Below are 46,318 nucleotides of genomic sequence, written 5' to 3'. Positions count from 1 at the left end.
CCGCGGCGTACCGCCGCCCCGGGAGCTATGAGCCGCGCCCGCCGGGGGCAGCCCGCTCTTGACCGCCTTCAGCTCGAGGTGCGGGTCGTTCAGCGCGACGAGGCGGTCGGCGAGCAGCTTCACGTGCTCGTCGTCGCCCAGCTGCAGCTTGGCGACGACGAGCACGGGCTTGCCCTTCTGCACGAGCGGCGCGAACGTCTTCCACGCTTCGGGGAACAAGACGACTTCGACTTTGCCGACGCGGTCCTCCAGCTCCATGAACGCCATCGGCTGCCCTTTCTTCGTGACGATCGTTTTGTTCCCGACAACCAGCCCTGCGACCATGACCTCGCTGTGATCCGGATATTCGGGCAGCAGCGCGATCGTATCCGTCTCCAGCTTGCGCAGGATTTGCTCAAAATCGTCGAGAGGGCTGCCGGAAATATACAGGCCCAGCAGCTCCCGCTCCAGCTCGAGCTGCTGCATAAGCGTGAACGGGGGCATGTCGGGATACTCGACCTCCCAGCTCACTTCTTCGTCGAAGCCGTCAAGCACGAGCTGCAGCGCTTCGCGATCCTTGCGCCACTTCACAGCGGCTTCAACGGCTTCTTCGAGCATCGCGAGCTGCTGGGCGCGATGCCCCGGCAGCGAATCGGTCGCGCCGCTCTGGATGAGCGATTCCATGACACGCTTGTTGCACACCCGCAGATCGACGCGCCGGCAAAAATCGCTCAGGCTCTCGTACCGCCCGTCCTTCCGCTCCTCGATGATCGACTCGATCGCATGCGTCCCGACGTTCTTGATCGCCGCCAGTCCGAAGCGGATCGCCGGATCCTCTCCCGAGCGAACGGACGTAAACAGAAAGCCGCTCTCGTTCACATCCGGCGGCAGCACGGCAATGCCCATTCGACGGCACTCGTCAACATATTCCGCCACTTTGTTATGGCTGCCCATCACCGCCGTCAGCATGGACGCCATAAATTGCACCGGGTAGTGCGCCTTCAAGTACGCCGTCCGGAAGGCGAGCACCCCGTACGCGGTCGCATGGGCGCGCGGGAAGCCGTAGTCGGCGAAGCGCACGATCATGTCGTAGACGCGGTTGGCGTCCTCCTCGGCGTAGCCCTGCTGCAGACTGCCCTGCACGAAATGGGCGCGCTGCTCGTCCAGCACCTCGCGCTTCTTCTTGCTGACCGCGCGCCGCAGCAAGTCGGCTTCGCCGAGATTAAATCCGGCCATCCGGGAGGCAATCTGCATGATCTGCTCTTGATAGACGATGATGCCGTACGTATCGCGCAATATGGGCTCCAGATCCGGATGCGGGTAGTCTACCTCGACTTGCCCGTGCTTGCCGGCGATATATTTCGGGATAAACTCCATCGGGCCCGGCCGATACAGCGCAAGCACCGAAATGATATCTTCAAAATGCGACGGCCGCAGCTCCTTCAGCACCCGCCGCACGCCCGGCGACTCCAGCTGAAACACGCCGGTCGTATCGCCCTTGCCGAGCAGCTCGTACGTCTTCGGGTCGTCCGTCGAAATTTGTGTCCAATCGATCGTCACCCCCAGCTGCTCACGCACCCATTCGAGCGTCCGCTCGATGATGGACAGCGTGCGCAGGCCGAGGAAGTCCATTTTCAGCAAGCCGATGGACTCCAGATGCTCCATCGTGTACTGTGTCAGCGGCGTCTGTTCATTGCCCTCCTGAAGGGGCACGTACTGCGTTAACGGCTCTCGCGAGATGATGACGCCCGCGGCATGGGTGGAGGCATGACGCGGCATCCCTTCCACCTTCCTCGCCATCTCCAGCAGCTCGGCCGTCTTCGGCTGTTTGGCGGCGAGCGCCTTCAAGTCGGGACTGATCCGCAGCGCCTCCTCCAGCGTAACGCCGAGCTGGTTCGGGATCAGCTTCGCCGCCCGGTCGACTTCGTTGTACGGCAGGTTCAGCGCCCGGCCTACATCGCGAACGGCGGCCTTCGCCGCCATGGTGCCGAACGTGATGATCTGCGCTACGCGGTCGCGCCCGTACTTGCGCACCACGTAATCGATCACCTCGTCGCGCCGCAGATCGCTGAAGTCGATATCGATATCCGGCATCGACACCCGCTCCGGGTTCAGAAAGCGCTCGAAGAGGAGACGATATTGAATCGGGTCGACGTCGGTAATGCGCAGCACGTAAGCGACGAGACTGCCCGCCGACGAACCCCGGCCCGGTCCGGTGACGATCCCGTGCTCGTGCGCGAAACGGATGAAATCCCACACGATGAGAAAATAATCGGAGTAGCCCATTCGCTCGATGACGCCGAGCTCGTAGCGCAGCCGCTCTTCCACTTCGCGCCGCCATTCCGGCTCCAGCCATTCGCTTGACCGGCCGTAACGGCTTTCCATCCCTTGAAGGCAAAGCTCGGCCAAATATTCGCCCGCTGTCATCCCTTCGGGAATCGGGTCGAATTGCGGGAGAATGGACCGCCCGAATTCGAGCTCGAGCTGACAAGCTTCGGCAATGGCGACCGTATTCGCCAAAGCGTCAGGGACGTGTCCGAACAACCCGGCCATCTCGTCCGCATGTTTCAAATACAGCTGGGTAGTCCCCATCCGAAGACGCGCTTCGTCGTCCACCGTCTTCCCGGTACCGATGCAAATGAGAATATCCTGCATCGTATGATCCGGCTCTCTCACATAGTGGACGTCATTCGTCGCCACCATGCGAATGCCGGTGTCTTCGCTGAGGCGAATCATGTCGCGCAGCACCTTTTTTTGCTCCGTTAAGCCATGATCCTGAATTTCCAGGAAGAAATCGTCGCCGAAGATGCCGCGGTAGCGCAGCGCCGCCTCCTTCGCTTCCTCGTACCGGTCGTGCAGCAGATGCTGCGACACCTCGCTGCCGAGACAGGCGCTGGTGCAAATGAGTCCTTCCGAATGCCGGTCCAAGTGCTCCAGATCGATCCGCGGCTTATAATGAAACCCTTCCAGGTGGGCGATCGAGCAAAGCTTCATTAAATTCTGGTATCCGGTCATATTTTTGGCAAGCAGCAGCAGGTGGTAAATGGGCTGCTCCTGCCGCGAGCCCTTGTTCCGGAGGGAACCGGAGGTGAAATACATCTCGCAGCCGATGATCGGCTTGATCCCCTTCGCCTTGCATGCTTTATAAAAAGGGATAGCCCCATACATGACGCCATGATCCGTCAGCGCCAGCGCCTTCATGCCCAGCTGCGCGGCTTGGCTTACCAAATCGTCGATGCGCGCAGCGCCGTCGAGCAAGCTGTATTCGCTATGTACGTGCAAATGAACGAAATCGGTCATACCGCAGCCTCCCCGCTCCATATTCATTACAAAATATTTTAGCATAATGCGAACAAGTGTGCCATATAGATGATAGTATAAGCATCGGTCAAGCCCGGCTTGGACGACGCAGCACGTGTCCGCGAGCGGTCCGGCCGGGGTAGAGGCTGCCGGTCCGGCGAAAGAACGTAAGCCGAATGTAGGCGAACAGCCGGAGGAGGCGCATGCGATTCGTTTGCAGACAGCCGGCGATAGCTTGAATTTTCGCTCATGCGTTCGTCGATCTGAAGATTCGCAGCAAAAAAGGAGGGCCTGGAAGTGGCATCATTTTGGGCAAAATGCTTGTTGGATTTCTTTGTAGCGTTCGGGGTAGTGCTGGGAGGCACCATGCTCGCCGGCATCTGTTCGGTTATTACGCTGGAGCCCCCGGTTCACAAAATGCTGAACATTGCCGAGCAAATCAAAATTTGGGCGATGGTCGCCGCCATCGGCGGGACGATCGATCCGATCCGGGCGATCGAGACGCATTTTCAGGATGGGCAAATCTCTCCGGCGATTCAGCAAATGATGTACATCGTCTGCGCCTTCGTCGGCGCGCATATGGGGACGACCTTGATCCAATGGATCTGCCGGGGAGGGAACACCGGGTGAGAGTCCCTCCCTTCGAAACCGGATTCGGCTATTTGCGCGCTGTCGGACTCGTGATCGCCGGCATGGTGATCGGAGCGGCGCTGTTCCTGAGCATTTACAATCAGCGGCTGAACATGATGATCGTGGAAAACCGCGAGCTGCTCGCAGAAAAAAGCCGGCTGGAAGGCGAGGTCGCCGATTTGCGCAAAACGAAAAATCAGCAAACGACGATCAATTTGCTAAACATTTATATCGAACCGGGCGAGCACACAACCCTGGACAAATTGACCGAAAGCGAGCTTAAACGACGCATTCATTCCCAGTTGAAGCCCGTCGTTGTGGGGCGTAAAATTTCCGAATTCGCCGCCATGCCCGAGGTATACGAGCAAATTTTGTATGAAAAGCCGATGCTCGGCGTGATGGATAACGACTATATGGTGCAGTCTGTGAAGTGGATCGTCCTGACCCAGTCGGAATTGAAGGTGTGGGTGACCGTAAAAGAGTGGAAACGCATCCCGGTACCGTGACCAGTTGATTTCCAAGTCTGAAATCGATAAAGTGATTACAGACACTTGGCCATAAGGATGTGCTTGCAAGAAATGACGCTGCCAACAATACAATGGATGCTTAGCGTGCTGATTATTATTTTCGTCGTGTTCTCGGTGTATTACAGCTTTCGGTTTCGGCGAGCGGCCGATCCGAAACAGCGCGGACTTTACGGGGCGAGGATGAACATTTTCATGGGCCTGATGCTGATTGTCATCGCCGTCTCCCAGCTGTTTTTCTTTACGGATTCCGTCACGCGCCGCATTTTCGGGACGGTGTGCTTATTGCTCGGTTTGTTCAATTTGTTCGCCGGTCTCCGCAACCACAGCCACTACAGTCGGAAGGCTTAAGCGGTTGGCGGCCGGTTGGACGGCATGCTTCGGTGGAAGCTGCGTGTAAGGGCGGAAAGCGCGTACGACGTGCTTCCGCCCTTATGACGTTGGGGCAGCGGTACGCCCTGAAATAAAAAGGGCTCGCCTCCGCCCTCTCCGTCGCCCCACCGCTTACCCCGGCTCGATGACCTGCGCGGTCAGCATCGCCTTCGCTACAAGCGCGCCCCCGTGGAACATCTCTACATCGAGCTTGCCGAATTTGCGGCTGACCTCGATCATTTTCGGGCGAATTTCGACCAGGCTGTCGATTTGCACCGGTTTGACGAAGTAGGAAGACATGTTGTCGACGACGATGTCGCCCTTCTTCACATCCTGCATCGCATGGTAGGCCGCCTGCGTCATAAGTACGGTCAACACGCCCTCGGATACGGTGCCGAGGCGGTTAATCATTTGCGGCGTGATCGTACCCCGGAATACAAGCTGGCCGCCGGCGTCCTTCTCCTCGCTGAAGCCTGCCCAGATCAAATCCTCGAACGTCTCCCCGTGCTGCGGCTGGCGCTGCACGTGCTGCATCGCCTTCAGCACGTCCTGGCGGCTGATGACGCTGACGATTTTACGCCCCGCGTCGACGATCGGCAGCAGTTCGATCCCCTCCCACACCATCAGGTGGGCGGCCGAAGCGACCGACGTATTCGCCATCGCGGTAACCGGATTGCGGGTCATCAACTTATCGAGCGTTTGCGTCGGCCCGGCGCCGATCAAGTCGCGCGAGGTGATGATGCCGATCACCCGGTTCCACTCGTCGACGATCGGAAAACGGCTGTGGCCCGTCTCTTCGTGCAGCCGCTGCCAATCCTCTATCGTATGATTCGCCTTCAGCACAAACACCCGCATCGGATGCGTCAGAATGTCTTCAATCAGCAAAATCTTTTTCTTGATCAGCCGGTCATAGATGGCCCGGTTAATCATCGAAGCAACGGTGAACGTGTCGTAGCTGCTGGAGATGATCGGCAGCTGCAGCGTGTCAGCCAGCTGCTTCACCTCGTCGCTCGTCCCGAAGCCCCCGGTAATAAGCACGCCCGCCCCCTGCTCCAAGGCACAAAGATGCGCCTTGGCCCGGTTGCCGACGATCAATAGGCTGCCCGGATCGATATAACGCATCATCGCATCCTGCTGCATCGCTCCGATGACGAATTTGTGCAGCGTCTTCTCCAGCCCGTCAAGGCCGCCGAGCACTTCCCCGTCGACCATGTTCACCACTTCGGCGAACGTCAGCTTGTCCATCTGATCGCGCAGCTTCTTCTCCACGCGTACCGTGCCTACGCGCTCTTTCGTTGCGACCAGCCCGATCGCATCGGCTTCCTTGATGGCCCGATAGGCCGTTCCTTCGCTGACGCCCAGCTTCTCGGCGACTTTGCGCACTGAAATTTTGCTGCCGATAGGCAGCCCTTCGATATATTTTAAAATTTGCTCGTGCTTGGTTGACGTGTCGTGATTCATGGGACCGAATTCGTCCATCTGTTCCACCTTCCTTCGGCTCGCTGTATCATCCTGTATTACCCATTATCATACCACGAAACGAAGCCGGGCAGTACTGTAATCGGAAGGCTCGGCTCCGCATAGGATAGAAGTAGATGTATATTTTTCAGGAGGTGGCTGATGATGAATGCGCCTTATCCGGCTCAACCCCAGACCGTGTTCGAGTTGGACGTTAAGGAAATCGACACGCTGACGAAGTGCAAAGCAAAAATTCATGCGGCATGCGTGCAGCACATGCACAGGCACGTACGGGTGCAAATGGTGCATGGCGGAACGCATGAAGGCATCATGGTACATATCGACCATTATTACGTGTACCTGCAGGTGCTGCAAGGTCACAGCCGCGCTTTCCTGCCTTATCCGTATTTCCCCTACGACCCTTACTACAGCAACGTCATTCTGCCGCTTGCGCTGTTCGATTTGCTTGCCATCGCGCTGATCGTGTGAAGGGTCCGACCGGAGAAAGCCGAAAAAAAGTCCGCACCTTTCCTCACGATCAGAGGGAGTACGGACTTTTCTTATTTACCTGCGGACCTGCAGCACCTTCCGCTTGCCGGTCACCGCTTGCTGAAGCTGCCAGCGCTTCATCCGCTTGATCTTCAACAGCGTGCGCTTCTGCTCTTCCTCCACGCCCAGCAACTCATGCAGATGCGCGGCCACGACCAACAGCGCGAACCCGATCCACACCAACCCGAAAATCGTGCCGGGCGACGTCCATGCCCTGAGATCGAGGCTCGGCACCGCGAAAGCGATCATGCCGAGCGTCAATCCCATAAACACGATGTTCTTCGTGCCTTTCCCCATCGTACGCCCTCCTCTCCTACAACTTGTACAGTTCATTGTATGAGCGTACGCGTGAAAATATCACTCTTCAGGCGCCGGCCTTCGTCCGGACAGGTTTCTTGCGCAGCAGCTTCATGATCCGTCCGTACGCGTACACGAGCACCCACGGGACGATCAGGCTTGCAAGAAAAGCGCCGAACGTATAAGCGTGGTACATGGCGATCGACCCGCCGGGAAGCGTAACATGCGTCTTGTAATACGTCAGCACAGCCGGATGCATCAAATAGACGCCGAACGATACGGCTCCTAAACTCGTCAACAGACGCGATATCAACTTCCACCGCGCAAGAGCGATTTGGCAGAGACGGATGAGCGTCATGGAGACGAAGGCGGCATATCCGAAGAACAACAGCTGGTAGCCGTACCCGGGAAGCTGGAGACGGAACCGGCCTTCGGCCACAAACAGGCCGACGAACGCGCAGCCGATCAACAGCGTCAGGGTTGACACCCAGGCGAAATTGGCCCGCAGCCACCCCGAGAACCGCTCGTAGTACAGCCCCATCCAACCGCCCAGCGCGAACATGCTGAAATAATTGATGCATAGCGAAGCCATGTGATCGAACGGCCTCACCCAATAATGGTACGCGTACAGCCCTGCATGGACGGCCAGCCCGATCCATACCAGATAGCGCCGAAATGACGGCCAAGCCTTGCACATCCACATCAGCAGCGGGAATATCAAATAAAATTGCACGATAATGATCATGAAATACAAGTGGTACGAGGCGTCCGCCCACGGCAGCAGCTCCCCGAATTCCGCCGCATCGAAATGGAGCCGGGCACGGTCATAGATCCACTGATTGTACAAGTAGTAAAACAACGACCAGATCAAATAAGGGAACAATACTTGCCGCACCCGGCGCACATAAAACAAGAGCGCCTGCTTTCCCCCGAAATCGTCCTGATACCGGTAAAACAATACGAGACCGCTGAGTAAAATAAACACCGGTACGGCGAAATTGCTCAGTTTATTCAACGTCAGGTACATCGCTTGCGAACCGCTGCCGAACGCCAGTTCAACTGTAGCGTCCGCCGTCGCATGAATGATGAGAACCGCCAAAATCGCTGCAGCCCGAACGAGATCCAGCTCCAACAGCTTCGGCTTCGAAATTTTTTTTACATTTGTCAAATCGTTCGGTCCTTCCCGTTTCTCATATAGATCAATGATGCGCTTCCAAAAATTTATCACAATTCCCGAATTCCCGCCACTAATCGGTCGATATAACGGGCAATTTACCGGGAGCCGCAGCCGTCTTGGCCGGAACGGAACAGAACGAGACTGCCGGGCGGACGCTGGCGAATAAATCCAGACCGGAGGACGAATAATACACGCGAACAGCTACTGTCAAGGAGGATATCGCCATGCAAAACGTATCGTATCAACAATTTTTGGAACAGCAGCAGCTGCAGCACATGCAGCAAGCCCAGGAAGCGCAGCAGGCGTTAAACAAAACCGGCCTGAACAATTTCTCGCAAAGGCTGCGGCAGCTGCAGCAGCAATTCGTCCAGGTGCAAATGGATCTGCAGCAGGCGCAATCGCAGGTGGAAACGCAAATGAACGCCCAGCAGCGCCGGATCGTGGAAATTCAGGGGCGTTTGCAGCAGTGTATCCAGCAAATGGACATGCTGATCCAAACTTCGCAAAATCAACCGTCCCCGTCCTCCCCCCTGAACGTTATGTAACAGGGCTGCTCAAACTCCGGTCCTCTCTTCCAGCGAGCGAAAATTGCGGGATCAGCCCGGCATCGTCCTGGATCGTTTGTTCTGCTGCGGATAAGCCTCCACCGGAACGGTGAAACTACCTATTACCGCCATGGACAAGGGAGGCTTTGCCAGAAATGCCAAACGAGGAACGATTCGCGCCGGAAACCGACGGCGATCCGCAGACGAAGTACGAGGATACGGGCGTGCATCCCCGCTACGACTTAGGCGTAGAAGCGACGGAACAGGATGCGCCGGCATCGTCCGGTCAACCGATCCGGACGAACGATCAATAACGTGCGCCGCAGCCTGAGCGGCAGGGGCAACCAGCTCTGGCCCAGGCCCCATTCGGGACTTGCATCCCGGAGATGACGCCCGTACAGGGCGCATGCACAGCAAACCGTCCGGACTTGTCCGGACGGTATTTTTGCGAACCCCTAGGCCGGAGGCTCTTGGAGCGGGCGGCGTTCCGCCCGCTTTCCCTGGTCTCCCCCGCGAGGAGAGCACTGCGCCGGCGACGCTGCGCACCTTAGACGATTTGCAAGTCCATCAGCTTTTCTTTCACGGCGGCCACAAGCGCAGCCGCATCTTCCGGGCGGTGGACGACATCCATCTGATCCATGTCCACGATCAACACCTCGGAAGCGTTATAATGGTTCATGACCCAGTGGTCGTAGCCGGACCATAAGAGACGGTAGTATTCCACCAGCGACGCATCCTGCTCGAAGCTGCGTCCCCGAAGACTGATGCGGTGCATCACCGTGTCGAAGGAGCCTTTCAAATAGACCATAAGATCGGGAGCTTTCTTCGGAAGCTCGGCGAGCTCGGACATCATATTATCGGCTAACCCTTCGTACACCTCAAACTCCAGCGGACTGATGCGGCCCAGCTCCAAATTGACCTTGGCGAAATACCAATCCTCATAAATGCTTCGATCGAGCACGTTGCGGTTATGTACAAGCGCCTGTTTGATCGCTTTGAATCTCGAATTTAAAAAGTGCAGCTGAAGTAAAAACGGATACCTTTTTTTCTCGATTTCTTCCGGTGAAGCCGTATAAAATAAAGGCAAAATCGGATTATCGTCCACACTTTCGAAGAACACTTCGGAATGCAATGCTTGTCCGAGCAGCGTGGCCACCGATGTTTTGCCAAGCCCGATCATTCCCCCAACCACAATCACAGCCATTGGTCCCCTTTCTCCTTTAACCCAAGTAAGTTGCCTGGTTTGCCAGCTGTCCATAATGAAGCTTTCTCATTATAGCAGGGAAACCGGCGCGGGGGAACCGCCAGTGATTACCTGCAGGAAGCTCCGTCTTTCCCGACCGCGTATCCGAATCCGCCGAACGACGCGACCGGCTGCTTGTCCGCAGAAAGGCCTTCTTTTCTGGGCGTCATGGCGATATCGACAAGCCACTCTGTGAAAGTAGCCACTGGCATCGTTCGCATTTCCTCCAGACTAAAAAATCCCGCCGCATCGGCCTCCACTCCGTCAGGCACCGGCTCCCCTTCCACATAATCCATGCGAAAGGCGATGTACACATTATGGACGTTTCTCGGCAGATCGCGTATGGCAATAATTTCCTGGACCTTCGCCCGGATGCCGCTTTCCTCGTACACTTCACGGACAATCGTGTCCTCGATCGGCTCCAGCTGCTCGATGTAGCCGCCCGGATTCGTCCATTTGCCCATCCCCGGCTCGATAGCGCGACGAACGAGCAGCACTTTATCGTCACGCACGACCAGTGCCCCGACCCCGATGCTGTAGTTGCCCCAATGGACAAAAGAGCACGCCGTGCACGCAAGCCGTTCCGTCCCATCGATGTCCTTCTTGGCCAAGGCGCTTCCGCATTCCATACAATACTTCATATCCACTAGACTCCTTCTTTCTCTGTTAGCACATGTCTTCACAGGTCGGCGCTGCGCCTTAACCTGCAGAAGCCCCATATTCAACGTATTCTCCAAATCTATCGTTCCATACTTCTATATATTTTACCTTCTTTACTATAAAAAAAGAAGTGTTCTTTCTGCGGCCGATGTCGAAAAGGCGGCAGCCTCTCGATCTGATCGAGAAGCGCCGCCCCGGCTGCTAAACCTTCAAGCTATAGGGTTCGGTTGTCTGCCTGGAATTCCTTAGGGCACGCTCCGCTTGGACAAGGTTACTTCAGCACGTCTCCCAGCGGTTCGGCGATAATACGCTGAATATCTTCCATAATGACTCCGAATCTCCGCTCGGTCTCGAAATACGAACGCACCAGCGGGTTCAGATTGACGACCTCGAACAGCTTCTCCAGCTTCTCCAGCTCTTCCTTCGGCGGCATTTCGCCGGCCATCATCTTCTGCTGCAGCTCCATCTGACGGCTGCGGAAATCGTCCAGCATCCGCTTCGTATCGCTGTCGGCGTCGATGCGTTCGCGCAGCGCTTTAAGCTCCTTCGTTTCCTGGCTCTCACGGATCGCCCGGGCAAGCTCATAAGCCTTATCGTACATATTCATGGGCATCTGCACCTTCTTTTCAAATGATTCGATTGTCGAATTCGGTTGCATTTCTTTTCACCAAGGGATAAACGCCCTCATATGATGAAGTAGCTGGTTTCTAAATGTTCCAAGCGCGACCGGCCTGCATGCGGGACTCGCCTGCGCTAGGAAGGGGTACCACATGAAAAGAACAAAGGTAAGGATCCAAATAAAATCGTCCGACATGACCGCTGACAGCTCCCTGCTGATGATCAGCTATCCGATCGTGCGCAAGTGGAAAATTCCGCTGCATCAGCCGCTGCAGCTCCGGTACGGCGGAAGCCGGGAGGACGTCAAGGTCATACCGGTCTCCAAGGCGGGAATGCTGCTCATAGGCGCCGCGCTGGCGGCCAGGCTTGGGCTGGCGTCCGACAACCAGCTCTGCCTGCAGTATAAAGCCTCCAGCCGGACGCTCCAGCTCGGCCCGTTGATCGGCGTCATGATGAGCCGCGTCAATGCCGGCGTCCCGGATAAACCATTCGGCGCCAACACGGCCTTCTGCCGGGAGCTGACCGATGCGTGCAAGCAGTACGGCGCTTCCGTCTTCTTCATCACGCCGGACGACATGCAGGGCGCGATCGATACGGTGCGCGGCTGGCATTACACGAACCGCTGGGAGACCGCGACGTTCCCTCTGCCGCATGTGCTCTACAACCGGCTGACCAGCCGCAAGCTGGAAAACCGCGCGACGGTACAGCAGTTCGTCGAGCATGCCCGATCACAGCAGAGCACGGTCTTTTTCAACACGACATACTTGAATAAAACGGAGTTATTCGATGCGCTCGGCAAAGAATCCGGTTTACAGATGTACTTGCCCGAGTCGTATTTGCTGAAGACGTTTCTACAGCTCAAGTCGATGTGCGCCAAGCACGCCACGGTGTTCCTCAAGCCGATCACCGGCAGTCTCGGCAAAGGCATCATCCGGATCCGCAAACAACCGGACGGTGCGTATATCTGTCATTTTACCAATCTCAGCGGAACCCGTAAACAATCGTTCACCTCGCTCTCCTCACTGTATGCGGCGATTTCCGGGAAAATGAAAACACAGCGCTACCAGATTCAGCAGGGGTTACAGCTGCTCACGGTGGGAGGGCGTCCTGTCGATTTCCGGGCGCTCGTGCAGCGGGGCAAAACCGGCCAATGGCGCATTACGTCCATCGTAGCCCGAATTGCCGGCAATCATCACTTCGTATCCAACCTTGCCCGCGGCGGAACGCTCAGCTCGGTCAAAGAAGCGTTAGCCCGATCCGATTCGGCGGCAGCCGTTGACGGTTATGCGAAGCTGCGGCGGGCGGCGCTGCATATCGCTAAAGGGATAGAAACCCAGGTCGAAGGCCATTTCGCGGAACTGGGGGTCGATTTGGCACTCGATACGAATGGGCGGGTTTGGCTGATCGAAGTCAATTCCAAGCCGTCGAAGGAAGATAATACGCCGCTGTCGAGCGACCCTAAAATTCGCCCTTCGGTCAAACTGCTGGTGCAGTACGCCCGCTCTGCGGCGAAGTTTTGATTCCCCATGGAGCTAAGGATGAGGAATCCCCTGTGAACGAAACAAATTTACGGTTGTGAGGTGCAGCGCATGATGATCTTCGGCAAAAACGCTGGCGGCGAACGCACGGTAGGCATCATGACTACGCCGGCCGAATACACGCCGCCTTTTGAAAACCGCGGCTTCTACCGCCGCTTATGTTTGCTTGGCCCGCGTCTCCACCTGTCTGTGTATGTGTTTACGCCGAACAGTGTCGACTGGGAGCAAGAACGGGTAACGGGTTACACCTATGAGGCGTCCGCCGGGCAGTGGGTCCCCGGCACGTTCGCCCTGCCGGCCATCGTCTACGACCGCTGCTTCTTTACGACGCGGCGCCAGTATGCGGACTACCGCGAGACGATGGGGCGGCTGCAGCGGCATCCGAACGTCCGGCTGCTCGGCAGCGGCCTGAAAGGCAAGCTGGACGTCCAGCGGCTGCTCGCGCGCGACCGCGACGGCCGCTTTAACCGCTACCTGCCGCAGACCGAGCTGCTGCGCAGCATGCGCATGCTCGCCGACTGGCTGCGCGAGCACGGCGAGGCCGTGCTCAAGCCGCTCGGCGGCTCGCAAGGCCGCGGCGTGCTGCACGTGCGGCGCAACGCCGAGCCCGGCGGCCAGACGCCCGCGTTCACGCTGCGCGGCCGCGATGCGCGCAACCGGGAGATCGCGCGCGGCTTCGAAAGCGGCGCCGCGCTCGCAGCCTTCCTGCGGCGCCTGATCGGCCGCCGCAGCTATCTCCTGCAGCGCTACTTGGCGCTGCATACCCGCGAGGGCGACGCGTACGACGTGCGCGCCCTCGTGCAAAAAAACGGCGCAGGCCGCTGGCAGCTGACCGGCCTGGCCGTACGCCGCGGTCAAAGCGGCAGCTTGACCGCGAACCTGCACGGCGGCGGCATGGCCTGCGCCGCCGAACCGATGCTCGCCCGCGAATTCGGGCGGGCCCGCGCCGAAGCGATCCTCGCGGAGCTGCGACAGCTCGCAGATACGCTGCCGGAGGTGCTTGAATCTCGTCACGGGCGGCTCGCCGAGCTCGGCATCGATTTCGGTGTCGACACGGGCGGACATATTTGGATGCTCGAAGTGAACTCCAAACCCGGCCGCTCCATCTTTACTTATTTACGCGACGACAAGGCGCGATTGGCCGCTGTCGCCAATCCGCTGCGGTATGCCGATTACTTGCTCCGGCAAACCGCAGCGGCACCGGCTCGCAGCTTTTCGCTGAAGAAGTAAACTTTTGCCCAACACGGCATCGTTCTGTAGGAGGTTCATCATGAGCTTGACAACCTGCACGATTCATGTCACCCCGCGACAGGAACGCGTCGTTTATGTCAGCGGTGACTTGGCCAAAGCGCTCAAGCTGGCCAAAGCTCAAAACGTGACCCTTAAGCTCGGCAGCAAAAGCGTCTCCTTAAGACTCAAGCTGCTGAAAAAAAGCGGTAACCACCTGTATATGACACCGTCGGTTTATACCCAATTGCGATTGCCCCGCGACGGTACCACCATGATTACGAGCGCCAACGGCAAGGAACTTCGGCTGGGACCGATGATCGGGATTCTGACGAACATTGTGCGAGGGAGCTCCGCGCCGTTCGGGTCCCGCACCGAGTTCATCCGTCAATTCATGCGCGTCGGCGCGGATCGCGCGTTTTATTTCGGGTTCTCCCCGAACGACGTGAACTGGTCGCAAGGCACCGTCTCGGCCACGATCCCGCTGAAAGAGGGAGGCTGGGCGCGCAAGACCGTCCCGCTGCCGGACGTCGTGTACAACCGGCTGCCGAGCCGCAAGGCCGAGAAGCTGGCGTCGATGAACGCCTTCAAGCAGCGCTTCGTGCGACAAGGCATCCCGCTGTTTAACTGGAGCTTTTTCGATAAATGGGACGTTTACAACTTGCTGGAGGGTACCGATGTGTTCAACCATGTGCCGGAGTCGCACATCAACCCGAACGCCATGCAAATTAAAGAAATGCTGGAGAAGCACAAATTCATATATTTGAAACCGACGGCCGGCAGCCTCGGAATCGGCATTTACCGGTTGACCTATAATCCGAAACGCGGCTATTACGCCCGCTTCCGGCGCAACGGCCGCAACGTGCTGCTCCGTTTCAGCAAGTTCGAAGGGCTGATGGCGCTGCTGAACCGGCATAACGGCAGCTTGCACGGCTACGTGTCGCAGCAAGGCATCCGGTTGATCGAGCTGGACAGCTGTCCGATCGACTTCCGCTTCCACATGACCAAGAACAGCGAAAACCAATGGGTCGTGGCCGCCATCGGCGCCAAGAAAGCCGGCAGGGGCAGTGTCACGACACATGTGCGCACCGGCGGCCAGCTGATGACGCCCGAGCAGGTGCTGCAGCAAGTTTTCGGCGCGCGCGCCGACGCTGTATTATCGAGCACCAAGGAGGCCGCCATCAAACTGGCCGAGGATATTGAGCGCAATTACAGGCATACGCTGGGCGAGCTCGGCTTCGATATCGGGATCGACAAGAGCGAACGCATCTGGATGTTCGAGGCCAATTCCAAGCCGGGCCGCTCGATCTTCAAGCATCCCGCCCTTAAGGAAGAAGGGCGCGCTTCGCTGCAGTACATGTACGACTATTGCCTCTACCTGAGCCGATTTCGGTCAAGGAGGGATACTTGAATGGGATCGCAACGACAGTCCGATAGCAACCGTCAGCGTCCGACGCTGGCCATCCTCACTTATGCGGATGAAAAGAGGCCTTTTCGCGGGAATCAAGAAAATTTTATCGATTTGATCCGAATGGGGGAAGAGCGCGGCGTGCTCGTATACGTCATGACGACCGCCGACTTTAAGCTCAGCCAGGAAAATGCAGTCGGTTACCGGTATCATACGGAGACCCGATCATGGATCAGAGAACTGCTCCCGATGCCGCACGTCATCTATAACCGCATTCCCTACCGCAAATTCGAGCTTCTCCCGGAGGTGCAGCAGGTGATTCAAGCCTGCTTGCGCCACGGGAAGGTACGATTCTTCAACCCTTCGTTCTTCAACAAATGGACCTTATTCGAATGGCTCAACAAATCGAAGCGTACGCAGCCGTTCATTCCGACGACCCAAAGGTTGTCTTCCCGTGAGGACCTCGACAAACTTCTCCAGAGCTACCCGTTTCTTTACCTCAAGCCAATTCGCGGCAAAGCCGGCAAAGGCATCATGCGAATCAGCAGAATGGACGGCCAAGCGGCGAAAGCGAACCAGTATGAGCTCAGCATTCAGGATAGGACCAGAAGCCAAATTTCCCGCTTTTCGAGCGTATCCCAGCTTTGGTCGCGGGTGAGCCATCTGGTCGGCTCCAAGGATTACATCATTCAACAGGGCATTGCCCTATCCCACTATAAGCAGCGTCCGTTCGATCTGCGGCTGCTCGCGCAGAAGAACCACAAGGGCGTATGGAGCATCGCCGGCGTCGGCGCCCGGTTGGCCGGGAAGAACAGCATTACGACACACGTGCCCCGGGGCGGGTCGATCGACGATCCGGGCAAACTGCTCTCCCACTCGTTCGGCCCCGCCGGCAGCAAACAAATCATGCAGCGGGCGAAACAAGCGGCGCTCACGATCGCCAAGCAGATCGAATCGTCCAGCGGCTATAAGCTGGGCGAAATGTCAATGGATCTCGGTGTGGACAGCGACGGCCACATTTGGTTCTTCGAAGCGAATTCCAAGCCGATGAAATTCGACGAGCCGCCGATCCGGCAAAAATCGCTTGAAAACCTCATCCGCTACTCGATCTTCTTGTCCAAAAAGAACACCCGTTTCGGCAGCAAACGGTAAGCAGGTGACTCGCGACCATGAAAACAGTTGGCGTATTGGCCATGTATTTAAGCGGACGACGGCTGGAAGAGCTGTCGTTTTTCCGCAAGCTGTGCATATGCGGTGCGAAGCTGGGGCTCGAGGTGCTCGTGTTCACCCCGGACGACGTTCAGGGGAACGCCCGCGTCAATGCTTTAACCTACAAACCGGAGCAAGGCAAATGGGTGCGTAAATCGACCGCCTTCCCTCCGCTGATTTACGACCGGTGCCGGTATCACGGCACGGAAAATTACCTGAAGCTGTCCGGCTTCCGTAAAAAGTACGCCGAGCTTCGTTATTTGAGCCGCCCGCTGGGCAATAAGTGGAAGATGCATCAGTTGCTCGCCGAGCAAGCGGATATCGCCGCCCATCTGCCGGCGACGATCCCGTTCAAGGAAGGCAAGGAATTCGGTCATTTCCTGACCCGCTATCCGGTCGTTTATATGAAACCGAAGAGCGGCACCGGCGGCCGCGGCATTATCCGGCTCCAGCGGCTGCCGGGCGGTCGTTCCTACTTGATGCAGGGACGAGATCCATCCCGCCGCATCCTGCCGGTGCAAAAGGTCACCACCGGGCAAATCGCCGCGAAAGTTGCCGAATGGAAGCTCGCGGACCAATATATCGTGCAGCAGGGCATCCCTCTGGAGCTGAAGGACGGACGCGTGCACGACTTTCGGATGCTGGTACAGAAGGACGGAAACGGAGAATGGCAGGTGACCGGCTGCGTAGGCCGGATCGGTCCCAAGCGATCGGTTACGTCCAACCTGCATGGCGGGGGCACCGCCGCGCCGATGGAAACGCTGCTGTACAACCGGTTCAAGGACAGCGCCAAAGTGAATGCCGTCCGGGAAGAGGCCTATGAGCTGGGCCTTAACGTCGTCAAGCACCTGGAGAACAAATTCGACGTCTTCTGCGAGGTCGGCATCGATCTGGCGATCGACCCGAAGGGACACGTGTGGCTGCTCGAGGTCAATCCGAAGCCTTCACGCGAGGTGTTTCGCCGGATCGGCCAGAACGGAACGTATGTGAAGGCGATCAGCCGCCCGCTCGAATTCGCCTTGTGGCTGAGCGAGCAGAGCAACGACAAGCCGATAGAATAAGAAAAAGACTCGCGGTCGAGCCCGAAGCTTCACGGGTTCAAGCGAGTCTTTCTTGTTATTCGGCGCCATCCAGCAGGGCGATGATCTCGCTGAACGACCCGATGCGCACATCCGCCTCGTCCAGTTCCTTCGGCTTGCGATAGCCGGCGTAATCGCAGCCGACCACGTACAGCCCGTTGCCATGTCCCGCTTCGACGTCGGAAGAACGGTCGCCGACCATCCATGCGCGCCGGATGCCGTGGCGTTCGAGCAGCAGCCGCACCAGATCGACTTTGGAGCGCGTGTGGAATTCGCCGGCGCTGTACATGCCGGTCGGCTCGAACAACGGCTCCAGTCCTTGGTGCTTCACAACGCCCTTCACGTAAGCCTCCAGTCCGTTGCTCGCCGTAAACAACCGGATACCGCGTTCCCGCAGCCGCTGCAGCGTATCCGCGACCCCTGCGTAAAGCTCGCCTTCGCCCCGTCTCAGCCCATCAAGCTGCAGCTTAAGCAGCAGCTCATCGGCACGGCGGTGCACATGGCGATCGGCCTCCGGCATCACTTGCTCCCAGATGTGCTCCAGCAGCATGCCCAAACCGCCCAAAATATAACGCTCGGGCGGCGTTTCGCCATGAAATAAGCCTTCCGCCCGCAATTGGTCGAATGTGGCGTGGTAGGCCGGCAAGATCAGCGTCTCCGTGCGGAACAAAGTGCCGTCCACATCGAAAATCATCGCTTCCGGCAACGATTTATGAACCATGCTTGATTCCTCCCCCCGGTACCATTTTATACAACCATGTTTGTCCGAGGTTGTCAAATGACGGGCGGGCGGGCTTACAGGCCGATACCAAAATAAATTCGCAGATACTTCTTCCAGTGGAACGCGGAAAAACAGGAGCAGCCCGATTGTAATCGGTACGGATAACGCGTTGAGCCCGAGAACCGTATTTTAGACGGACGCCAATCTAAAATTTTCTTTACACCACGAAGGAAGCTCCCCGACAACTGTCGGAGAGCGAGGTTCGCTTAAAATATTTTTTTTGCGCCTTGCTCGGTCTTCAGAATTTCAACCGCTTCACGGAACCGCATCGAATGAACCACTTCCCGCTCTCGCAAAAATTTCAGGCCGTCCTGCAAATCCACATCGTCCGTCATATCGATCAACCACTGGTACGTCGCTCTGGCCTTCTCTTCCGCGGCAATGTCTTCGTACAAGTCGGCGATGGGATCGCCCTTGGCCTGAATGTAGGCCGCCGTCCAGGGCACTCCGTCGGCATTGCTGTAAAAAAGCGCCCTATCGTGGCTCACATAGTGCCCGTCCAGCCCGGCCGCCTTCAATTGATCCACGCTCGCATCCTTGGTCAGCTTATAAACCATCGTGGCAATCATTTCCAAATGAGCAAATTCTTCCGTTCCGATGTCCGTCAGCAGCCCGATCACTTTATCCGGGATGCTGTATCGTTGGTTCAGGTAACGGAGCGCAGCTGCCAGCTCCCCGTCCGCGCCGCCATATTGTTCCAGGAGCAGCTTTGCCATGTGCGGGTCGCACTTGCTTACTTTTACCGGGTACTGCAGCTTCTTCTCATACAACCACATCCGAATTCTCCCCTTCCTTCGTCCGCTCGGTTGCGCCGTTCACACTTGCCATGGCCAAGGGCAATCGATCCACTGCCAAGGCTGCTTGGAGAAGCTTTGGCCGAACGACTTCAACGGACCGAACTCCTGCTCGAATTGATACGCAAGCTGCATCCGTTGTTGCGCGTATTGGTTGTATTGCTGGAGCGCTTGGATGTCCTGCGGGTGGGTATCCAAATACAGCGTCAATTCGACCAGCACAAAATCGACGGCCTGCAGCTCTTCCAGCTGCCGATAGAAATGCTCGGGTAGTGCGTGCGACATTCCGGTTCCTCCTGTCGGTCAATATTTTCGAGGATGGTACGGGCTGTAAAGCGCCGGCCATAATGTGCCTAGCCGAAGCGCTTCGTGGGGGGAAAATTGCGGCAAATTGGGCGGTTGAAAGCCGATGTATAAGTTCGGGGGGGTCGAGTACGTCTTCTCGAGTACGGGCGGACAAGGGTCCATCGGACTTACGTACGGAAACCATACTTTGGTTTGATGCATGAGGCGAATTCCTCCTTCTGTGAGCGTCTACCATTATTTATACATTGTGGGCAAGTCCGGTATACGTATAAAATGTCAGCAAGTGCTGCCAATTTCGGAAATTAATAAAAGGAGCTGTTCTCACACATGAAGAAATCGCTTGCAAAAACGATGGTGATCACGTTGTTAGGAGCCGGCCTCATCCTTTCTCTGCCTCAATCCGCGATTCCCGCTTGGGCCGCGAACACGCAAGTCTCCTCGACGTTGAGCCTCGGTATGTCCGGTGACTCGGTTTCCGCGCTGCAGCGCGACCTCAAGACGCTAGGGTATTTTACTTACCCGACGATCACCGGTTATTACGGCACGGTAACGCAGCAAGCAGTCCGTTCGTTCCAAAGCGCCTACAGCCTGGCGGTTGACGGTAAAGCAGGCCCGATCACGCGCACGGCGCTCAACCGGGCGCTCGTCAAAAAAGCGATGCTCGCCGACGCGAATAACTACATGCGCGTTCCCTACGTATGGGGTGGCACAACACCTGCAGGCTTCGACTGCTCGGGCTTTGTGTATTTTATGTTCAACAAGCACGGCGTTGCGATGGCTCGTACCAACACCACGACGATGATCACCATGGGCACGCCCGTCAACCGCAGCCGGCTCATGCCCGGCGATCTCGTATTCTTCGGCCTGAACGAGCCCGGCGTTGCGTCCCATGTAGGCTTTTATATCGGCAATGGCGAGTTTATATCGGCCACCCGTTCGGCCGGCATCTATATCCAGAAGCTCGACAGCAGCTATTGGGGACCGAAATATTTAGGCGCCCGCCGGGTTTATTAAGAGAACCGCAATTTATCAATCCAACTCACAAACCGACGGCAGTCCGGACCAATGCGTAATGATTCCTAGCGGCTCATGCACGGAGGCCGGCTGCCGTAGCCGCCTCGCTCATATTCGCCGTACAGTCGGTCGTTAACGCCCAGGAACCTTCGGGTCACTTCCTCCGGATTCAATCCCGCCGTCGGCCCGTATACGGAGAACGTTCGCACGAGCGCTGCATGCCAAGTGCTCGCATAATCAAATAACGTGTCGTCCAAGTCAAACAAGATCAATTGCCCTCGAAAACGCGGACGGTTTTCTTCCATGGAAGCTCGCACCTTTATCGCGCGCCGATCGGCGCCTGCATCTGTAGATCGATTGTATAGGAATCCGCGTGTAAAAGGACAGACCCCGCCGGAATAACCGACGGGGTCGTGATAGGATGGAATACTATTCATCCTTACTTAGTGGATGTCCTTCTTGTTGAACCTGCCGCCCTTCACATCGTGAATGTTGCCGACGGCCAGGAACGCGGAGTTATCGAGCTCTTCGACAATCGATTTAAGCTTCGCTTCCTCCAGCCGGTTAATCACGCAGAAAATGACGAGCTTGTTGCCGCCCGTGAACGCGCCCTCGCCCTGCAGGTAGGTGACGCCGCGGCCGAGCCGATGTATGATCGCATCGCCGATCTCACGGCTGTTGTCGCTGATGATCCAGACCGATTTGGACTCGTCGAACCCTTCGATCGTAATGTCGATAACTTTAAAAGCGATGTAGTAAGCGATCAGCGAGTACATCGCATGATCCCAGCCGAACACGAAGCCGGCGCTGCTGAGAATAAACAGATTGAAGAACATGACGACTTCGCCGACGGAGAAAGGCAGCTTCTTGCTGAACAAGATCGCCATAATCTCGGTTCCGTCGAGCGAACCGCCCGAACGGATGACCAAGCCGACGCCTACCCCCAGAATGATGCCTCCGAAGACGGCAGCGAGCAGTGGATCGAAGGTCAGGGCTTTAACCGGATGCAGCAGCGTTGTCCCGAGCGACATCACCGCGACGGCATATAAGGTGGAAATCGCAAACGTTTTACCGATTTGCTTATACCCTATGTACAAGAAAGGTAAATTGAACAGTACCAGAAAGATTCCGATCGGCACCCCTGTTAAATGGGACGTGATGATCGAAATGCCGACAACGCCGCCGTCGATGATTTTGTTCGGAACGAGAAAAATTTCCAGCCCGACGGAAAAGATCGCGGAGCCCAGAAAGATTAAGAACGCGCGACGGATTAATTTAGCGATTGAAATTTTGGAATGTTGTTTGACCTTAGCTACATCTCCTTGCAATGCTTGTCCTCCCTTTTATTTGATGGCTAGCCTTCGAGCTTGATATTGATTTTCAAAATGCCGACGCGGCGAAGCGCTTGATACACGATGATTAGAACCGGACCGAGGAACAAGCCCACGACGCCTATAGCTTGAAAGCCGACATACATACTGACCAGTGCGGCAAGCGCGTTGATGCCGACGGCGTCTCCGATAATTTTCGGCTCGATCAAACGGCGGAACACGACAATGACCAGATACAAGACGATCAGTCCGATCGCCAGCTGCATATTGCCGACGAGCAGACTGTAGACGGCCCAGGGCAGCAGCACAGCGCTTACGCCGAGCACCGGCAGCACGTCGACGACAATGATCAGAAGCGCTATCGCGAGCGGATAGTCGACCCGAAGCACGAGCAGCCCGATCAACGATACAATGTAGGTTAACAGGCTGATCAGCATTTGGGCAAACAGGAAGCCGACGATCGCCCGGCGCAAATCCGTCAGCACCGTGACGACCTTTGACCGCGAACCGCTTTCGAACAAGTTCAAAAACGATTGATGCAGCTTCGGCAAACTTAGCGAAACCAAGTAAAGCGCAATGACAAACACGACGAAGAAAATGAACAGGTTCGGGATCGTTCTGGCGATTCCGATCAAATAACCGCTAACGGCCGAAACGATGCTGTTCAAATTTTCCGTTAATGCGACCAAGCCGTTCTCGATCCAATGCTGCACGTCGGCAGCCATCGCAGGCGGCAGCGTCTCAAAGAAAAATTGCGTTTTGACGGATGTGTTTTCCATGAATAATTTCGCCTCGTTCAAGTAACTCGGGGCGTTTTTCAAATACTGGACGAGCTCGGACACCATTTTGAAGCCGACCAGGTAGATGAAGCCGAGCAGCAATCCGGTAAATAAAGTACAGGCCGTAACGGCCGCCGCTATGCGGTTGAACCTCGCATATTTGATCAGCGCCTGCACGACCGGCTCCAGCAATATTGCGAGCAGCAGCGCGAGCAGAAACGGAAAGCCGACGGTGAACAATCCATATAGAACCAAAGCGCCTAACGCGCAAAAAAGAATCGTTCGTAGCGACATTCCAGTGAGGGCCCCCTTCGAAATTAATGTGCCGGCTTCTGCTGTTCTTCGCCTTCCGGCCCGAGCTTCAAGATCGGTCGAATCGTTAATCGCACCACGCGCAGACGATCCACTTCGGTAACCTCGAATTGAAAGCGATCCAGGGTATGCTTCTTCCCTATCTCAAGGTTGCCTTCCAGCTCCTTGAACAGCCAGCCGCCGATCGAGTCTACGGCTTCGTCCTCGATTCCGAGGCCCAGCATATCGTCAAGCTCCTCCAGCAAAACCCGCCCGTCCACCGAGTAGGCATCGCCGATCTTCTCGATTTCCGGCCGTTCGGTCTCGTCGAACTCGTCGTGGATTTCGCCGACGATTTCCTCCAGAATATCTTCTGCGGTAATCAAGCCGGCTGTTCCGCCGTACTCATCGATCACAATCGCCAGCTGGGAGCGCTTCTTCTGCATCATTTTCAATACATGGCTGATTTCCATCGATTCCGGCACCATCAGCACCGGCCTGACGAAATCGCGCAGCTGATGCGATTTCTTCGGCTCGCAGGTCAGCATATCCGCGATGTGCACGAACCCGATAATCTCATCCTTGTCGCTCGTTGCCACCGGATAACGGGTATGCTTCGTTTCATACACGATATTTAAATTTTCCTCAAAAGGCAGTTCCGTAAACAAACAATCCATATCGGTGCGCGGCAGCATAATTTCACGCGCCACCCTTTCGGAGAATTCGAAGATGTTGTCAAACAACGTCATCTCGTCTTTATCGATATGGCCGCTCTTTGCGCTTTGGTCCATCAATATGCGAATCTCTTCCTCTGTATGAGCGGCTTCAAGCTCCGTGGCGGGCCGGACGCCGATCAGACGCAGAAGCCGGTTCGCCGCGCCGTTCAACAAATAGATGATCGGGTAAAAAAGCTTGTAGAAGAGCATTAACGGCGCCGAGAGCCAAAGCGATGTGACTTCCGACTTTTGGATCGCGAGCGATTTGGGCGCCAATTCCCCCAGGACGATGTGCATGAATGTAATGACCGCGAAGCCGATGAAGATCGCGAGCGCGTCCGCGTACCAGGCTTGGGCCAGTCCGATCATTTCGAACAGAGGCTCGACGATCAGATGAGAAATCGCAGGCTCGCCCACCCAGCCTAAACCAAGCGAGGCCAGCGTAATGCCCAACTGGGTCGAAGACAGGTAGGCGTCCAGCTTTTTCGTAACGGCAAGCGCATATTTTGCCTTTCCGTTCCCTTCGCTTTCCAACTGCTGCAGGCGGGTTTGTCTGACTTTCACCAGCGCAAACTCCGCGGCGACGAAGAAACCGTTAAGGAAAACTAAAAAAACAACGAGGACCAGATTTAACGCAATCGAACCGAAATCAAACCCCGTACTATGGCTCTCCACTACTGTTCAAACTCCTTCTCATGCGTGATAGGCAGCTTGTAATTAAACGATGGCGCGTCGGGTTGAAAAATCGACATCTTTATAATACGTATCCGCGACCAACAGATTCGGCCCGCAGCAATTCGCTCCCGGGCAGTAACACCCGACCGAGCTGTAAAGCGGATGTTCCTTCCAGCGGGCAAACACTTCGTCCAGACGGTCAGTCAGCGCATTCCCCAGCGGAGGCACATCGGAGAAATCGGTCACGTAGACGTCACCCGTGAACAAATTCACATTCAACCGGTTGCGTCCGTCCGGATCATTCCTTACGGTTACGTTCGGTTCTCCGCGCAAACGCGTTATGATCTGCTGATCCTCCTCTAAGAAGCTGCAGGCATAGAACGGAAGCGTGCCGAACAGCATCCAGAGCTCGGGGTTCCTCCCGTCCAGCAACCGGTGAACGGCCTGCCGCGTCTGGTCGAGCGACAATACCGGCAGGTTGGACGCGAATGCGCTCGGGTACATCGGGTGCACCTCGTGGCGGCGGCAGCCCATCTCGTCGATCAGGCGGTGAATACCGACCAGCTTGTCGTGAGTGCGGTAATTGATCATCGATTCGGCCGATACGAACATCCCGGCACGCGACAGCTCGCGCGTATTGTCTATCATCCGTTCATAGAGCTTGACGGCCGACGCTCTGGGCGTGCGCCGTTCGGAGCGAACGAAGCCAACCTCGTAGAAATCGTCTACGTTCAAGTAATTGAACGAAATATGCATCACGTCCAGATAAGGAGCCAACGCCTCGTATCTCGATATATCAAGCGTCAGATTGGAGTTAATTTGCGAACGGACGCCTCGCTCCCTGGCATATTTCAACAACGGTACGATATAGTCCCGCACCGTTTGCTCATGAAAGCTTGGCTCGCCGCCGGTTATGCTGATCGTCTCCAAGTGCTCCACTTCATCCAACCGCCGGAGCACGTCGGCTAACGGAATACGGATTCCTTCCGACAACGTTAACGACTCTCCCACCGCACAGTGCTCGCAGCGCATGTTGCACAGATTGGTTACGGTCAGTTCGACGCTCGTCAACCGGTGCTGGCCGTACCGCCGAAAGGCCGGCAACGGGTCCCACGGATCGTATTGCGGCGAAATTTCGAGAAAGGGAGGCTGTATGGCAAATAATTCAGACATGTTGTTATGTACACCTGACTCTTCATTAGAATTCTTGTTATCACTTACTGATCAATTCTTATTGTAACGTAATATGTATGAAAAGAAAACCGATTGAAAAAAGCCCGAAACCGGTGCTGGCCGAATTTCGGGCTTAACTCATGGTGCTGTTAAAGTGATCTTTTCGTCGTTCACACCAGTAATCAAGACGGTATGCACCTTGGACAAATCGATTTCCTTACTGCCGTCAAGCATCTGACCGGCCTCGTCTTCCAGCAATCTGACGATCGGCCGATGCGGCACTTTCGCGTTGAGATCAACGACAACGCCTTTCTCGCCCGTATTCAGCGTCACGGTGACGCCGATCGGATAAATGGCGATTTTATCGCGGAACAGCTCGATCTTCGGCTTATCGAACAGCGAACCCGTACCCGTGAACAAGATCTCCATAGCCTGATGCGGGAGCATCGCTTTGCGGTACACACGGTGTGTCGTCATCGCGTCGTACGAATCGACGAGTCCGATCCAACGCGCGTATTCGTGAATTTCGTCGCCCTTTAAACCGCGAGGATAACCGCTGCCGTTCAGCCGCTCGTGATGCTGGAACGCGCAGTGTGCGGCGAGCAGCGGAATGTTGGGCTCGTCCTTCAGAAATTGGAAGCCGAAATTCGTGTGCCGCTTAATATGCGAGAACTCCTCATCGGTCAGCGGTTCTTTCTTGCGCAGCAACTCGGACGGAATTTGCGTCTTGCCGATGTCGTGAAGCAGCGCCCCGAGACCGAGCGTTGTCAATTCTTCTTGACCGTAGCCCTCGGCCATTCCGAGCATCGTCGAGTAGATGCATACGTTAAGGGAATGCTGGTACAAATATTCGTCCATCACGCTGATGTTCGTCAGCATAATCATCGCATCTTTATTACAGCTTAAATCCTGCAGAATCAGGTCCAATAAGCTGCGAAATGTCTTGCCGAGTTGAAGGTGTCCGACGCCCTTACGTTTGACCTGATTTTCGCCGATTCTCCGGAACGACTCGCGTATTTCCGCTATCGCCCGTACCCGGGTTTCATCCGAAATGACGTCCCGAATGACCAGATCATGGGTCCGCGGGTCATCAATATAAACGTAATCAATACCATGGGATTCCAAGCGGCGAATCAAGTTTTGCGTCAGTTCGACCTGCTCCGCGAGCAGCGTTAACCCGTCCGAATTGTAAATCTTTTTGCCGAGCCTCATGCCAGGCTCCACCATGCTGATCGGAAGCAAGCGCATAGTCGTACTCACGTCTTCTTTCTAAACAAATATTTAGAAAATCCACTTACTTAGGTTTAGCCTATCGGATTCCCGGCAAAAGAGCAATATATTTTTTCAATTTCCGACATGCTTTTGTCGTTTTATCCACCGCCCGCGGCTGCTGTCCTGCAAAGCTTTCGCATTGCGCAGTTCATGAAGCAGCACGTCGCGCAAAAATTCAGGCAGGAAAAACTCAGGTTCAATACCTTGGCCGATGGATAAATATCCGATGCCGAATGTAAACATGTCGATCGTCCCGACGGTGTACAACCGATCGTCGATCATCGGCGATTCGCCTACCCGGACGCTGACGATTTTCGAGTAAGGAGCACCCTCCGGATCAAACTCGACGCTCAGTCCGTCCAGGCACAACGTGCCGAGCACCTTGCCCCGAAAGCCGAAGCCGAACAGCGGCTTATCCATAAACTCCGGCAGCAGCGATTCTTCCAGCGCTTGCCTAAGCTGCGCCCCGGTCAGCTTCAACCGGCACGGGTTGATCGGCGACGGGCAAAGCTTGAGCAGCATACCGGCCGACACGGGCCCTTGCTGCGGGCCTCCGAGCAGTTGGCCGGCGTTCACCAAGCCGATCTCGGCGTCCACCCACCGCCGAAGACCGGCGGCCAGCAGGTTGCCAAGCGGCGATTCGCCGTACCAATCGATCGGCATATCGCGGTCGAGACGAACGACTTCCCGGGACAACGTTTCATTTGCTTGGTTCGCATACAAATCGATGACGGCCTGCAGTTCGGGATCTCCGTTCATTTCTGCCGTCGCATGTACGCCCGCACCAACCAGCTCAAGCCGTTTCGTCTGCCGCTCGTACGCCAGATCCACCGCCCCGACGTATTGTCCATGTTTGCCTGCGGCACAAATCCAGGTCGATCCGACAGAGAGGGGCTCCGTCAACAAATGGTGCGTATGTCCGCCAAGAATGACGTCGATGCCGGGGATGTCTTCCGCTATCTTCTCGTCATGGCGAAGGCCCAGATGCGACAGCAGCACGATGATGTCCGTTTGCGGACGCAGCTCTTCTACAGCTTGACGGATCGTATCGTACGGATCGCTGATTTCCCAGCCCAGCAGCCTGTAAAAAAGCGAGAATGCGGCCGTCGCACCGATGAGACCGATGCGCAGCCCCGCTTTCTCCACGATATGCCAAGGCTTCATCCAAGCCGGAGCGGTTCCGGTTCGGGCTGCAACCATGTTGCCAAGCACAACGGGAAACCGTGCGGCTTCGCCGTACAGCCGGTCCAACACATCCGGCGTATACGTCAACCCCTCGTTATTGCCAAGCGTGACGGCATCGTATCCGGTCGCGTTAATCACCGCGATATTCGCCAATCCCTCGGTGCCTTCCGTTTCGGAACGCATCCGGTCCAAGTGATCGCCGATATCGAGCGTCAGCGTGTGCGCCTCCCCCGTATTTTCCTTCAACCGCTTGATCCATTCAGCGATCCGGGGCATCTGATCGAAATGACTGTGTATATCGTTCGTATGTAGGATACGAAGCCTGACTCGTTCTTTCGTGATACAAGCCACCTGCCTTGAATCGCAAAGCGGCGGACGCTTTGCGATAGTTTCGTTCTTAATCATTCCTAAAGCTATGCCTTTAGGTTATTTGCTTTGCCGGTTCGCCAACATCTGCTCCGGTGTCACCGTATTGGAAAATCCGAAGGTCGCTTTATCGCCTAATGCCGGATCGTACAGTAAACAAAGGCGGACGACGCTCTTGACGTTCAAACATTCGCTGCTCCCGTTCGGCACATACAGGCGAATCGGAAAGCCCTTCTGTAAAGGCTGCCCCTCCTCTTGTGCATAGAGGATAAAGGCATCCCGCAATTCGTGCCACGGAATCGTAGCTTGAAACTCATCAACCGCCGCAACCTGCAGGTGCGTCGGCTGCAGGGAAACGTCAGCCCCCTGCGCAGCGCTCCACGCCTCATACCAAGCTTGCCAATCCACCGCTCGGCCCTTTAAGCCGTTTATTCGAAGCTCCGGATCGATCGTCTCGGAGCAAACCGCAGCGAGTTCCCCGGGCGACGAATACCTTACGCTTCCTTTGGAATCGTCTACTACTTCAATCATGTCTACCTACCTCCGTTTCTTTAGAGCTTACCTGCCATTATATCACTTTTGCCCCCGGTTATGGTATGCTGATAGGTAAACGTAACGCATTAAACCGGATCGAAAACTACGAAAAACGGAGTGATCGAGTTGAAGCTGAATGTACTTTTGTTTGCCGGTCTGGCAGACCTGTTGGGCGCAAGGACAATTGAGCTTGAGACGGATTCGTCAAGCTGGACGGTAGCCGATCTGAAGGAGCAGCTGGTACGCCGTTACCCGCATGCATCTCAGGCAATATCGAACGCATATGCTGCGGTAAATCAAGAATATGCCGAAGCCTCCGCAGCTATACGCGAAGGCGACGAAATTGCCCTGATCCCGCCGGTATCCGGAGGCGAACCGGATTGGGTGGAGCTGACTCGCGAGCCGATATCCCCGGATGCCGTCACCGCCAAGGTGCTCCATCCGAATCATGGGGCGTCGCTCGCTTTTGTAGGCACGACACGGGAATGGACGCACGGGAAACGGACGGTACTGCTCGAATACGAAGCGTACGAGCCCATGGCGATCCGGACGATGAACCAGATCGCGGGTGAAATCGCCGAACGCTGGCCCGGCGCGCTGTGCGCGATCACTCATCGGCTTGGCCCGGTCGCTGTCGGCGAGATCAGCGTCGTCATCGCAGTTTCCGCCCCTCACCGCGACGCCGTGTATGAAGCGAACCGTTATGCGATCGAACGGTTGAAGCAAATCGTTCCCATCTGGAAGAAGGAGCGCTGGGAAGACGGCTCCGAATGGAAAGGACATCAGCTCGGACCGTGGAACCCGTTAGCCGGGGTTTCCGCTGCAGGCGAAGGAGGATCGGCATCATGAGCGAACGTCCGGATATCTGGCCTGAGCATATCGAGATCGACCGCGAGCGGTATTCGCGGCAAATGCTGTTCGCTCCGATCGGCGAAGCCGGTCAGGCGAAGCTGCTGCGGTCGCGGATTGCGATCGTCGGCATGGGCGCGCTCGGCACCGTGCTCGCCAATCATATGGTGCGCGCCGGCGTCGGCTTCGTCCGCCTGATCGACCGCGACTTCGTCGAACGCAGCAACCTGCAGCGCCAAATGCTGTACGACGAGGCCGATGCGGCCGCCTCGTCCCCGAAGGCGGAGGCCGGGGCAGCGCGCCTGCGGGCGACCAATTCCGGCGTAAGCATCGAACCGGTCGTCGCCGATTTGAACGTCACCAATGCCGAAGAGCTGCTGACCGACGTGCAGTTGATCCTGGACGGCTCGGATAACTTCGCCGTCCGCTTCCTGATCAACGACGTCAGCGTGAAGCACGGCATTCCGTGGATCTATGGCGGCGCGGTCAGCTCGCGCGGCGTATCGCTTACGATCGTGCCGGGCGAAACGCCCTGTCTGCGCTGCCTGTTCGGACAGCCGCCGGCCCAAGGCACGACCGAGACATGCGATACGGCCGGCGTTATCGGCCCGCTCATCCATGCCGTCGCTTCGCATCAAGCAACAGAAGCGCTTAAGCTGCTCGTTGGCGCGGAGGCCGAGCGCAACCGGAAGATGGTTCACTGGGATGTATGGTTCAACCAATTCGCCGGCGTGGACGTCAGTAAAGCGAGGAGAGCGGATTGCCCGTGCTGCGGCGAGCGCCGCTTTGAATATTTGGAGGCGGACGTGCAGGAGGATACGATCCAATCGTTGTGCGGCCGCAACTCGGTGCAAATTCAGCCGAGCCGCCCTTTGAAGCTCGCGCTTGCGGATTGGGAACGCCGGCTTGCGCCGGTCGGCCGGGTAGAGCGTAATCCGTTTCTGCTTAAGCTCCATCTCGAAACCGGCATGACGCTCGTTCTGTTTCCGGACGGCAGGCTGATCGTGCAGGGGACGGACGATCCCGTCGCGGCCAAAAGCCTCTACAGCCGTTATATCGGGATGTAAAGCCCTTATTTGTTTCATACAAAGGAAAGTGCCGACGTCCCAGACGACGCGGCACTTTTTTCAATTTGCAGTTATAGGGCCACGCGCTTTGCCTTCAAAAACGTTTTTTTCCAGTAAGCTTTGTTGATATTCGTAATTTGCACGCCGTTATTCTGACTGGGCGACGCATGAATCATCTGCTGGTCGCCCATATAGATCGACACATGCCCGATCGTTTTATTGCTTTTGAACCGGCCCGGCACATAAAAAAACATCAAGTCGCCCTTGCGCAAGTTTTTACGGCTGACGGGTTCGCCTTGATTGCCTTGATCACGAGCGGTCCGCTTCAATTGGATACCGGATTTACCGAATACATATTGCGTGAACGAGGAGCAGTCGAACTTCCCGGATTTCGGGTAAGGTTCAGCGCCGAACTCGTATTTTACGCCAAGATAACGTTTCGCCTGAGCGATCAGGGTATCCATGTTGATGTTCTTCAACACGGGAACCGCTTCGGGTTCCATACGTTCCGCCGAGAGAGTGTCCCCATCTTCCACCTGACCCAGCGTCGCTTTCGCCCCCGTCCCCTTGTACGGATCATTCGGATCGTCGGCAAAATCTAGCTCAGCACCCGTATTCGCCTCGTCAGGCCCATCCATACTTTCCGGCACGGTCTCTCCCGTAGCCCGTACGATCATCGATTGGCCCTGAACCTCAAAGCGAACGTCGTCCGCCAACAGGTTGCCGAGCGCGGAAACCGGAATATGGAATTGTGAATTACGCAAAATGGGCGGTTGCGGCAGCTGGACCTTGGAATCCCCGCGCTGAGCGGTCGTACTGCCCGCCTGCAGCTCATAAGCGGCGTCGTTGTCGCCGATCATGAAGGTGTTGCTGCTTTCGTTCCACTTGTGATGGAACCCGATAGCACTCGCAAGCTCCGAGCCGATCACATAGCTCACACCGTCAACGGTCTTCAACGGAATCGTCAGTATTTCTTCCGAGCCCGTCATGTGAATCGTGCTGCCGTCTCCGACATTCATCGTCTTTCCGTTATATTGCTCGCTGATCGAGCGGTCCGCATTCTGCTGTTCCCGATTCGCCAAGCTCTGCTGCCGGGTTTGCTGCTGCTCCTTGGACAGTTGGCCGCACCCGGCCGTAACGCTTAGGAGCGCTACTATCAATACCTTCATTATCATGGAACGAGTGCCGCCATTCTTCATCCTACCTACCCCTTGTCTGTCATGGAATCCAATTATCTGTTCATAGCATGAGGCAGGAGCAGCGGAGCTATGCACGGCAAGACGTTGGAAATAAAAAAGACACGCAGCGCTGCATATTCGCAGCTTGCGTGTCTTGAAGAATGAATCGGTTCGCTCCTTGCCTTAACCGATCGAGCCTTCCATCTCGAATTTAATAAGCCGGTTCATCTCGACCGCGTATTCCATCGGCAGTTCCTTCGTGAACGGTTCGATGAAGCCCATAACAATCATTTGAGTCGCTTCGGCTTCGGTTAAGCCGCGGCTCATCAAGTAGAACAATTGATCCTCAGACACTTTGGATACCGTCGCTTCGTGCTCGAGCGTAATGTTGTCGTTCATAATTTCGTTGTACGGAATGGTGTCGGACGTCGATTGATTATCCATGATCAGCGTATCGCATTTGATATTCGCCTTGGACCCTTGCGAGTTGCGGCCGAACGATGCCAAACCGCGGTAGGTTACTTTACCGCCGTGTTTACTGATCGACTTGGAAACGATTGTGGACGTCGTATCCGGCGCCAGATGCGTCATTTTCGCGCCTGCATCCTGGTGCTGGCCTTTACCGGCAACAGCGATGGAAAGCACCATGCCTTTAGCTCCGCGGCCTTTAAGAACGACAGCCGGGTATTTCATCGTCAGCTTGGAGCCGATGTTGCCGTCGACCCATTCCATCGTCGCATTTTCTTCCGCAACGGCGCGCTTCGTCACGAGGTTGTAGATGTTCGGCGCCCAGTTTTGGATCGTTGTGTAACGAACGCGGGAATCTTTCAGGCAGATGATCTCCACCACGGCGCTGTGCAGCGAGTTCGTGCTGTATACCGGAGCCGTACAGCCTTCTACATAGTGCACGAAGCTGCCTTCATCGGCAATGATGAGCGTCCGCTCGAATTGGCCCATGTTCTCGGAGTTGATGCGGAAATACGCTTGAAGCGGAATTTCCACCTTCACGCCCTTCGGTACATAGATGAAGCTGCCCCCGGACCAAACGGCGCTGTTCAGCGCTGCGAATTTATTGTCGCTCGGCGGGATGATGGTGCCGAAGAACTTTCTGAAAATTTCCGGATGCTCTCTCAAAGCCGTGTCGGTATCCATAAACAGTACGCCTTGATCTTCCAGGTCTTTCTGCATGCTGTGATAAACGACCTCGGATTCGTATTGGGCGGATACGCCGGCAAGGAATTTTTGCTCCGCTTCCGGGATACCCAGCTTGTCGAACGTTTCCTTGATCTCGGTCGGCACTTCTTCCCATGTTTTCCCTTGCTTCTCGGAAGGTTTTACATAGTATTGAATGTCGTTGAAATCGAGGTCTTCCATATTGCCGCCCCATTTCGGCATCGGCATTTTCAGGAACTGATCGAGCGATTTCAGACGAAATTCGAGCATCCATTCCGGCTCGTTCTTCATGCGGGAAATCTCGGTGACGATTTCGCGCGTCAGCCCTTTACCGCTCTGGAAGACCGCTTTGTGCTCGTCGCGAAACCCATATTTGTACTCTTCCATTTCAGGCATTTTTTTTGCCATGGCTTTCGAGCCTCCTTTAATGATCTTAGTTTGCGATATACGCTTCCGATCAATGCTTCGCTTGTTCAATTCCTTTGCGCAGCGCGTTCCACGCGAGCGTGGCGCACTTGATCCGTGCGGGGAATTTGTTAACGCCTGACAAAGCCTCAAGATCCTCGTACTCGAATTCGACAGGCTCGCCCTTCATCATACCGGAAAAATTGTCAGCCATCTGCAGCGCTTCTTCCAGTGTCTTGCCCTTCACGGCATCCGTCATCATCGAGGCGGAAGACAAGCTGATCGAGCAGCCGTCGCCTAGAAATTTTGCGGCTTTGACCTTACCTTCTTCGATTTGCATTTGCAGCTGAATTTTGTCGCCGCACGTCGGGTTGTTCAGATCGATGCTGACCGACTCGCCTTCGAAGCTGCCGCGGTTACGCGGGTTTTTATAATGATCCATGATGACGCGGCGGTATAAATCATCCAATTGCATGACCGAAGTACTCCTTTGTTTTGATGAGGGAAGCGATCAAACGGTCAATATCCGCTTCGTTGTTGTATAAGTAAAAGCTGGCGCGAGCCGTTGCCGTCACGTTCAACCAGCGCATCAGAGGCTGGCAGCAGTGGTGGCCGGCGCGAACGGCAATGCCGTCGGCGTCAAGCACCGTAGCCACATCGTGCGGATGCACGTCGTCGAGATTGAACGTAATGAGACCGACACGGTTCGTTTGCGGACCGTAGACGGTCAATCCGTCTACTTCCAGCATACGCTCCATTGCATAAGCGGTCAAATGTTTCTCGTGCCGTTCAATTTCATCGAGACCGATGCTTTCGAGGAAATCGATCGCGGCCGCGAGTCCGACGGCGCCGGCAATAATCGGCGTACCGCCTTCGAACTTCCACGGCAGCTCCTTCCACGTCGAGTCGAACAACCCGACATGATCGATCATTTCGCCGCCGAATTCGACCGGCTCCATCTCCTGGAGCAGTTCCTTCTTGCCGTACAAGGCTCCGAAGCCTGTCGGTCCGCACATCTTATGCGAGGAGAAGGCGTAGAAATCGCAATCCAGATCCTGCACGTCGACCTTCTTGTGCGGCGTGCTTTGGGCACCGTCGACGAGAATTTTGGCGCCATGACGGTGGGCGATCGCGGCAACTTCCTTCACCGGATTCACTACACCGAGCACGTTGGAGACGTACGTAATCGAGACGAACTTCGTTTTCTCGGTAATCGTCTTCTCCACATCCGCCAAATGAATGGTGCCGTCCTGCTGCAGCGGCATATATTTCAGCGAGGCGCCGGTCGCTTTCGCGACCTGCTGCCACGGGATGAGATTGCTGTGATGCTCCATCGGGGTAATGACAATTTCGTCTCCCGGTCCGCATACCGCTTTCGCATAGCTCGATGCCGCCAGATTGATCGCCGTCGTTGTACCCCGCGTGAAGATGATTTCTTCCGCAGAACGGGCGTTCAAGAAACGCCGGACCTTCTCGCGAGCGCCCTCATAGGCGTCCGTTGCTCTTGAACCGAGGGTGTGTACGCCGCGATGCACGTTAGCGTTGTCCCACTCGTAATATTTTTTCACGGCTTCGATGACGGATACCGGCTTCTGCGACGTCGCCGCAGAATCCAGATACACGAGCGGATGGCCGTTAATTTCTTGGTTCAAGATGGGAAACTGACTCCGGATCTCCGTGTTCATTGTCCCAACTTCCTTTCGACGAGTTGTTGCAGCTGCGAGCGGATTTGCTCCAGCGGAATTTCGGTAACGACCGGATCCAAAAATCCGTAGATGATAAGGCGCTGCGCTTCTTCGCGTGAAATACCGCGGGACATCAGGTAGTACACTTGCTCCGGATTTACTTGTCCGACGGATGCCGCATGGCCTGCCGTTACATCATCTTCGTCGATCAGCAGGATCGGATTCGCGTCGCCGCGGGATTTAGGGCTGAGCATCAGCACTTTCTCCGTTTGCTCGCCGTTCGCTTTGGTCGCGCCGTGTTCGATCTTCGTGATGCCGTTGATGATCGCCGTCGCTTCGTCGCGCATGACCGCACGGGTAATCATGTTACTGTCGGAGCTTTTGCCGAAATGAACGGCGCGTGTCGTCACGTTCAGCTTCTGATCGTTCGTGCCGACACAGATTACTTTGGCGTCCGAGTTCGAGCCGTTTCCTTTCAGAATCGACGTCGTATCGGACATTGCATTGCCGTAATGCATCTCCCCGACGATCCATTCGATTTGCGCATCGTTCTCCAGCAGCGCGCGGCGGTAAGTCAGATCCGTGACGGACTCGTTCAAGTTATGAACCGAAGCAAAGGTTACTTTCGCGCCCGGCTTCGCGACAATTTCCACAACGCCATTCTGCACAAGACCGTTCAGGCTGCCTTCGGATACGAAGTTGTCCACGTAAGTAACGGAAGCATGCTGCTCGGCAACGATCAGCACGTGCGGCGAGAAGCTCGCTTCGCCGTCGTCGGTCAGGAACAAAGCCTGCACCGGAACGTCGACTGCAACGTTCTTCGGCACGTACAGGAATACGCCGCCGCTCCAAAGCGCCGCATGCAGCGCCGTCAAACGGTTCTCCTCCTTGCCGACTACGCTCATAAAATGTGATTTCACCAGATCGCCGTGCGTCTCCAGCGCTTCCTCCAGACTGGAGAAAATAACGCCCTGCTGCTTAAGCGAGTCCGACAGACGGCTGTAAACGACGCCGGAATTGCGCTGTATAATCAGGTTGTCCTGCGTGCCTTCGCCGCCGACGGACAGCAGAGACTTGGCGGATTCCGGAAGCGCCTCAAGCGTTGCCAACGCATCCGGCTTTTTATAAGTGCCGAAGGAAGTCAAATTCCAACGGTCGATTCTTGTTTTTTCCAATACGGGCCAATCGAGCGTTCCTGCGAGTTCAAGCGCCTGTTCACGCAAAGACGTCATCCATTCGGGTTCTTTCCGTGCTTTGGACTGCTCCACCAAGCTTACGCGGTCGATCGGAAGAGTTTGTGTGCTCATCAGTTAATTTCCTCCTGTCCCTCCCGGGTCGCTTATTGGTATTTCGGAGCCGTCGTATTCATCGGGATTTTGAACTCTTCTTCAGTACCCCCGACGGTTTCGTCGACGATGCCGAGCTCTTCCTTCACCCAGTCATAGCCTTCGTTCTCAAGACGTTCTGCGAGCTCAGGACCCCCGGATTTCACGATGCGGCCTTGCATCATCACGTGGACAAAGTCCGGTTTAATGTAGTTCAAGAGACGTTGGTAGTGCGTGATGATCAAGAAGCCGCGATCTTCGGAACGCATAGCGTTTACACCGTTTGCTACGATGCGCAGGGCGTCGATGTCAAGGCCGGAGTCGATCTCGTCAAGAATGACGATTCTCGGGTCGAGCATCAGCATTTGCAAAATTTCATTGCGCTTTTTCTCCCCGCCGGAGAAGCCTTCGTTCAGGTAGCGGTGCATGAACTCAGGGTTCATTTCCAGTTCCTTCATCTTGCCTTCCATCAGACGGATAAATTTAATCAGCGAAATTTCGCTGCCTTCCTCACGGCGTGCGTTGATCGCGCTGCGCAGGAAGTCGGCGTTCGTGACACCGGTAATTTCGCTCGGATACTGCATCGCCAGGAACAAGCCCGCGCGCGCTCTTTCGTCGGTCGCCATTTCCAGCACGTCTTCGCCGTCAAGCACGACCGAGCCTGCGGTCACCTCGTATTTCGGATGACCCATCAGCGTGGATGCCAGCGTACTTTTACCCGTACCGTTCGGACCCATAATGGCGTGAACTTCGCCGCCTTTAATTTCAAGGCTGAGGCCCTTCAAAATTTCTTTGCCTTCAATTGCCGCTTTCAAGCCCTCTATTTGAAAATGAGGAGAATTTGCCATGTGTAGTTGCCTCCGTGCTTCCCTGTATTTTTTGGAATTGTTTTCTCTTTAGAATCATTCTAAACTGATTCTCAATGATTCTCAATCATAATATACTATTAAATCTTACCATTTGGAATCAATAAATACCTAGACGCGCGATTTTTGGCGTAAATTCTTTGTTTTTAGCCGTTTAACGCCGTTTTCACTTCGTCGACCCGTTTGGCGAACGCCTCATCGCTTAATACGGGCGTACGCGCCGCCGCATGCAGCCGCTCGGCAGGCAGCCCGATCCACGACTTGCATCCGTTATATTCGGGTAAAATCGGTACCCGAACCGGCTCGTCCAACGTATGTACCCGCAGCAGCATGACATGCAGCGGCTTCGTCCGCTTCCACTTCAGCCGTTCTTCCGCGAACCTGTCTGTCCAGATATGAAACGATCTCAGCTTGTCCAGCTGTTCTTGCGAGTCGATAAGGATGTCCTCGGCCAGCTCGGCATAACAACGGACCGTCAGCTCGGACTGTTCCCGGTTCCAGGCCGAAGCTAACGCTTCGACGCGCGGCGCGTACGGCGGCTTCACCAGCTCCTGCCGCTGGTGCTCGTAGGTCGGATAAAGATAGAAACTGTCGCTCTCTACTTCGAAGTCCCTCGTCTCTTCACGAATGCCTCCCTTGCGCATGATCAGGATTTGCTTTCCTTGTTCCAACGCTTCTACGGCTACAGCCCATTCCTTCAATCCGATGACTTCGCTCAAGGTCGCTCCCCCCCCCTTCACCTGTCAGTTAACCATTCTGATATTATAGTTTTTTAACCAAAACAATGCAATTCCGAACCGGCATAAAATCGATCTCATTAATTGATGCTAATAGGGCTACATCATTACGAGATGCAAGGAGGGTGAAGGACCATGCGCGAAGGTCTTATTCCAGCAGTATTAGGCACGGCTGTCACGGCGTCCGGCGCCGCTCTTCGCAACAAGTATCCGATGGCTGCCGCTGCAGTCTTCGGCTTCGGTCTCGCTCACGTTGTGCTTGGCGCGATCGATTTGGTGGAGCATCGCAACAGATCGTCCTTCTAGGACGATGCGCGGCCCGAACGCCGCCAAGCGGAAAAGGGAAGGCGTTCGCCCTCCCTTTCCTGCCTGTTTATTACGGGTTTGATTCCATACATACATCCGCTACTTATTCGTTATACGCTCCAGCTGCTGCAGGTTCGCTTTCATAGGATTGGCGCCGGAATCCATCGACGGATCGTCGCGCAGAGCCGCGGCAAACCCCAGCGCCGTCAGGACCGCGAGCGAAGCTAACGCAAGCAGCGCTCTTTGCAGCATCTTAATCACATCCATCGACCTCCGGAATAAGAGCCAGAAATGAACTTTTGTAAGTATCAGTTTGATAAACAAGCGTTACGGGAGGATTACCGCGGTGTGAATTTTTTGTTAAAACGCCGGACCTGCTTGGCCTCGCCCCGTTTTCCGCTATTCCAACCGACATCAAATTGCTTTATACTGATACAATGACTGATACAATGAAAAGTTTTTCTAGTGTAAAAGGAGGAATTCATCTCATGCCCGGTTATCATGCACTTTCCGAAGCCCAAGCCATTGAATACGCCCGCTCCATACCTGACTTGTTCTCCGAGAACAGCGAGTTGGTCTGCCGGGAAATCGGCGACGGCAACTTAAATTTAGTGTTTCATATTTCTGAACCTGCTTCCGGTAAAAGCATTATTCTCAAGCAGGCGCTGCCTTATGCAAAGGTCGTAGGCGAATCTTGGCCGCTGACCCTCGACCGCGCCCGGATCGAGAGCGAAGCGCTTATCATTCAGGGCAAGCTTTGCCCGGACCTGGTTCCGCACGTATATGCGTATGAGCCGGATTTGGCGCTGACCGTCATGCAGGATTTGAGCGACCACGTCATTATGCGCAAAGGCTTGATGGACGGCAATCGGTATCCGCTTTTCGCCGGACATATCGCGACTTTCCTGGCGCATACGCTTTTTTACACGTCCGATCTCGGGATGAACCAGCAGCAGAAGAAAGAACAGGTGAAGCGGTTCATCAACCCGGAGCTTTGCAAAATTACGGAAGATTTGATCTTCGACGATCCGTATACCGATTCGCCGAATAATAACGTGCCCCCGGCGATCCGCGACGCGGTCGAAGCCGTTTGGAAGGATCAGGCCTTACACTTGGAGGTTGCTATATTGCGCGGGAAATTTTTAACCCATGCGCAATCGCTGCTGCACGGCGATTTACATACCGGCAGCATCTTCATTAAAGCGGACTCGACGAAAGTGATCGACCCGGAATTCGCCTATTACGGACCTATGGGCTTCGATATCGGCGCCGTTCTCGCCAACCTGCTGCTCAACTTCGCCTCTCAGGAAGGCTGGAGCGCAGACGCCGACTCCCGTAAATCGTACCGCGCTTACTTGACGCAAACCATTCGCGACATCTGGACCAAGTTCGAAGCGGAATTCCGTTCGCTTTGGAACGAGCATGGCGTCGACCGCGTGTCGAAGACGGCCGGCTATCAGGATTGGTACATGAAGGAAGTGCTCCGCGATACGTTCGGGTTTACCGGCAGCAAGATGGTGCGCCGCGTGCACGGTCTGGCCCAGGTGGCCGACATCAATAAGCTGGAGGACGAAGCTGCGAAAGAACGCGCCCAGCGCATCGCGCTGGCGATCGGAACTTCGCTGATCAAGTTTAACCGGCAGGCGGATTCGATCGAGCAGTTGATCGAAATCGCGGATAAGGCCGTCCATTAATAAAATCGGAGTTATAAGGGCCTGCCGGGCCATGAGCCCAAGCGGTTCGGTACGTCACAAAGCGCAAGATCCGTTTGCGGATGCTTGGGCATAAGTAAAAAGCAGCGACGGATCGCCCAAGTGTTGCGGGGATAGGTGCAGCACTTGGGCGTCCGTCTAAGCGGGAAGTTTGCATACCCGTTTGCATACCAAAGTACGCGCGTAAGGTGAGCGATCACCCGGTAAGGAGAGAATGGACGATGACGACACAACAAACACCTGCGGCCGATTGGCTGCAATCGGTTCGCTGGAACTCGCTGGAGGACCGGCTCGATCTGCTCGATCAAAGGCTGCTGCCCGATGAGATCGTATATTTGGAGCTGACGACGGCGAAGCAAGTATGGGATGCGATTAAGCAGCTCGCCGTACGGGGCGCGCCTGCCATCGGCATCGCGGCCGCATTCGGGGTATACCTGGGCGTCCGGTCGTTCGACGGCAGCCGCGAAGCGTTACTGGCGGAAGTCGGCCGCCAATGCGATTATTTGGCGACGAGCCGTCCGACGGCAGTCAATTTGTTCTGGGCGCTGGACCGGATGCGGGCGCGGGCGGAAGCGCTGTTAGGCGCATCCGGCGAGGGCGTGGAGACGGAGGCGGCCAAGCGCGCGCTTCTGGACGAGGCCGCTGCGATCCAGGCCGAGGATGAGGAAACGTGCCGCCTGATCGGCGAGCACGCGCTTGAGTTGTTCGAGGACGGCATGGGCGTCCTCACGCACTGCAACGCAGGAGGCCTCGCCACGGCGCGGTACGGCACGGCGCTGGCGCCGATGTACCTTGCCAAGGAGAAAGGCATCGCGCTGAAGGTGTTCGCCGACGAAACGCGTCCGGTACTGCAGGGCGCACGTTTAACGGCGTTCGAGCTGCAGCAGGCCGGCGTCGACGTGACGCTGATCTGCGACAACATGGCCGGCGCCGTGATGGCTAAAGGCTGGGTGCAGGCCGTTATCGTAGGCACAGACCGCGTCGCCGCGAACGGCGATGTAGCCAACAAGATCGGCACATACAGCGTTGCGGTGCTCGCCAAAGCGCACGGTATCCCGTTCTATGTCGCCTGCCCGATGTCGACCATTGATCTGAACACGCCGAGCGGCGCAGACATTCCGATCGAGGAACGGCACGAAGACGAAATTACGCAAGGCTTCGGCAAACGAACCGCTCCGGTCGGCGTCAAAGTGTACAACCCCGCGTTCGACGTGACGCCGAACGAGTACGTGACCGCGATTATTACGGAAAAAGGCGTCGTTCGCGCACCGTATGGCGAGAACCTGAAAAAGCTGTTTACCTGACTGAAAGTGTCGAGCTTACGGACCTGGCAGACCTAGTAAAGCCTGGGCTCGCGACCGGCGGGCCTCCCGCTCCCTGCGAAAACAGCGGAACTCTAGCAGCCGATTCTTGTGATTAGCCATCCGCTATTGTATCCTTTGTAACCATGCATAAGGTCGCTGCTTTCCTCGCGGAATGGCAGCGGCCTTTTTAATTATCTCTCCTCCGACAAAGGCGGCCCCGCCTTCATAGGAGAGGATGCCGCGGAAATCGGTAAAGTCAATGGAAGAAGCTGTTGTAAAGCGATCCTGTTTGGGATATGATAAGTATGAATATGAAAAATATTTTCTTAAATATACGGCGTTTTAAGTAAAATTTTTTTTAATATATGAATACAGGGTGATCCTATGTCCGGCATTTTACAAGCGATACGCGAAAGTCAGGGGCAGATGAACCGTAAGGAGCAGGAGCTTGCGCAATATGTGCTGGAGCACCCGCATGAGGCGGTCCAATCCAGCATAACCGAGCTTGCCGACCGTTCGGGAACGAGCACGGCAACGGTTTCGCGCTTTTGCCGCAATCTGATGTTCAAAGGGCTCAGCGACTTTCGCATGAAGCTGGGCGCAGAGCTCGCGGTAACGCCCACCCATTCGACGTACCAAGATATCGTGGCGGGCAATTCGCTGCACAGCATCGTTCAGGCGATCGAGATGAACCATATCCGCTCCATCTCGGATACGACGCGCCAGCTCGATCTTCAGGCGGTGCAGCAAGCGGTCGGCGCGCTCCGGGCGGCGAAACGAATCGATCTGTACGGTGTGGCCACCTCCGGCATCGTCGCGCTCGATTTTCAGCAGAAGCTTGTCCGCATAGGGATCATGGCGCACTACTGGCCGGACTCCCACATGCAAATAACGTCCGCCTCCAGCTTGGAGGAAGGCGACGTAGCGGTCGCCATCTCGTATTCCGGCGATACCGTGGAGACGTACGATGCGCTGTTATGCGCCAAAGAACGCGGCGCCGTCACCCTCTCCCTGACGAAGTTCGGCTCCAACCGGATTTCGCAAGCTGCCGATATCCGGCTATTCGCCTCCTCCTTAGAGGAGGGCATGCGCCGCGGCGATATGGCGTCGCGCATCGCGCAGCTGCATGTGGTCGATATTTTATTCACGGCGCTCGTCAGCGAAGACTTCGACGACTATGTGCCCCAGCTTGAACAATCGTTCCAGCAAGTGAAAAAATACCGGAAAGAAAAAGGGAGATGAGCTTATGAATATCATAAAGTTCGAAACCCAGGAAGCGTTAAACGAAGCCGGCTCCGGTATCATCGTCAGCCTGCTGCAAACGAATCCGCGCGCAAAGCTGGGACTTGCGACAGGCGGTACACCCGTGGGCATCTATAAGAAGCTTGTGAGTGCCTGCAAGCAAGGCACCGTCAGCTTCGGCAAGGCGTCTTCGTTCAACCTCGACGAATATGTCGGTCTCGACCGGAACCATGCGGCAAGCTACTACGCATTCATGCAGGAGCAGCTGCTCGCGCACGTGGATATCGCCCCCGAACGGTGCCATATCCCGAACGGAATGGCCGCCGACCTCGAGGCCGAATGCCTCCGGTACGAAACGCTTCTGGAGCAGGTCGGACAGATCGACCTGCAATTGCTCGGGCTCGGGCACAACGGGCACATCGGCTTCAACGAGCCGGACGGCGCACTTATTCGCGGCACGCATGTGGTCGAGCTGCGCGAGCAGACGCGTGCGGCCAACGCCCGCTTCTTCGACACCCCGGAGCAAGTGCCGACGAAGGCAATTACGATGGGGGTTGGCACCATTTTGAAAGCGAAAATGATTCTGCTCGTTGTTCACGGCAAAGATAAGGCGGAAATCGTCAAACAAGCCCTGCAAGGTCCGATTACGACGGAATGTCCGGCTTCGCTGCTGCAAACTCATCCGAATGTGGCCGTTCTGTTGGATGCGGAAGCGGGGAGCTTATTATCATGAAAAGCGCAAATTGGAGTACGCTTATCGTTAACGCCCAGGTCGTCAAGGAGAACGAGACGATCCGCGACGGATACGTGGCGATTAACGGCGAAGGACGGATCGCCGCCGCCGGGCCGATGGACGGCTTGGATGAACGGCAGGCGAACACAGCCCTGCAGCGCGTCGATGCGGCAGGCAGCTGGCTGCTGCCCGGCTTTATCGACGTTCATGTGCATGGTGGGTACGGGTACGATTTCATGGAGGCGACGAAAGAAGCGATCGACGGCATTACGAAGTTTCATAACAGCCAAGGCACAACGACGCTTCTCGCCACGACCGTTACCCAATCGCGCGAAGCGATCGAAGCCGTGCTGCGAGCCGCAGACGCCTACAGGAAGGCCGGTTCCCCTTATGCACGATTGGGCGGCGTTCATCTGGAAGGACCGTTCATCAGCCCCAAATGGCCCGGCGCGCAAAACCCGAGCTTCATCGTCGATCCGCAAGCCGACTGGCTCGATGCCTGGACGGAGGAATTCCCGGGTCTGATCCGGATGATGACGCTGGCCCCGGAGCGCGAGAACGCGCTTCCGCTTATTCGGCGCTTGACGGATCAAGGCATCGTGGCCTCCGCAGGACACACCGATGCAACCTATGATCAAATGGTGGAAGCGACGCGTTACGGTCTGCGCCACGCCGTTCATACGTTTAACGCCATGACCGGACTCCACCATCGCAATCCCGGCGTTGTCGGCGCCGTACTGACCGAAGAGGTCATCAACGCCGAAGTGATCGCAGACGGGCATCATGTCCACCCGGCCGCCATTAAACTGTTGACGCTGGCGAAACGGAAGGACAACCTGCTGCTCATTACGGATGCGATGTCGGCCGCAGGTCTCGGCAGCGGCGAATACGACCTCGGCGGCCTTCCGGTCATCGTGGATGACGGCGTCGCCCGGTTGAAAGCAGGCAACACCCTGGCCGGCAGCACGCTGACCATGATCCAGGCGCTGCGCTTCATGGTCGAGCAGGTCGGCCTGAGCGTCGAGGAAGCGAGCAGGCTGGCCAGCCACAATCCGGCCAAAGCGATCGGCTGTCTGGAGCAAACCGGGACGATCTCCGAAGGCAAGCTGGCCGATTTGCTGCTGGTATCGCCGCAGCTGCAAATCGGGCGCGTCTGGGTCGAAGGCCATGCGACAACGAGCGAATAATTAGTGCGGCCGGCTTTGGGGCCATGCTGCGGTTACAGCCATAAAACGTGCGGATTTTTGATTTTTCCCGGACGTTTTTTTGGGGCTGTCATGAAAGCAATGCGCACCGCTTGATGCGGCAACAAAAAAACCGGCCGTCTCGCTGCAAGCGAAACGCCGGATCGCACTCTGTCATCACAGGACCCCCTTAATTTTCACGAAACTGCTGGGTGATGATATAGTATCTCAGCTTATTCAAGTCGGACGGCGAAATCGCGTGAATCTCCGCGCCGTAACGAATCGTACGCTCTTGAATATGTGCGTATCGAACGATGATTTTCGGGTGAATCGCCTCATCGTCGCAGATGATCATGGTGTCGTACACATGGTTCATTTTAACCGAAAAATCGTTGACCTCGAAACCGAATCCCAAGCGGCTTAGCGAGCAGTAACGAACCGCCGTCGTTTTGAAATCGTCGTTGATCGTGCCGTAGGTGTTCAGTTTATAGCTGGAGAAGGATACATCTTCATCCCGGTACATATCGTAGTTGGTATCGCGCTGGGCTTGGATCTTGAACACTTCCGAATCGGCCGGAACCAGGACCAGCTTGCTCCGGGATACCTGCAGCACACGCATCTGCACGCGCTCTTGAAAATTGAAACAGATCACCGAATCTCCGCCGCTAATCGTCGAAGGCTCCTCGAAGGAGACTTCCATCAAATCCGATCCTGCGTAAGAAACGCATCCGTTGTAAACTTTACCTTTGTGGAGAAGCTGCATAACTTTCATTCCTGTCACCCTCCTTGCTTGATACTTATACTATAACCGGGATTCTTTCAGAAAGTTTCAGTCAAATATTAGGAGTTTATTAGATTAGGAGAAATTGAAGAAAAGTGTCTGTCGAATGCCGTCGAATAATCTTCAATCCTCCTGTCCTCCTCCATTTGTCTTCACTACGGCTCCGTCTCCTAAGTGTGCAACAAAAAAGACCGTTATCTACGGTCTATGGAAGCTATGACAGGTGTGAAAGTGCGATAGGTCCCGGGCCTTTGGCCGCGCATGACGATCGGCCTATACGAGCGGATGAAAGAGGCGCAGCCCGAACCGCGTATGCACGCACGTACGCCGAAACGCGTTCGCCTGCACGCAGCATCTGACGGAAACCGGGGTTATTTGATGATGACCGCATAGACGTTGCCGGGCCCGTGAATGCCAATCGTCAGATCGTTCTCGATATCGGCGCTGCGGCTCGGACCGGTAATCAGGTTGATCGAGGAGGCGTACTGTTCCGGCGTCTCGGTTCCTCTGCTCAGGTGCGCGAACGCTTCGCCCATCCGCGTGACGAGCTGGTCGGCGCGGAACACCGCGAACAGAGTGCTCGTCAGCAGGCTGACCGAACGGCCGCGGTGCGGCGAGCATTGCAGCACAAGCGTAGCCGTGCCTGCGACGGCGTAATCCGGCCAGACGACGCCGAGCTCGCAGCGCTCCGTACGGCGAAGCAGCGCGCTTCGCCGCGCCCAGCCCGGGCCAACGGCGCTC

50 protein-coding genes are annotated in these 46,318 nt (G+C 56.0%); 20 read left to right on the top strand and 30 right to left on the bottom strand.

All coding sequences use genetic code 11. The annotated features are described in order from the left end of the window. Positions 1–3,279 (bottom strand): DNA polymerase III subunit alpha (locus tag PVA01S_RS20305; RefSeq protein WP_127609093.1); only part of this gene is annotated, 3,279 nt, incomplete at its 3' end. A gap of 297 nt (positions 3,280–3,576) precedes the next feature. Between PVA01S_RS20305 and PVA01S_RS20300 the strand changes: the two genes are divergently transcribed. The 3 genes from PVA01S_RS20300 to PVA01S_RS20290 all read left to right on the top strand — a co-directional run bounded on the left by PVA01S_RS20300 (position 3,577) and on the right by PVA01S_RS20290 (position 4,784). Next, complete coding sequence (locus tag PVA01S_RS20300; RefSeq protein WP_054798453.1) at positions 3,577–3,909, top strand: YtrH family sporulation protein; 333 nt, start codon at positions 3,577–3,579, stop codon at positions 3,907–3,909. After that, a complete protein-coding gene (locus PVA01S_RS20295; protein WP_236595980.1) occupies positions 3,906–4,415 on the top strand; it encodes a sporulation membrane protein YtrI in 510 nt (169 codons plus the stop codon). Before PVA01S_RS20300 ends, PVA01S_RS20295 begins: the two co-directional genes overlap by 4 nt. Before the next feature lie 72 nt (positions 4,416–4,487). Continuing rightward, positions 4,488–4,784, top strand: coding sequence for a YtpI family protein (locus tag PVA01S_RS20290; protein ID WP_127609091.1), 297 nt, complete (start codon positions 4,488–4,490; stop codon positions 4,782–4,784). A 153-nt stretch (positions 4,785–4,937) separates the two neighbouring features. Here the strand turns inward: PVA01S_RS20290 and PVA01S_RS20285 are convergent, their stop codons facing one another. Continuing rightward, entirely contained in the window at positions 4,938–6,284 is a 1,347-nt protein-coding gene (locus PVA01S_RS20285; protein WP_127609090.1) for a DRTGG domain-containing protein, read from the bottom strand. Between the two features lie 141 nt (positions 6,285–6,425). Here PVA01S_RS20285 and PVA01S_RS20280 point away from each other — a divergent pair, with 141 nt between their 5' ends. Continuing rightward, positions 6,426–6,752 carry a hypothetical protein gene (locus PVA01S_RS20280; protein WP_244933002.1) on the top strand — a complete coding sequence of 109 codons (327 nt, stop codon included), beginning with the start codon at positions 6,426–6,428 and terminating at the stop codon, positions 6,750–6,752. Positions 6,753–6,827: 75 nt separating this feature from the next. Here the strand turns inward: PVA01S_RS20280 and PVA01S_RS20275 are convergent, their stop codons facing one another. The 3 genes from PVA01S_RS20275 to PVA01S_RS26780 form a co-directional block, all read right to left on the bottom strand. Then, positions 6,828–7,109, bottom strand: coding sequence for a hypothetical protein (locus tag PVA01S_RS20275; RefSeq protein ID WP_127609089.1), 282 nt, complete (start codon positions 7,107–7,109; stop codon positions 6,828–6,830). 67 nt (positions 7,110–7,176) lie between these two features. Beyond that, positions 7,177–8,337, bottom strand: a complete 1,161-nt coding sequence (locus PVA01S_RS20270; RefSeq protein ID WP_244933001.1) for an acyltransferase — start codon at positions 8,335–8,337, stop codon at positions 7,177–7,179. Between the two features lie 19 nt (positions 8,338–8,356). After that, the gene (locus PVA01S_RS26780) at positions 8,357–8,497 is read right to left on the bottom strand and encodes a hypothetical protein (RefSeq protein WP_155615499.1); all 141 of its coding nucleotides are present in this window, start codon (positions 8,495–8,497) and stop codon (positions 8,357–8,359) included. A 13-nt stretch (positions 8,498–8,510) separates the two neighbouring features. Here PVA01S_RS26780 and PVA01S_RS20265 point away from each other — a divergent pair, with 13 nt between their 5' ends. Further along, on the top strand, positions 8,511–8,831 hold the full coding sequence (locus tag PVA01S_RS20265) for a hypothetical protein (RefSeq protein ID WP_054798457.1): 321 nt from the start codon (positions 8,511–8,513) through the stop codon (positions 8,829–8,831). Between the two features lie 155 nt (positions 8,832–8,986). Continuing rightward, the gene (locus PVA01S_RS26775; protein WP_155615501.1) at positions 8,987–9,145 is read left to right on the top strand and encodes a hypothetical protein; all 159 of its coding nucleotides are present in this window, start codon (positions 8,987–8,989) and stop codon (positions 9,143–9,145) included. 233 nt (positions 9,146–9,378) lie between these two features. Here the strand turns inward: PVA01S_RS26775 and PVA01S_RS20260 are convergent, their stop codons facing one another. The 3 genes from PVA01S_RS20260 to PVA01S_RS20250 form a co-directional block, all read right to left on the bottom strand. After that, a complete protein-coding gene (locus PVA01S_RS20260) occupies positions 9,379–10,035 on the bottom strand; it encodes a deoxynucleoside kinase (RefSeq protein ID WP_127609088.1) in 657 nt (218 codons plus the stop codon). Between the two features lie 107 nt (positions 10,036–10,142). Beyond that, on the bottom strand, positions 10,143–10,715 hold the full coding sequence (locus PVA01S_RS20255; RefSeq protein WP_307720690.1) for an NUDIX hydrolase: 573 nt from the start codon (positions 10,713–10,715) through the stop codon (positions 10,143–10,145). Between the two features lie 290 nt (positions 10,716–11,005). Further along, positions 11,006–11,341, bottom strand: coding sequence for a YlbF/YmcA family competence regulator (locus tag PVA01S_RS20250; protein WP_127609086.1), 336 nt, complete (start codon positions 11,339–11,341; stop codon positions 11,006–11,008). Between the two features lie 163 nt (positions 11,342–11,504). On the opposite strand from PVA01S_RS20250, the gene PVA01S_RS20245 reads away from it, so the two are divergent. The 5 genes from PVA01S_RS20245 to PVA01S_RS20225 all read left to right on the top strand — a co-directional run bounded on the left by PVA01S_RS20245 (position 11,505) and on the right by PVA01S_RS20225 (position 17,795). Beyond that, complete coding sequence (locus tag PVA01S_RS20245) at positions 11,505–12,872, top strand: YheC/YheD family endospore coat-associated protein (protein ID WP_127609085.1); 1,368 nt, start codon at positions 11,505–11,507, stop codon at positions 12,870–12,872. A gap of 69 nt (positions 12,873–12,941) precedes the next feature. Beyond that, positions 12,942–14,120: a YheC/YheD family endospore coat-associated protein gene (locus PVA01S_RS20240; RefSeq protein WP_244933000.1), complete on the top strand. Its 1,179-nt coding sequence runs from the start codon at positions 12,942–12,944 to the stop codon at positions 14,118–14,120. 40 nt (positions 14,121–14,160) lie between these two features. Next, a complete protein-coding gene (locus PVA01S_RS20235; protein WP_127609084.1) occupies positions 14,161–15,528 on the top strand; it encodes a YheC/YheD family endospore coat-associated protein in 1,368 nt (455 codons plus the stop codon). Further along, on the top strand, positions 15,529–16,677 hold the full coding sequence (locus PVA01S_RS20230) for a YheC/YheD family endospore coat-associated protein (protein WP_127609083.1): 1,149 nt from the start codon (positions 15,529–15,531) through the stop codon (positions 16,675–16,677). It abuts the gene before it with no gap. 17 nt (positions 16,678–16,694) lie between these two features. Next, complete coding sequence (locus PVA01S_RS20225) at positions 16,695–17,795, top strand: YheC/YheD family endospore coat-associated protein (protein ID WP_230876314.1); 1,101 nt, start codon at positions 16,695–16,697, stop codon at positions 17,793–17,795. A gap of 55 nt (positions 17,796–17,850) precedes the next feature. On the opposite strand, the gene PVA01S_RS20220 is transcribed toward PVA01S_RS20225, so the two are convergent. The 4 genes from PVA01S_RS20220 to PVA01S_RS20205 form a co-directional block, all read right to left on the bottom strand. Further along, on the bottom strand, positions 17,851–18,534 hold the full coding sequence (locus PVA01S_RS20220; RefSeq protein WP_127609082.1) for an HAD family hydrolase: 684 nt from the start codon (positions 18,532–18,534) through the stop codon (positions 17,851–17,853). Positions 18,535–18,800: 266 nt separating this feature from the next. Then, the gene (locus PVA01S_RS20215; RefSeq protein WP_127609081.1) at positions 18,801–19,370 is read right to left on the bottom strand and encodes a manganese catalase family protein; all 570 of its coding nucleotides are present in this window, start codon (positions 19,368–19,370) and stop codon (positions 18,801–18,803) included. Between the two features lie 39 nt (positions 19,371–19,409). Further along, a complete protein-coding gene (locus PVA01S_RS20210; RefSeq protein WP_127609080.1) occupies positions 19,410–19,673 on the bottom strand; it encodes a spore coat protein CotJB in 264 nt (87 codons plus the stop codon). Between the two features lie 18 nt (positions 19,674–19,691). After that, on the bottom strand, positions 19,692–19,895 hold the full coding sequence (locus PVA01S_RS20205) for a spore coat associated protein CotJA (RefSeq protein WP_127609079.1): 204 nt from the start codon (positions 19,893–19,895) through the stop codon (positions 19,692–19,694). A 126-nt stretch (positions 19,896–20,021) separates the two neighbouring features. Between PVA01S_RS20205 and PVA01S_RS20200 the strand changes: the two genes are divergently transcribed. Then, positions 20,022–20,708 carry a C40 family peptidase gene (locus PVA01S_RS20200; RefSeq protein ID WP_127609078.1) on the top strand — a complete coding sequence of 229 codons (687 nt, stop codon included), beginning with the start codon at positions 20,022–20,024 and terminating at the stop codon, positions 20,706–20,708. Positions 20,709–20,773: 65 nt separating this feature from the next. Here PVA01S_RS20200 and PVA01S_RS20195 read toward each other — a convergent pair whose 3' ends face one another. From PVA01S_RS20195 to PVA01S_RS20160, 8 genes are all read right to left on the bottom strand, one after another. Then, the gene (locus tag PVA01S_RS20195; RefSeq protein ID WP_054797856.1) at positions 20,774–21,013 is read right to left on the bottom strand and encodes an HAD family hydrolase; all 240 of its coding nucleotides are present in this window, start codon (positions 21,011–21,013) and stop codon (positions 20,774–20,776) included. 138 nt (positions 21,014–21,151) lie between these two features. Further along, positions 21,152–22,036, bottom strand: a complete 885-nt coding sequence (locus PVA01S_RS20190) for a YitT family protein (protein WP_127609077.1) — start codon at positions 22,034–22,036, stop codon at positions 21,152–21,154. Positions 22,037–22,062: 26 nt separating this feature from the next. Beyond that, positions 22,063–23,112, bottom strand: a complete 1,050-nt coding sequence (gene ytvI / locus PVA01S_RS20185) for a sporulation integral membrane protein YtvI (protein WP_127609076.1) — start codon at positions 23,110–23,112, stop codon at positions 22,063–22,065. 23 nt (positions 23,113–23,135) lie between these two features. After that, positions 23,136–24,500, bottom strand: coding sequence for a hemolysin family protein (locus PVA01S_RS20180; protein ID WP_127609075.1), 1,365 nt, complete (start codon positions 24,498–24,500; stop codon positions 23,136–23,138). Positions 24,501–24,542: 42 nt separating this feature from the next. Then, positions 24,543–25,673 carry a radical SAM/CxCxxxxC motif protein YfkAB gene (gene yfkAB / locus PVA01S_RS20175; protein ID WP_054797855.1) on the bottom strand — a complete coding sequence of 377 codons (1,131 nt, stop codon included), beginning with the start codon at positions 25,671–25,673 and terminating at the stop codon, positions 24,543–24,545. 138 nt (positions 25,674–25,811) lie between these two features. After that, positions 25,812–26,921, bottom strand: coding sequence for an HD-GYP domain-containing protein (locus PVA01S_RS20170; RefSeq protein ID WP_127609095.1), 1,110 nt, complete (start codon positions 26,919–26,921; stop codon positions 25,812–25,814). A 96-nt stretch (positions 26,922–27,017) separates the two neighbouring features. Beyond that, the gene (locus PVA01S_RS20165; protein ID WP_244932999.1) at positions 27,018–28,535 is read right to left on the bottom strand and encodes a bifunctional metallophosphatase/5'-nucleotidase; all 1,518 of its coding nucleotides are present in this window, start codon (positions 28,533–28,535) and stop codon (positions 27,018–27,020) included. A gap of 21 nt (positions 28,536–28,556) precedes the next feature. Beyond that, positions 28,557–29,027, bottom strand: a complete 471-nt coding sequence (locus PVA01S_RS20160; RefSeq protein ID WP_127609074.1) for a molybdopterin-binding protein — start codon at positions 29,025–29,027, stop codon at positions 28,557–28,559. A gap of 129 nt (positions 29,028–29,156) precedes the next feature. Between PVA01S_RS20160 and moaD the strand changes: the two genes are divergently transcribed. Together moaD and PVA01S_RS20150 are read left to right on the top strand one after the other, a co-directional pair. Further along, positions 29,157–29,879, top strand: coding sequence for a molybdopterin converting factor subunit 1 (gene moaD, locus PVA01S_RS27535; protein ID WP_127609073.1), 723 nt, complete (start codon positions 29,157–29,159; stop codon positions 29,877–29,879). Then, positions 29,876–30,946, top strand: coding sequence for a ThiF family adenylyltransferase (locus PVA01S_RS20150; protein ID WP_127609072.1), 1,071 nt, complete (start codon positions 29,876–29,878; stop codon positions 30,944–30,946). The genes moaD and PVA01S_RS20150 overlap by 4 nt, the downstream gene beginning before the upstream one ends. Before the next feature lie 71 nt (positions 30,947–31,017). Here PVA01S_RS20150 and PVA01S_RS20145 read toward each other — a convergent pair whose 3' ends face one another. The 7 genes from PVA01S_RS20145 to PVA01S_RS20115 all read right to left on the bottom strand — a co-directional run bounded on the left by PVA01S_RS20145 (position 31,018) and on the right by PVA01S_RS20115 (position 38,297). Then, the gene (locus PVA01S_RS20145; RefSeq protein WP_127609071.1) at positions 31,018–32,121 is read right to left on the bottom strand and encodes a C40 family peptidase; all 1,104 of its coding nucleotides are present in this window, start codon (positions 32,119–32,121) and stop codon (positions 31,018–31,020) included. 186 nt (positions 32,122–32,307) lie between these two features. Continuing rightward, on the bottom strand, positions 32,308–33,705 hold the full coding sequence (gene sufB, locus PVA01S_RS20140; protein WP_127609070.1) for a Fe-S cluster assembly protein SufB: 1,398 nt from the start codon (positions 33,703–33,705) through the stop codon (positions 32,308–32,310). 49 nt (positions 33,706–33,754) lie between these two features. After that, positions 33,755–34,177: a Fe-S cluster assembly sulfur transfer protein SufU gene (gene sufU / locus PVA01S_RS20135; RefSeq protein ID WP_054797851.1), complete on the bottom strand. Its 423-nt coding sequence runs from the start codon at positions 34,175–34,177 to the stop codon at positions 33,755–33,757. Then, entirely contained in the window at positions 34,164–35,387 is a 1,224-nt protein-coding gene (locus tag PVA01S_RS20130) for a cysteine desulfurase (protein WP_127609069.1), read from the bottom strand. Before PVA01S_RS20130 ends, sufU begins: the two co-directional genes overlap by 14 nt. Further along, positions 35,384–36,694, bottom strand: coding sequence for a Fe-S cluster assembly protein SufD (gene sufD, locus PVA01S_RS20125; RefSeq protein ID WP_127609068.1), 1,311 nt, complete (start codon positions 36,692–36,694; stop codon positions 35,384–35,386). Before sufD ends, PVA01S_RS20130 begins: the two co-directional genes overlap by 4 nt. 32 nt (positions 36,695–36,726) lie before the next feature. After that, positions 36,727–37,560 carry a Fe-S cluster assembly ATPase SufC gene (gene sufC, locus PVA01S_RS20120; RefSeq protein ID WP_054800154.1) on the bottom strand — a complete coding sequence of 278 codons (834 nt, stop codon included), beginning with the start codon at positions 37,558–37,560 and terminating at the stop codon, positions 36,727–36,729. A gap of 164 nt (positions 37,561–37,724) precedes the next feature. After that, entirely contained in the window at positions 37,725–38,297 is a 573-nt protein-coding gene (locus PVA01S_RS20115; RefSeq protein WP_054797850.1) for a DUF1802 family protein, read from the bottom strand. A 153-nt stretch (positions 38,298–38,450) separates the two neighbouring features. Here PVA01S_RS20115 and PVA01S_RS20110 point away from each other — a divergent pair, with 153 nt between their 5' ends. Next, on the top strand, positions 38,451–38,621 hold the full coding sequence (locus tag PVA01S_RS20110) for a hypothetical protein (RefSeq protein ID WP_054797849.1): 171 nt from the start codon (positions 38,451–38,453) through the stop codon (positions 38,619–38,621). A 99-nt stretch (positions 38,622–38,720) separates the two neighbouring features. Here PVA01S_RS20110 and PVA01S_RS26770 read toward each other — a convergent pair whose 3' ends face one another. Beyond that, positions 38,721–38,882, bottom strand: coding sequence for a hypothetical protein (locus PVA01S_RS26770; protein WP_164751915.1), 162 nt, complete (start codon positions 38,880–38,882; stop codon positions 38,721–38,723). A gap of 227 nt (positions 38,883–39,109) precedes the next feature. Between PVA01S_RS26770 and mtnK the strand changes: the two genes are divergently transcribed. From mtnK to nagA, 5 genes are all read left to right on the top strand, one after another. Next, positions 39,110–40,315: an S-methyl-5-thioribose kinase gene (gene mtnK / locus PVA01S_RS20105; RefSeq protein ID WP_127609067.1), complete on the top strand. Its 1,206-nt coding sequence runs from the start codon at positions 39,110–39,112 to the stop codon at positions 40,313–40,315. Positions 40,316–40,554: 239 nt separating this feature from the next. Beyond that, positions 40,555–41,637, top strand: a complete 1,083-nt coding sequence (gene mtnA / locus PVA01S_RS20100) for an S-methyl-5-thioribose-1-phosphate isomerase (RefSeq protein WP_127609066.1) — start codon at positions 40,555–40,557, stop codon at positions 41,635–41,637. Between the two features lie 384 nt (positions 41,638–42,021). Beyond that, positions 42,022–42,879, top strand: coding sequence for a MurR/RpiR family transcriptional regulator (locus PVA01S_RS20095; protein ID WP_127609065.1), 858 nt, complete (start codon positions 42,022–42,024; stop codon positions 42,877–42,879). A 4-nt stretch (positions 42,880–42,883) separates the two neighbouring features. After that, entirely contained in the window at positions 42,884–43,612 is a 729-nt protein-coding gene (gene nagB, locus PVA01S_RS20090) for a glucosamine-6-phosphate deaminase (RefSeq protein ID WP_127609064.1), read from the top strand. Continuing rightward, positions 43,609–44,799, top strand: coding sequence for an N-acetylglucosamine-6-phosphate deacetylase (gene nagA / locus PVA01S_RS20085; RefSeq protein WP_127609063.1), 1,191 nt, complete (start codon positions 43,609–43,611; stop codon positions 44,797–44,799). Before nagB ends, nagA begins: the two co-directional genes overlap by 4 nt. A gap of 187 nt (positions 44,800–44,986) precedes the next feature. Here the strand turns inward: nagA and PVA01S_RS20080 are convergent, their stop codons facing one another. Both PVA01S_RS20080 and PVA01S_RS20075 read right to left on the bottom strand, forming a co-directional pair. Continuing rightward, on the bottom strand, positions 44,987–45,568 hold the full coding sequence (locus tag PVA01S_RS20080) for a hypothetical protein (RefSeq protein WP_054797848.1): 582 nt from the start codon (positions 45,566–45,568) through the stop codon (positions 44,987–44,989). 380 nt (positions 45,569–45,948) lie between these two features. Next, a partial coding sequence (locus tag PVA01S_RS20075) for a LutC/YkgG family protein (protein ID WP_164751914.1) occupies positions 45,949–46,318 on the bottom strand: 370 nt, incomplete at its 5' end.

Source organism: Paenibacillus validus NBRC 15382 (assembly GCF_004000985.1).
GTDB lineage: Bacteria > Bacillota > Bacilli > Paenibacillales > NBRC-103111 > Paenibacillus_G > Paenibacillus_G validus.
Note: the sequence above shows the minus strand (reverse complement) of the source record. Positions and strands in the feature narration are given on the sequence as shown.

Bases quoted from the DNA above. Each gene is read 5' to 3' on its own strand.
- PVA01S_RS20290 (WP_127609091.1), top strand. From the start codon at position 4,488: ATGACGCTGCCAACAATACAATGGATGCTTAGCGTGCTGATTATTATT.
- PVA01S_RS20285 (WP_127609090.1), bottom strand. From the start codon at position 6,284: ATGGACGAATTCGGTCCCATGAATCACGACACGTCAACCAAGCACGAG.
- PVA01S_RS20280 (WP_244933002.1), top strand. From the start codon at position 6,426: ATGATGAATGCGCCTTATCCGGCTCAACCCCAGACCGTGTTCGAGTTG.
- PVA01S_RS20275 (WP_127609089.1), bottom strand. From the start codon at position 7,109: ATGGGGAAAGGCACGAAGAACATCGTGTTTATGGGATTGACGCTCGGC.
- PVA01S_RS20265 (WP_054798457.1), top strand. From the start codon at position 8,511: ATGCAAAACGTATCGTATCAACAATTTTTGGAACAGCAGCAGCTGCAG.
- PVA01S_RS26775 (WP_155615501.1), top strand. From the start codon at position 8,987: ATGCCAAACGAGGAACGATTCGCGCCGGAAACCGACGGCGATCCGCAG.
- PVA01S_RS20260 (WP_127609088.1), bottom strand. From the start codon at position 10,035: ATGGCTGTGATTGTGGTTGGGGGAATGATCGGGCTTGGCAAAACATCG.
- PVA01S_RS20255 (WP_307720690.1), bottom strand. From the start codon at position 10,715: ATGAAGTATTGTATGGAATGCGGAAGCGCCTTGGCCAAGAAGGACATC.
- PVA01S_RS20250 (WP_127609086.1), bottom strand. From the start codon at position 11,341: ATGAATATGTACGATAAGGCTTATGAGCTTGCCCGGGCGATCCGTGAG.
- PVA01S_RS20245 (WP_127609085.1), top strand. From the start codon at position 11,505: ATGAAAAGAACAAAGGTAAGGATCCAAATAAAATCGTCCGACATGACC.
- PVA01S_RS20240 (WP_244933000.1), top strand. From the start codon at position 12,942: ATGATGATCTTCGGCAAAAACGCTGGCGGCGAACGCACGGTAGGCATC.
- PVA01S_RS20235 (WP_127609084.1), top strand. From the start codon at position 14,161: ATGAGCTTGACAACCTGCACGATTCATGTCACCCCGCGACAGGAACGC.
- PVA01S_RS20230 (WP_127609083.1), top strand. From the start codon at position 15,529: ATGGGATCGCAACGACAGTCCGATAGCAACCGTCAGCGTCCGACGCTG.
- PVA01S_RS20225 (WP_230876314.1), top strand. From the start codon at position 16,695: ATGAAAACAGTTGGCGTATTGGCCATGTATTTAAGCGGACGACGGCTG.
- PVA01S_RS20220 (WP_127609082.1), bottom strand. From the start codon at position 18,534: ATGGTTCATAAATCGTTGCCGGAAGCGATGATTTTCGATGTGGACGGC.
- PVA01S_RS20215 (WP_127609081.1), bottom strand. From the start codon at position 19,370: ATGTGGTTGTATGAGAAGAAGCTGCAGTACCCGGTAAAAGTAAGCAAG.
- PVA01S_RS20210 (WP_127609080.1), bottom strand. From the start codon at position 19,673: ATGTCGCACGCACTACCCGAGCATTTCTATCGGCAGCTGGAAGAGCTG.
- PVA01S_RS20205 (WP_127609079.1), bottom strand. From the start codon at position 19,895: ATGCATCAAACCAAAGTATGGTTTCCGTACGTAAGTCCGATGGACCCT.
- PVA01S_RS20200 (WP_127609078.1), top strand. From the start codon at position 20,022: ATGAAGAAATCGCTTGCAAAAACGATGGTGATCACGTTGTTAGGAGCC.
- PVA01S_RS20195 (WP_054797856.1), bottom strand. From the start codon at position 21,013: ATGGAAGAAAACCGTCCGCGTTTTCGAGGGCAATTGATCTTGTTTGAC.
- ytvI (WP_127609076.1), bottom strand. From the start codon at position 23,112: ATGTCGCTACGAACGATTCTTTTTTGCGCGTTAGGCGCTTTGGTTCTA.
- yfkAB (WP_054797855.1), bottom strand. From the start codon at position 25,673: ATGTCTGAATTATTTGCCATACAGCCTCCCTTTCTCGAAATTTCGCCG.
- PVA01S_RS20170 (WP_127609095.1), bottom strand. From the start codon at position 26,921: ATGCGCTTGCTTCCGATCAGCATGGTGGAGCCTGGCATGAGGCTCGGC.
- PVA01S_RS20165 (WP_244932999.1), bottom strand. From the start codon at position 28,535: ATGATTAAGAACGAAACTATCGCAAAGCGTCCGCCGCTTTGCGATTCA.
- PVA01S_RS20160 (WP_127609074.1), bottom strand. From the start codon at position 29,027: ATGATTGAAGTAGTAGACGATTCCAAAGGAAGCGTAAGGTATTCGTCG.
- PVA01S_RS20150 (WP_127609072.1), top strand. From the start codon at position 29,876: ATGAGCGAACGTCCGGATATCTGGCCTGAGCATATCGAGATCGACCGC.
- PVA01S_RS20145 (WP_127609071.1), bottom strand. From the start codon at position 32,121: ATGATAATGAAGGTATTGATAGTAGCGCTCCTAAGCGTTACGGCCGGG.
- sufB (WP_127609070.1), bottom strand. From the start codon at position 33,705: ATGGCAAAAAAAATGCCTGAAATGGAAGAGTACAAATATGGGTTTCGC.
- sufU (WP_054797851.1), bottom strand. From the start codon at position 34,177: ATGCAATTGGATGATTTATACCGCCGCGTCATCATGGATCATTATAAA.
- PVA01S_RS20130 (WP_127609069.1), bottom strand. From the start codon at position 35,387: ATGAACACGGAGATCCGGAGTCAGTTTCCCATCTTGAACCAAGAAATT.
- sufD (WP_127609068.1), bottom strand. From the start codon at position 36,694: ATGAGCACACAAACTCTTCCGATCGACCGCGTAAGCTTGGTGGAGCAG.
- sufC (WP_054800154.1), bottom strand. From the start codon at position 37,560: ATGGCAAATTCTCCTCATTTTCAAATAGAGGGCTTGAAAGCGGCAATT.
- PVA01S_RS20110 (WP_054797849.1), top strand. From the start codon at position 38,451: ATGCGCGAAGGTCTTATTCCAGCAGTATTAGGCACGGCTGTCACGGCG.
- mtnK (WP_127609067.1), top strand. From the start codon at position 39,110: ATGCCCGGTTATCATGCACTTTCCGAAGCCCAAGCCATTGAATACGCC.
- mtnA (WP_127609066.1), top strand. From the start codon at position 40,555: ATGACGACACAACAAACACCTGCGGCCGATTGGCTGCAATCGGTTCGC.
- PVA01S_RS20095 (WP_127609065.1), top strand. From the start codon at position 42,022: ATGTCCGGCATTTTACAAGCGATACGCGAAAGTCAGGGGCAGATGAAC.
- nagB (WP_127609064.1), top strand. From the start codon at position 42,884: ATGAATATCATAAAGTTCGAAACCCAGGAAGCGTTAAACGAAGCCGGC.
- nagA (WP_127609063.1), top strand. From the start codon at position 43,609: ATGAAAAGCGCAAATTGGAGTACGCTTATCGTTAACGCCCAGGTCGTC.
- PVA01S_RS20080 (WP_054797848.1), bottom strand. From the start codon at position 45,568: ATGAAAGTTATGCAGCTTCTCCACAAAGGTAAAGTTTACAACGGATGC.